44 protein-coding genes (1 of these 44 cut by a window edge) are annotated in these 57,671 nt (G+C 55.2%); 26 read left to right on the forward strand and 18 right to left on the reverse strand.

The window, feature by feature from the left end; all coding sequences use genetic code 11:
- The 13 genes from Pla100_RS04820 to Pla100_RS04885 form a co-directional block, all read left to right on the forward strand.
- On the forward strand, nucleotides 1–3,133 hold the 3' portion of the coding sequence (locus Pla100_RS04820; RefSeq protein WP_231602740.1) for a serine/threonine protein kinase. 2,132 nt of this gene lie to the left of the window's left edge; the window shows 3,133 of its 5,265 coding nt (coding positions 2,133–5,265); its start codon lies off the left edge, out of view; its stop codon occupies nucleotides 3,131–3,133.
- Between the two features lie 1,385 nt (nucleotides 3,134–4,518).
- Nucleotides 4,519–5,121 carry a sigma-70 family RNA polymerase sigma factor gene (locus Pla100_RS04830; RefSeq protein ID WP_231602711.1) on the forward strand — a complete coding sequence of 201 codons (603 nt, stop codon included), beginning with the start codon at nucleotides 4,519–4,521 and terminating at the stop codon, nucleotides 5,119–5,121.
- Between the two features lie 9 nt (nucleotides 5,122–5,130).
- Entirely contained in the window at nucleotides 5,131–8,415 is a 3,285-nt protein-coding gene (locus Pla100_RS04835; protein ID WP_146576445.1) for a serine/threonine protein kinase, read from the forward strand.
- A gap of 267 nt (nucleotides 8,416–8,682) precedes the next feature.
- Nucleotides 8,683–9,180, forward strand: coding sequence for an RNA polymerase sigma factor (locus Pla100_RS04840; protein ID WP_197167693.1), 498 nt, complete (start codon nucleotides 8,683–8,685; stop codon nucleotides 9,178–9,180).
- Nucleotides 9,180–10,949, forward strand: a complete 1,770-nt coding sequence (locus Pla100_RS04845; RefSeq protein WP_146576447.1) for a hypothetical protein — start codon at nucleotides 9,180–9,182, stop codon at nucleotides 10,947–10,949. The genes Pla100_RS04840 and Pla100_RS04845 overlap by 1 nt, the downstream gene beginning before the upstream one ends.
- A gap of 108 nt (nucleotides 10,950–11,057) precedes the next feature.
- A complete protein-coding gene (locus tag Pla100_RS04850; RefSeq protein ID WP_146576448.1) occupies nucleotides 11,058–14,246 on the forward strand; it encodes a S41 family peptidase in 3,189 nt (1,062 codons plus the stop codon).
- 48 nt (nucleotides 14,247–14,294) lie between these two features.
- Nucleotides 14,295–15,014 (forward strand): hypothetical protein, encoded by a 720-nt coding sequence (locus tag Pla100_RS04855; RefSeq protein WP_146576449.1) that lies wholly within the window; start codon nucleotides 14,295–14,297, stop codon nucleotides 15,012–15,014.
- A gap of 153 nt (nucleotides 15,015–15,167) precedes the next feature.
- Nucleotides 15,168–15,767: an RNA polymerase sigma factor gene (locus Pla100_RS04860; RefSeq protein ID WP_197167694.1), complete on the forward strand. Its 600-nt coding sequence runs from the start codon at nucleotides 15,168–15,170 to the stop codon at nucleotides 15,765–15,767.
- Nucleotides 15,764–17,677, forward strand: coding sequence for a serine/threonine-protein kinase (locus Pla100_RS04865; RefSeq protein ID WP_146576451.1), 1,914 nt, complete (start codon nucleotides 15,764–15,766; stop codon nucleotides 17,675–17,677). The genes Pla100_RS04860 and Pla100_RS04865 overlap by 4 nt, the downstream gene beginning before the upstream one ends.
- A gap of 123 nt (nucleotides 17,678–17,800) precedes the next feature.
- Complete coding sequence (locus tag Pla100_RS04870) at nucleotides 17,801–18,178, forward strand: hypothetical protein (protein WP_146576452.1); 378 nt, start codon at nucleotides 17,801–17,803, stop codon at nucleotides 18,176–18,178.
- A 414-nt stretch (nucleotides 18,179–18,592) separates the two neighbouring features.
- Nucleotides 18,593–19,204: an RNA polymerase sigma factor gene (locus tag Pla100_RS04875; RefSeq protein WP_186775516.1), complete on the forward strand. Its 612-nt coding sequence runs from the start codon at nucleotides 18,593–18,595 to the stop codon at nucleotides 19,202–19,204.
- Complete coding sequence (locus Pla100_RS04880; RefSeq protein WP_146576453.1) at nucleotides 19,201–24,168, forward strand: protein kinase domain-containing protein; 4,968 nt, start codon at nucleotides 19,201–19,203, stop codon at nucleotides 24,166–24,168. Before Pla100_RS04875 ends, Pla100_RS04880 begins: the two co-directional genes overlap by 4 nt.
- A 410-nt stretch (nucleotides 24,169–24,578) precedes the next feature.
- On the forward strand, nucleotides 24,579–24,980 hold the full coding sequence (locus tag Pla100_RS04885) for a BlaI/MecI/CopY family transcriptional regulator (protein ID WP_146576454.1): 402 nt from the start codon (nucleotides 24,579–24,581) through the stop codon (nucleotides 24,978–24,980).
- Nucleotides 24,981–25,716: 736 nt separating this feature from the next.
- Here the strand turns inward: Pla100_RS04885 and Pla100_RS04890 are convergent.
- Nucleotides 25,717–26,208 (reverse strand): hypothetical protein, encoded by a 492-nt coding sequence (locus tag Pla100_RS04890; protein WP_197167695.1) that lies wholly within the window; start codon nucleotides 26,206–26,208, stop codon nucleotides 25,717–25,719.
- A 279-nt stretch (nucleotides 26,209–26,487) separates the two neighbouring features.
- On the reverse strand, nucleotides 26,488–27,663 hold the full coding sequence (locus Pla100_RS04895; protein ID WP_146576455.1) for an ATP-grasp domain-containing protein: 1,176 nt from the start codon (nucleotides 27,661–27,663) through the stop codon (nucleotides 26,488–26,490).
- Nucleotides 27,664–27,770: 107 nt separating this feature from the next.
- On the opposite strand from Pla100_RS04895, the gene fae reads away from it, so the two are divergent.
- Nucleotides 27,771–28,268: a formaldehyde-activating enzyme gene (gene fae, locus Pla100_RS04900; protein ID WP_146576456.1), complete on the forward strand. Its 498-nt coding sequence runs from the start codon at nucleotides 27,771–27,773 to the stop codon at nucleotides 28,266–28,268.
- A gap of 166 nt (nucleotides 28,269–28,434) precedes the next feature.
- Complete coding sequence (locus Pla100_RS04905) at nucleotides 28,435–29,307, forward strand: NADP-dependent methylenetetrahydromethanopterin/methylenetetrahydrofolate dehydrogenase (RefSeq protein ID WP_146576457.1); 873 nt, start codon at nucleotides 28,435–28,437, stop codon at nucleotides 29,305–29,307.
- 61 nt (nucleotides 29,308–29,368) lie between these two features.
- Here the strand turns inward: Pla100_RS04905 and Pla100_RS04910 are convergent, their stop codons facing one another.
- Nucleotides 29,369–29,950 (reverse strand): YgaP-like transmembrane domain, encoded by a 582-nt coding sequence (locus Pla100_RS04910; RefSeq protein ID WP_146576458.1) that lies wholly within the window; start codon nucleotides 29,948–29,950, stop codon nucleotides 29,369–29,371.
- 270 nt (nucleotides 29,951–30,220) lie between these two features.
- Between Pla100_RS04910 and Pla100_RS04915 the strand changes: the two genes are divergently transcribed.
- Nucleotides 30,221–31,783 carry a DUF1598 domain-containing protein gene (locus tag Pla100_RS04915; RefSeq protein ID WP_146576459.1) on the forward strand — a complete coding sequence of 521 codons (1,563 nt, stop codon included), beginning with the start codon at nucleotides 30,221–30,223 and terminating at the stop codon, nucleotides 31,781–31,783.
- 18 nt (nucleotides 31,784–31,801) lie between these two features.
- On the opposite strand, the gene Pla100_RS04920 is transcribed toward Pla100_RS04915, so the two are convergent.
- From Pla100_RS04920 to Pla100_RS04935, 4 genes are read right to left on the reverse strand one after another with little or no spacing between them, the layout of a single operon-like run.
- The gene (locus Pla100_RS04920; RefSeq protein ID WP_146576460.1) at nucleotides 31,802–32,893 is read right to left on the reverse strand and encodes a methyl-accepting chemotaxis protein; all 1,092 of its coding nucleotides are present in this window, start codon (nucleotides 32,891–32,893) and stop codon (nucleotides 31,802–31,804) included.
- Nucleotides 32,894–32,946: 53 nt separating this feature from the next.
- Nucleotides 32,947–33,321 carry a response regulator gene (locus Pla100_RS04925; protein ID WP_146576461.1) on the reverse strand — a complete coding sequence of 125 codons (375 nt, stop codon included), beginning with the start codon at nucleotides 33,319–33,321 and terminating at the stop codon, nucleotides 32,947–32,949.
- Nucleotides 33,322–33,368: 47 nt separating this feature from the next.
- The gene (locus Pla100_RS04930; RefSeq protein ID WP_146576462.1) at nucleotides 33,369–35,375 is read right to left on the reverse strand and encodes an ATP-binding protein; all 2,007 of its coding nucleotides are present in this window, start codon (nucleotides 35,373–35,375) and stop codon (nucleotides 33,369–33,371) included.
- Nucleotides 35,376–35,386: 11 nt separating this feature from the next.
- Nucleotides 35,387–35,989, reverse strand: a complete 603-nt coding sequence (locus Pla100_RS04935) for a hypothetical protein (RefSeq protein WP_146576463.1) — start codon at nucleotides 35,987–35,989, stop codon at nucleotides 35,387–35,389.
- Nucleotides 35,990–36,385: 396 nt separating this feature from the next.
- Between Pla100_RS04935 and Pla100_RS04940 the strand changes: the two genes are divergently transcribed.
- The 4 genes from Pla100_RS04940 (at nucleotide 36,386) to Pla100_RS04955 (ending at nucleotide 41,176) form a co-directional block, all read left to right on the forward strand.
- Nucleotides 36,386–38,431 carry an FAD-dependent oxidoreductase gene (locus tag Pla100_RS04940; RefSeq protein ID WP_146576464.1) on the forward strand — a complete coding sequence of 682 codons (2,046 nt, stop codon included), beginning with the start codon at nucleotides 36,386–36,388 and terminating at the stop codon, nucleotides 38,429–38,431.
- Nucleotides 38,432–38,435: 4 nt separating this feature from the next.
- Complete coding sequence (locus Pla100_RS04945) at nucleotides 38,436–39,869, forward strand: cytochrome c3 family protein (RefSeq protein WP_146576465.1); 1,434 nt, start codon at nucleotides 38,436–38,438, stop codon at nucleotides 39,867–39,869.
- Between the two features lie 41 nt (nucleotides 39,870–39,910).
- Nucleotides 39,911–40,525, forward strand: a complete 615-nt coding sequence (locus Pla100_RS04950; RefSeq protein ID WP_146576466.1) for a Tll0287-like domain-containing protein — start codon at nucleotides 39,911–39,913, stop codon at nucleotides 40,523–40,525.
- A gap of 225 nt (nucleotides 40,526–40,750) precedes the next feature.
- Complete coding sequence (locus Pla100_RS04955) at nucleotides 40,751–41,176, forward strand: globin family protein (RefSeq protein ID WP_146576467.1); 426 nt, start codon at nucleotides 40,751–40,753, stop codon at nucleotides 41,174–41,176.
- A gap of 423 nt (nucleotides 41,177–41,599) precedes the next feature.
- Here Pla100_RS04955 and Pla100_RS04960 read toward each other — a convergent pair whose 3' ends face one another.
- The 5 genes from Pla100_RS04960 to Pla100_RS04980 all read right to left on the reverse strand — a co-directional run bounded on the left by Pla100_RS04960 (nucleotide 41,600) and on the right by Pla100_RS04980 (nucleotide 46,739).
- Nucleotides 41,600–42,475, reverse strand: a complete 876-nt coding sequence (locus Pla100_RS04960; RefSeq protein WP_146576468.1) for an MBL fold metallo-hydrolase — start codon at nucleotides 42,473–42,475, stop codon at nucleotides 41,600–41,602.
- Nucleotides 42,475–43,332 carry an EF-hand domain-containing protein gene (locus Pla100_RS04965; protein ID WP_146576469.1) on the reverse strand — a complete coding sequence of 286 codons (858 nt, stop codon included), beginning with the start codon at nucleotides 43,330–43,332 and terminating at the stop codon, nucleotides 42,475–42,477. Before Pla100_RS04965 ends, Pla100_RS04960 begins: the two co-directional genes overlap by 1 nt.
- Before the next feature lie 111 nt (nucleotides 43,333–43,443).
- Nucleotides 43,444–44,529 carry a tRNA (adenosine(37)-N6)-threonylcarbamoyltransferase complex transferase subunit TsaD gene (gene tsaD, locus Pla100_RS04970; protein WP_146576470.1) on the reverse strand — a complete coding sequence of 362 codons (1,086 nt, stop codon included), beginning with the start codon at nucleotides 44,527–44,529 and terminating at the stop codon, nucleotides 43,444–43,446.
- A gap of 164 nt (nucleotides 44,530–44,693) precedes the next feature.
- On the reverse strand, nucleotides 44,694–46,160 hold the full coding sequence (locus Pla100_RS04975) for a DNRLRE domain-containing protein (protein ID WP_146576471.1): 1,467 nt from the start codon (nucleotides 46,158–46,160) through the stop codon (nucleotides 44,694–44,696).
- A 27-nt stretch (nucleotides 46,161–46,187) separates the two neighbouring features.
- A complete protein-coding gene (locus tag Pla100_RS04980; RefSeq protein WP_197167696.1) occupies nucleotides 46,188–46,739 on the reverse strand; it encodes a sigma-70 family RNA polymerase sigma factor in 552 nt (183 codons plus the stop codon).
- Nucleotides 46,740–46,931: 192 nt separating this feature from the next.
- On the opposite strand from Pla100_RS04980, the gene Pla100_RS04985 reads away from it, so the two are divergent.
- Nucleotides 46,932–48,119: a DUF1559 domain-containing protein gene (locus Pla100_RS04985; protein WP_146576473.1), complete on the forward strand. Its 1,188-nt coding sequence runs from the start codon at nucleotides 46,932–46,934 to the stop codon at nucleotides 48,117–48,119.
- A 162-nt stretch (nucleotides 48,120–48,281) separates the two neighbouring features.
- Nucleotides 48,282–48,443 (forward strand): hypothetical protein, encoded by a 162-nt coding sequence (locus Pla100_RS30340; protein WP_197167697.1) that lies wholly within the window; start codon nucleotides 48,282–48,284, stop codon nucleotides 48,441–48,443.
- A 59-nt stretch (nucleotides 48,444–48,502) separates the two neighbouring features.
- On the opposite strand, the gene thpR is transcribed toward Pla100_RS30340, so the two are convergent.
- Nucleotides 48,503–49,195 carry an RNA 2',3'-cyclic phosphodiesterase gene (gene thpR / locus Pla100_RS04990; RefSeq protein ID WP_146576474.1) on the reverse strand — a complete coding sequence of 231 codons (693 nt, stop codon included), beginning with the start codon at nucleotides 49,193–49,195 and terminating at the stop codon, nucleotides 48,503–48,505.
- On the opposite strand from thpR, the gene Pla100_RS04995 reads away from it, so the two are divergent.
- Nucleotides 49,194–50,282: a YheT family hydrolase gene (locus tag Pla100_RS04995; RefSeq protein ID WP_146576475.1), complete on the forward strand. Its 1,089-nt coding sequence runs from the start codon at nucleotides 49,194–49,196 to the stop codon at nucleotides 50,280–50,282. The genes thpR and Pla100_RS04995 overlap by 2 nt on opposite strands.
- A gap of 33 nt (nucleotides 50,283–50,315) precedes the next feature.
- Here the strand turns inward: Pla100_RS04995 and Pla100_RS05000 are convergent, their stop codons facing one another.
- Entirely contained in the window at nucleotides 50,316–50,591 is a 276-nt protein-coding gene (locus Pla100_RS05000; RefSeq protein WP_146576476.1) for a hypothetical protein, read from the reverse strand.
- A gap of 203 nt (nucleotides 50,592–50,794) precedes the next feature.
- On the opposite strand from Pla100_RS05000, the gene Pla100_RS05005 reads away from it, so the two are divergent.
- Together Pla100_RS05005 and Pla100_RS05010 are read left to right on the forward strand one after the other, a co-directional pair.
- Nucleotides 50,795–51,727, forward strand: a complete 933-nt coding sequence (locus Pla100_RS05005) for a PEP-CTERM sorting domain-containing protein (RefSeq protein ID WP_146576477.1) — start codon at nucleotides 50,795–50,797, stop codon at nucleotides 51,725–51,727.
- Entirely contained in the window at nucleotides 51,724–52,668 is a 945-nt protein-coding gene (locus Pla100_RS05010) for an NAD(P)-dependent oxidoreductase (RefSeq protein WP_146576478.1), read from the forward strand. The genes Pla100_RS05005 and Pla100_RS05010 overlap by 4 nt, the downstream gene beginning before the upstream one ends.
- A 195-nt stretch (nucleotides 52,669–52,863) precedes the next feature.
- Here Pla100_RS05010 and Pla100_RS05015 read toward each other — a convergent pair whose 3' ends face one another.
- The 4 genes from Pla100_RS05015 to Pla100_RS05030 all read right to left on the reverse strand — a co-directional run bounded on the left by Pla100_RS05015 (nucleotide 52,864) and on the right by Pla100_RS05030 (nucleotide 56,388).
- Complete coding sequence (locus tag Pla100_RS05015; protein ID WP_231602712.1) at nucleotides 52,864–53,487, reverse strand: DNA-3-methyladenine glycosylase family protein; 624 nt, start codon at nucleotides 53,485–53,487, stop codon at nucleotides 52,864–52,866.
- Between the two features lie 9 nt (nucleotides 53,488–53,496).
- Nucleotides 53,497–54,507: a class II fructose-bisphosphate aldolase gene (gene fba / locus Pla100_RS05020; protein WP_146576479.1), complete on the reverse strand. Its 1,011-nt coding sequence runs from the start codon at nucleotides 54,505–54,507 to the stop codon at nucleotides 53,497–53,499.
- 154 nt (nucleotides 54,508–54,661) lie between these two features.
- Nucleotides 54,662–55,402: a LuxR family transcriptional regulator gene (locus Pla100_RS05025; protein WP_197167699.1), complete on the reverse strand. Its 741-nt coding sequence runs from the start codon at nucleotides 55,400–55,402 to the stop codon at nucleotides 54,662–54,664.
- A gap of 200 nt (nucleotides 55,403–55,602) precedes the next feature.
- Nucleotides 55,603–56,388, reverse strand: coding sequence for a family 16 glycoside hydrolase (locus tag Pla100_RS05030; protein ID WP_146576481.1), 786 nt, complete (start codon nucleotides 56,386–56,388; stop codon nucleotides 55,603–55,605).
- 323 nt (nucleotides 56,389–56,711) lie between these two features.
- Between Pla100_RS05030 and Pla100_RS05035 the strand changes: the two genes are divergently transcribed.
- Nucleotides 56,712–57,488 carry an NRDE family protein gene (locus tag Pla100_RS05035; protein ID WP_146576482.1) on the forward strand — a complete coding sequence of 259 codons (777 nt, stop codon included), beginning with the start codon at nucleotides 56,712–56,714 and terminating at the stop codon, nucleotides 57,486–57,488.
- The last annotated feature ends 183 nt before the right edge of the window (nucleotides 57,489–57,671 follow it).

A 57,671-nucleotide genomic window follows, 5' to 3' on the forward strand; every position in this document is an offset into this window, starting at 1 on the left:
TCGCCAGTTTAACGATCATCAAAGAGTCGACCCCGTGGGAAGTAAGCAACCACTGTTGACGGACGATGAAGTGATCGCGGCGGTACGCGACCTGTCCCACGAGTTGGAAAGTCTTGACATCTCGGAAAGCGACTATCAGGTTCTTCGTGATGCGATTCAGCGCGGAAAAATCCCGAATCACTGGACGATTGAATCAAGCAACCGGTTCAAGCTAAGCGATGGTCGAATTGGGGAACGTTGGGGGGGCCAGCTTACAATGCGGCGTGATGATCATTCTCAGCGCACTTACGTCTTCCGAAGTCGATACGTAGGCATCGAGCCAGAAACGCCAGCTTCGACACAGCCATTGCTTGCTGGTCACGTCTCGCTGACCGATTGGATCGCAAAGGTGAATGAAGCGGAGCCAGCGATCTATTCGCCATTGCCTGACTTGCCCGTGACCGAACAGGAAATCATTGCAGCCCTTTCCGACCTGGTTGATAAAAAGCAATCAGCCAATTTTGAATCGGAGCGAAGAACACTCCAGCAAATGATCGACACACGCTCTTTTCCGCCAGACGCAGAATTGACATTGTTCAGACCTCAGCGTCATCGAACAAACGGGTCACGTTGGTCAAATAGGGATGGATTTGAGTCCAGCAAGTGGACGTTGCATTTGAGATACCCTTACATCAAGGGCGATGAAAAAATCATTACTGCTGACATCATTGGACAACGAACCATCACTTCTATGCCGGTGGACCGCGTCGCCGACGAAGAAATCCAGTGGGGGCCTCCCGCAGCCGATGGACTCCAGTTTGGCGTTGCCGTCGAAGTGAGTGATAGTGACGACATCAGCGATTCGTTTTCGGGTGTGGTCGCGCTCTACACGCCCCATTTCTATCTTCGTAACCCAAGGGTAGAGGAAACGGAATTTGTTCAATTGCCTCGTCTCTATCAGCACTACGACGTAGACGCTCGCACCGCAACCGGCGAGCAACTACCAACGAAACAGCGACAGGGTTACTACGGTATTTCGACCATAAACCTTCCAGATCAATTGAATCGCAGATGGCGAATTTACAAACCTGCCTCGTCCTCTCTTGTTGGGAACTATACACCAACGTTCTTCGAGGAATCATTGTCACTGGAACCGCCCGATGGGCGATTCTTCGACACCTTTCCAGCCGTTGCCGTGAATGCGCCGCTCAACACACCGCTCCGTGTCAGGATCTCCATTCCGCATCCTTTGCTTAGCGATTCAACCGATATGATGTCTGGAGAAATCAGACTGCCAGGGTTGTCAGTCGCCAGTCCTCTTGCCGCAGCGAGTGAGGAAAATGTCGGCAAGAATGAGAAAAAGGGGTCGGAAACTATGGTCACGGAGGTCGATGGCGAGTGGCACATGGTTGAGGCTTGCGATACGAAAGGTGTCTCGCTGGAGGTGCGGCCTCACAACCGAACTTACCAAGGCGACCGCTGCACTGCGGCCTGGGCAGGTGGTGGCCACGAATGTCGAATTCAGGTGAACCCCGACGCGAAAACCATTTGGTCCTTTATCAAGGACGAGGATCATTCCTTCTTTGTCGATGACTACGAACTACAGGGAGGTAAGCTGATCCTTACCAACGATACGGGTACGGGTAAACGCCGCGCGGTCTATGAACGTGGCCATGTTCGTATTCCCGATGTCGTTCCGGAAGTCGCCGAGCAGCAGGTTGCGCGGTGGCGATCCGCTGTCGTCGAAATCATGGTCACCGGAACTCAGGAAGGGACGGTCGATGAACCGCATTCCGTTGGTTTTGGAGTCGTCGTGAGAAAAGATGGCACGTTGGTTTTGCACATCAACAGCAAATGGGGTGATATCGACAAGGAGCAGGCCAACATCAACGCCAAGTTCGACGACGGATCCCAGGTTCCGCTCGAACTAGTTGCAGGGAATTCCAGCGTTCTAGTTCTACGCCCAAAAGATCCCGTTGCGCTCAATCACCACTTCCCATTTTCTCTTGGCCCGACCGAGGTCGATGATGAGGTCTATGTTGGTCAGCTAACGCTCCCATCGACGGATGCCGACGCCACACACAACCTCGTCGCCACAAAAGTCCAGCTAGCACAAGCAGATCGCCGCATCGCAACCATGAACTCTCCAGTCTGGCAACTGAAAGCCGTTCAAAGAATCCCAAACTCACACTGCTTGCCCGTCCTCTCCGGCGATGGCGAACTACTAGCCATCACGATGACCAACACCGGAGGTCTCCTGCTGGCGATTCCAACAGCTCGTTTGATCGAGATGTTTCCTGAACCATTCGCTCCTGCAGAAACCGAAAAGGTCTCGGCAGTGGATCAGCGTGAGCGAGATTCCAACAACAAAGAGAGCCCACAGTTGCCGCACACAATTTCCGTATCCGAAGATGCGGACAAAAAGATTCCAGTCGATTTGAGTTCTAAGGGCGTAGATGTTCCGCCGATGGCATTTGACACGCTCGAAGATTTCCTGAAACCCGGCAACGACCTGTTCGATAAGCAGATGTTGGAGATTGATAAACGATTGGCAAAGGCTGAGAAGGGAAGTGCCGAGCACGCGTTGTTCACAACCAAGAAGAAGCAATTAAAAGAGCAGTGGGATTTGAGTGTCGCTCAAGTCAAGGGCATGGTTGCCGCAGCGGAAGCTGGGAACCCCGTACAACTTGCACCGATTGTGATTCCCAACAACCCATCACCGTGGCGTGCGCCGTTGCCTGACCCACTTCAAAAACACGACGAAGAGATTGCCCGGGTGCTGGCGGGAACGTGGGACATCAAGCGCGACACTGGCCTGGAAGAGGAACTTGATGGCACCGAAGTTGCCATCGAAGAGTTGACAGCAATGTTCAGCAAGAACATGTTGATCGTCCACCTTAAGATTGGAGATGAACAACATGAGATGCACTACATGTATCGCATCTCCGGTGACAAGATCGACCTCTGGGGATACGATCCTATCAATAAGCAGACTGATCGCGATCACCCAATGCTGGGCTCTTACTCGCTAGAGAACGATACTCTCCGCATCTGCCATCATGATCAGGAAATGGAAGTCGGCCAGCCACAGGCCCGTCCTCCCGTTCACCCCGGCAAAGGCTTGGTGTACTGGGAACTGCAGCGTCGAAATTGATTGCACGATTCAAGGCGGCTGAGATTGTCTTTGGCCAATTGGCCACGACCAGCCATTCGACCTTCACCAACACACACCGGAACACCGACTATGTCCGACTCAATGATTACCGGGACAATCGACGCCATCGCAGTTGACGAAAAAGGCGTGCTGCTTAGTTTCGTCCCGACTGGGAAACCATCGACTGCACAAGCACCCAATTTTGGTGACTTTCCCTTTCGCCTCGATGCGTCAAGCAGATACCTAACAGCGATGCTGGAACTTGCGAAATTCGCAATGGAAAACGGACTTGTGGTAACGGCATGTGGGCGAGGCGACGATCGAGACGTTGATTTTGTGCTGAACGATCTTCGCGTTTTCAAAAACAACGAATAGGAAACCGGCAATCACGCCTAAACCTGATCAAAGGGAATTCGAGCAATAACGATGTCCCGATCCAAAGTCCAATCCGAGACGTTGAGGTTGAGGTTGATTGGAAGTTAGATTTCAGGATCGGTTCGATCGTTCGTTGGGAGCCGCTCATCATACGAGCACGAGTTTTGGTTCACTCGCCCTGCGTGTGAGGTTGCTGAGTCCAGCAAAGCCAGTAGAATGATCAGGTTTCGTTTTCCAAAAGCGACCCTCGACGAAGTTGCTTGGGCGAACTGCTGTACGATGAATACTGCACTCACCTGCCTAGGCATCAAGTTTGTCCAACCAAATCGTCTATCGGTCTCGCTAATGAACACTCGGAATCCATCGCGATGAAATTCTCGATTGCGGCAATGCTGGCCGTAACGGCTTGGCTTGCAGTGACGATCGGGGTACTCAACGTATCCGATGATTCTGCTTGGCTTTTTCAAATGTACGTACTGCTTTTGCTTTTGATTATTCTTTCGTCGGTGTCGTATCTACTATCCGTTGATAATCTCAGAACATCGTGCTTGCGAATTGGGTATTCCATTGCGACTTTGTTTTTCCTGGTTTTTTGCTACAGCAACATGGAACCGGATATTCCAAATTTGTGCGGCACTCTGACGAGATACTTACTCGATACGGTTGGTGTTTCCGATGGTAGGCTTGCACTACACAATCGAATTTCGTGGCTGTTGGCGATTTACCTCGCTCCAATATTTGGGGGGCTCTGCGCGGCGACTTGCACACTCTGGAGTCGTATCCTCGCCGCCAAATCGAACTAGCAATTAATCGCCGACTGAGTCGGAGCTCGCGTCTCTCGATCGGCCACGGGGCGAACGGGTCGCCACCGCCAAGGCACTGAAGGCGAAGATCGAATCTTCGCCGAAATTACGTGAATCTACTGTCTTCCGTGGGCTTTCTGCCCAAATCCGTTACGCTTCATGTAACGCTACGCATCTTTGTGTGATCTGTAGGTAGGAGATTTGATTTTGCAGGGTCCAGAAACACGAGCGTCGCTGATTGCCAGCCTCAATGACCCGGCTTCGGAGGAAGCTTGGTATGAGTTTGCGGCTGTCTATCGCCCGCTCGTTATTCGGGTCGCTCGAGCAAAGGGACTGCAGCATGCCGATGCGGATGATCTGGCCCAAGACGTGCTGGCAGCCGTCGGGAATGCGATTGGATCCTTCACAACGACCGGCGAAGGCTCATTTCGGCGTTGGCTTTATCAAATCACCCGCAATTTGGTTGTGAATCAATTGACGCGGGGGCCGTTTTCGGGTCAGCGTGGGCCGATCGGAAGCGGCAACAGCGACGTGCAAAAGTTTCTGAGTCAGGCTCCGGCACCCGGCGACCAGACCGCCACCTTGTTTCAACTCGAATACCAGCGTACTCGATTTCAACAAGCCGCTACGAAGGTGAAAGATCAGTTCAGCGAATCGACTTGGCAATGCTTCTGGCTGACTTCCGTAGAAAATCAGTCAGCCGAACAAGTCGCGTCCTCGATAGGCAAGACTGCTGGCGCGGTTCGCGTGGCGCGGTGTCGCGTGCTGGCAAAGATTCGCGAAGAAACTCAAACCGATACTAATGAGTAGGTGACGTAAATGATCGCAAGATTTCATTACGACGACCAATCGCTGATGCGGCTGCTTCACGATAATCCTGACGACGACGCAAGCGACATGCAGAAACATGTCGAAAGCTGTGACGCATGCCAATCAAAATTGGAAACGCTTTCCAGTGGTGGCTTGAGCTGGGATGCAGTCAACGAGTTGATGCAGCAGGACGATTTGTCACCTGCCACGGAACGAAGCGAGCCGCGGAGTGGCATCGCCGAAGACGTGGAGGGATCGCGATCTTCCGCAGCCACATTTCTACAACCAACCGACTATGTCGACTCGCTGGGTCGTTTCGCACGCTTCGAGATCATGGAGATACTCGGTCGCGGCGGGATGGGGATTGTAATGCGAGGATATGACACGGCGCTCGATCGTCACTGCGCGGTGAAGGTTCTTGCGCCTGAATTAGCAACGAGCGCCGCAGCGAGAAAACGATTTTCTCGTGAAGCCAAGAGCGCGGCGGCGGTCGTCCACCCTCACGTCGTGCCGATTCAAACCGTGGATGAGCATGACGGCCTGCCGTATCTCGTCATGCCGGTTGTGGAGGGAAAAAGTCTGCAACAACGTGTCGAATCCGACGGTCCTTTGTCGGTCATCGAAACCGTTCGCATCGCGATGCAAGTCGCCGAAGGCTTAGCCGCCGCACACTCGCAAGGTCTCGTTCACCGCGACATCAAGCCAGCCAACATCTTGCTGGAAAACGGAGTTGAACGAGTCCAGATCACCGATTTCGGCTTGGCTCGCGCGGTCGACGACGCCAGCATGACACGCAGCGGCGTGATCGCCGGCACTCCACAATACATGTCGCCCGAACAAGCTCACGGCGACGAAATCGACCACCGCAGCGATCTGTTTTCGCTCGGCAGCTTGATGTACTTCATGCTCACCGGCCACAGTCCGTTTCGAGCCGAAACAACGATGGGCGTGCTCAATCGAATCGGCAACGACGAACCACGTCGGCTGCAAGCGATCAAACCCGAGATTCCCGTCTGGCTGTCAGGCATCGTGACGAAGCTGCTCTCCAAATCGCCCGCAGATCGATTCGAGACCGCGCAGGAAGTTGCTGAACTACTCGAAGACTGCCTCGCTCACGTCCAGCAGCCGACGAACACGCCGCTGCCTGAATCAGTTATCCCCGCGTCGGCTCCACAGCAAATCGGCCGCCCGCCGATCGGCAAGTTCATTGCTGCCGGAGCATTTGCGTTCTCATTGATCTTCGCTGGCGTGTTGATGGTGCTGGAGTTGAACAAGGGCACGCTGACAATCGAATCCATTGTGGACGACGTTCCGATCCGAATCATGGAGGGTGACGATGTCGTCAGGAAGCTCGTGATCGGTCGCGAGGGCGGCAAGACGCGACTGCATGCTGGGAAATACACGCTCGAAATCGACGACCGTGACACGAGCTATGCGATCACCGATGGAGTTGTGATGGTCAAGCGTGGCGAAACCGTGATCGCGAAAGTCACTTACGTTGAAAAAGACGATCGCAAATATGGACCATTGGCGCAGCAACGACTGTCCAGTGCAGTACTGGAATTCAACAACTTGTATTCCAAGGATGGGAAGGGCAGGCCTCAGCAACCGCTTACTCAAGGAGAAATCACCGCGTGTCTGTCTTGGAAAAGAGGGAACGGCGAATTATCCGATGAGGTATCTGCCGCCATTCGCACAATGCTTTCGACTAGAGAAAGGCTCGTGCCGCCAAGCTGGGAGATCACGGGCGGACTAGTACGTCATCCGAGTGAGCACGGGATCGTTCAGACATGGGAAGTGAATCTGGAAACCAATGGACTTTCCAAACCTATCTCCATTCGCAGGTCAGCAATCGCCCCGCCAGATTCGATGTTAAAACCCAACGAACATGATGGAAACAATGTGGGGACAACACCGATTTCCGACATGGTTGATTCCTTCAACAAGTCGTGGAAAGAACGCGACGATTTCGAGAGCCTTACCCATCGTTTGCTCACTCACGGCCTCGATCTGCCACCGCTGACGATCGATGAAGTCCTGGCTGCGATCGCACTATGGCAATCCAGCCGAAAGACAGCGGACGTCGATGATGCAATCGTCCAGCAATTGAAACGCATCACGGAAACCCACCAATTGCCAACTGATACAAAATTCGAGTTGGTGCCATCGATTAAAGATGACATTGATCAGTGGTACGACATTTCGTTGATCCGCATGCATGTCCCACAGATCGACGTGCCGGGATCAACCTACCCAGTGACGATTCGCCAGCAGTTCATTGAAACAGATGACAACAACCTCTCCGCCACGCATTGGGGTCACGCGGGCAGCAACGGCATTCAGGCTGGCTTCCGATTGCTTCCACCTCAGCAATCTTACCAACACGACCAGCTAGTCGAAGTCGAGTTCCTTTATCGAAGCGTGACGAGCAAAGAGATTTCGGCGAAATTGCCGACTGACTTTCGCTACCAAAGAGTTCGGATGGGAACGGAGGTCAAATTCGCGTCGACGATTGACGTTCAAAAGCAGAGCGGAAATGGATTCACCACTGCCAATCTCGGCGGAGAGCCGACCATCGCTGGGAGACTGCGAATGCAGTTGTGTTTAGATAAGGCAGAAGAACGAAAGGAAGGCGTCAGCTTGATGGCGGTAGTCGAACCTGGAAAAAGCTATCAACTCCAGTTCGTGGTTCCCAATCCCGGTGTCGACGCCGCAGGCGAGCCTCTCGAAACCAAAAGATCGAATTACTTCAGCACTCCGCTTTTGAAGCCGAAACAACAGCAACCGCTGTTTACGGGGCACTGGTATCAACATTGGGGGCGATCAATTCCTGGACATCAATTCCCAGACCAATCGACACCCGATCCCGATTACATTGACCCGTTCATGATTGGCATGTCGCTGGGGAAAGCCGACGCGAGCCAGATTCCTGGTTACTTTGCCGGCGGACTCAAGGTCACGAAGGTCGCTCCGCACAGTCCAGCAGAAGCGGCTGGCATCGAAGTGGGTGATGTTCTGCTGTCATGGTCAGGCCACAAGATCTATGGCGACGATGCGAGTGCGAACTTTCTGAAATACAACCTACCGAACAGGGAACTGCGTGAGCTTCAGGAAAAGATGAACAAGCTCGGAAGATGGATGGGATCAGGCAACATCAAGTTTGTCATGCTGGATCACCGCTCCGGTGAAGTGATCGACATCGCGCCGTGGTACGGTGCGTTGGCGGGTGGCGGTCCCAACAAGGCTGAAGTCATCAGACGTTTACAAGAGCGAAAACGCCTTCGAGATCAGTGATTGGGCGTTACCGGTTGGCAGTGATGTCGCGTGGAACCGCTTCGGCTGTCCACGCTCTCGGCTCATCGAAGCTTATCCCACTGTCTGCATCCTCGACGGCGAATCCGACGAAATCTGAATTTTGAGGAAGTAGTCAGGATCGGCAAATTGCGTGCTTTTCAATTTTTCTGGTCATTTTCTGCATTGCCGTGCGACAGAAATGGTAGCGGTGGGTTGATCAGACCACGACCGCCAACGATTGGATGATTCAACCAGCGAGACATCGGTGTGAGCGACGACTGGAAAACGATTGTGCGAGAACAGGGGACTGGCGTTTATCGGATCGCCTGGCGGATTCTCGGTAATGCCGATGACGCAGACGAAACCGTGCAGGATGTGTTTCTACAGGCCCATCAGTACAAGTCGCAAAACGACGTCGACAATGTTGTGGGATTGCTGAAACGACTCGCGGTTTGTCGTTCGCTGGACCGATTGCGCCGACGACGCGCTGAGGTTTGTTTGGATGACGTAACGGTCTTTGATCGTGAATCAGGTCCAGAGGATCAAGCCGTTGGCAAGGAACTCGAGTCGATGTTGCGCGACGCTGTTGGGCAATTACCGGGGCGAGAGGCGGAGGTGTTTTGCCTGCGTTATTTCGACGAACTCACGAATCAGCAAATCGCGGACGCTCTTAACATGACCACCGCCGCGGTCGCTACGGCGATCTACAAGGCTCGCACAAAACTCGCTGCCACATTGGCTGACCTCAACGAAGGAGTTTCCTGATGCATCACGAATCGAACAGTTTGAACTTGCTCGGAGATCTGGATGTCCCATTGCGTGAAGCAGTGCAGCGGGTTTGCTCCAATGACGTGCCGCGTGATCGTTTAGAAGCTTGTTTGGAAAGGGTGATGGATGCCGTGCCCAGCGATATTCCATCCCCTGACCGGGAAGCCGTATCCAGAGAACCGACTGTCCATCTTTCGCGAACCAAGAACCGGCGTCGGTGGATCTTTGGTGTGACGACCGTTGCTGCTGCGACGCTGGTATTGCTGATTCATTTCAGCATGACATCCGTTAGCTTGGCCGATGTCGCTCAAGCGGTCAGCCGAAAGCCGTGGATTCACATGACGCTGCGTGGAACGGCCAAAGGGACTGCGGAACGTGAAGAGGAATTTTGGTACTCGCCGATTCGCAACGTGTCGGCAACTCGGCACAACGAATGGACGAAATTCAGTGACCATACTCTCAGGGTCTTCTGTTCCTACGAAGCTACCGAACGCGTGTTGTACCGGGTTCCGGAATTCGACAAAGGGCAACAGAGCCGACTAGCTGATTTCGTCGAAGCCTTTTCCTTGCTGCTAGCGAATGGTTCGGCACCGGACGACCCGCTAGCGAAACTGGAATTCCTGGGAGAGCGTCGTGATGGCTTAACGGTCGAGAATCAAAAAACGCAAAAGGTCACAGAGACTGGTCGCGAATGGCTGGACTACACACTGACGCTAATAATTCAGGGCATGGAGCAGCCGATCAAGGTCTTGTTTCGAGTCGATCCGATTTCAAAGCTGCCGCACCTTGGTCGCGCCACCGGACAGCAAAACGGCCAATCGTTTTCGATGGAGGCTACATTCGATTATCCGGAAACAGGGCCTGAGGACATCTACGCGATGGGCGTTCCTCGAGATGCGAAATTGGTTGATCGAGTTCCGAAGGATGATTTGGCCAGATTGATTGCGGGCGTCGCAGCAGGACGTGTGCGGTTCGACGACTTTCGCGCCGTGGTTGTACATACTCATGGAAAGGGGCCTTCGTGGAGAAACCACCAGGTCGAGGTCGTTCACCGCAAAGGAAATCGCATCCGTCGTGACTTTGGGTTCTTTGAGGTAGACCCAGTCGAACCGCCGCAAGATGCTGACATGAGAAAATGGTGGACCGGGCGCGCGAAAGAAGCCCAGTACCAACCAGCCAGTATTGCGATTGCCGGAGTCGAACGGATGTTCGATGTGCGGACGATCAATCAGCCCGATGGAAGCCAGCGTCGGGAAGCGGTTGCTGGACGACCCCTGGGAACAGGGATTGATGCTGAGCAATGGATACCTTCCTTCTATACGCTCACGCCAGACTACGCAGGTCGTCCTCCGCTGGGCGTCCCGAGCCAGAACAAGGAGGCGATCATCGAGCCCGATCGAGGTGATGGCCCAGAAGGGACCGTGTTGCTGCGAGTTGCTACCAGTGGTCGCTCGGACTCTGCGTCGAATCCAGCGGACAACAAAAAGCGTGCGTTGCCTGGAGGATGGCGATTCTGGATTGACCCGGATCGTGAACACTTGGTGATGCGGTGGGACATGCACGGAATGTCTCATATAGTCGAGTCTGTCGCCCAATCGCCCAAAGGTCGCTGGTATCCAACTCGCGTGCGTCGTACATCTTCACGTCCCAAAGCCGGGGATGACATCACAGAATTCTACGTTGAGTTCGATGTGGAGATTCCTGACGCATTGTTTGATCAGGAAAAGCCATTGCCGGTGGAAGAGCTGTTTCCGAAGTCAAAATAGGCGGCAGGCTCGAACGGCTTAAGGAAATTTCAAAATAGGGCGCACCATCAATCGCTCGACAGGCTCCGAATAGTTTGACATACGGCAAATTTTAAGGGGGAAATTCAGATGACATCAAACACACCCATTCTGGCACTTCGGTTTGCCTTCTTGCTGGCCGTTGCCGTGTTTCTGGTTGTCAGCAAAAATGCGGTGTTTGCTCAGCAGCGATATCAGGCGATGTCGCTGAGCTTGCTGACCGAACTGCCAGAGCGGGACGGGGTTGCATCGCAAACTGCTTCGCAGCAGAAACCAAAGAGAGGCGAGTTGAAGCACGCGGACGAAGCAAGGATCTCGCCGCCGTTTGCCTTCAATCGTGACGACAAATACGCGGCTCCCGATTTCGAGGCATTCTTTCCGGATGATCCAGAGGGAGGAAAACAGCTCGATGCGTTATTCAGCGGCTTGTTGGGTGGACATCACAAGCCGGAAGACGTTTTGGCCGCGATTCGCCAGGGACTCCGGCACACTCAGGTTTATCACAGCCAGGTGTTGGCTCAGGTCGGTGGATTCGTATGGGGCGTCAAACAGCAAAACCCGCAAGCGATCGAGTTGTTGTACCACGCTTCGGACTTTCGCGGGCCAGTGTCAAACGAAGGGATGTATTACGGGCTGACGGTACTGAAAAAACATCCGCTGAATGTCGTCCGAACGCTCGTCAATAATTACGAGCAATATGGTGGCCAGATGCAACGCCGGATCGGCTGGGGGCTGGAGACGTATGGTGGTTCATCGCAGTTTTCTGAAAAACTGGATCAGTTGCTTGAGCAATCGAATAAGCTCGGTGACAACGCTGTGATCGCCGCGTTGGAATTGCACGAAAAAGCCGTAGGTAAGCGATCACCCAGAATCGGCTCGCTTGCCAATCGCGGAAGGTTTGTCGTCGGGTTTACGCACCAAGACGTGCAGGGCGATCAGGAATTGCGTGAGCATCTGGAACGCTGTGTTGAGGCGAAGATGATCCTGTCCTTCGTAACGCGAATCGACCACGGAAAACACGTGGGTGTTTGCCTGCTGCAAGGCATCGGTGCGCGAGATCGAATGATCGAAAAGCTGGACGCCGATCCACGGACAGAGCTCACATTCAACGAGACCTTTTCTCCCATGGTGTTGAAAGTTCGGCAGCTCCGCGATTTAGCAGAGTTTCTGCCCAATGGCCTGCCCAGCGGAGCCAAGCCGCCTTATGCGCCACCGCCAGCGAGTGAGTCCTTCGCGTACAACGCAACCGACGGCTATCGGCCACCAGACTACGAGAACTTCTTCCCCAACGATGAAGCGGCAGGCCGACGACTCGAAGAGCTGTACAAAAACCGAGAGACCACCGAACTGACAGCACGACAACAACTTGAGATCTTCCGCGACGGACTCAAGACAGCCAACAATGGTGCCAGGATGTGTGGATGGGTGGCGTCAATTGCTGGCTGGCCGGAGGACCCGTTAGCGAAAGAGATTTTCTATCACGCCGCCGACCCGAAATCTCCTGACATGCTCAGGCGTTTCGCTGTCGACGCTGGCTTGAGCGGCAATTGGGATATGCCGCCAAACGTTCTGCGATTGTTCGCGGAACTTATCGTAACTGCTCCCCAGGACCCACGATACGCGAACAACCGAAGCAGTGAAATCGCTGGAGTACTGAAGACAGACCATCAGAAACTGGCCGTCGCAGCGCATCTCGACAAAGCTCTTGAACAGCACGAGAACTACCTGCCCGACAAACTCGCCCGGCTTACAGCAGCCTACGAGCAATTGACGCAGCGCAAGCCATCGAGCTACGAAGCGTATGCCGACAAAGGCGACTTCTTCGTCGCGTTCTCGCACAACTCCAACGACTTGCCGGCTGCGGTTTCTGAGTTTTGTGATGAGTTCTTTACGGGCAAGCCGTACTTTGTGCGATCCGTTGTCGGCACAGTCGGGAAGATGCGGTCGACTGCGTTCGCGATCGTGAGCGGGCATCGTGGTATGACGCAGTGCGTGGAAGACTTGTTAAAGAACAAGCAGCTTTCAATCGTGTTTGCTGGACCGTTAACATTGCTCGACGCCTCACCTGAGTGGAAGGCGACTATCCAGGGTGAGACTGCCACAACCTGGACTCCCGAGGAATATGCCGATGCGTTTGGACATCTCTATCGAACGCTGGGCAGCGAATATGCGCACTTTGACGTCAAGCAGATCGACTGGATAGCCGTTGGTAAGGAACTGCTACCTCGCAGCAAAATGTTGAAATCAGGCGAGGAGTTTTGTCTGCTTTGCCAGGAATTGGTTGCCAGGCTTGAGGACAGTCACGCCTACCTAATGCCGGGCAAACTGCAACCGACGTCTGCTCCAGTGCCGCTCTTTGATCCCGGCTTCGCCTGTCTGTTGGACGCCGATGGACGCCCCATTGTGTATCACGTCGATCGTCAATCTTCAGCAGATCAAGTGGGGCTGACAGTCGGCAGCGTGGTAACGCATGTGGGCGAAATTGAGGCTGGCGAGCTGTTGGAACAAATCACAAAACAGACCAAACGCTACTCAGGTTACTCCAGCGATCGATACTTGAAATACCACGCCGCCCAGTGGATTGGCCGGCAGCGGGAGAAGGGTGCGCCGGTAAGACTGCGTGTTATAACCCCCGGCGGTGACGAAGCTGAACTGCGCATGGTTGCAGACCAAGGTGTCCGGTACCTGCCACGCTTGCCCGTTCCGATCGATGACATCCAAGATTCCGCCAGCGTGGCTTGGAAGCGACTCGATGAGGAAACCGGATATATCTACGTTCGTCGGATTCGCAATGACCTGATCGCTCAACTCGACGCGGCAGTCAAGGAGTTGAGCGATTGCGAAGGGTTGGTCATCGATGTGCGAGGAAACAGTGGTGGCGGATTTGATGCAGCACGATCGTTCCGCAACTTCGATCTGACGGATACGGCTGAACCTGATCGCCGCCGGTTTTCGGGGCCGATCGCTGTTTTGATCGACTCGCGATGCATCAGCGCCGGCGAAGGCTGGGCAAGTTGGTTTCGAGCGAACGGCCGCGCCAAGTTCTTCGGCACCACCACGGCAGGCGCCTCGTCTCGAAAGAAAACCATTGACGTTCTCGGCGGCGCGTACCGCGTGATCTACAGCGTCAAACCCTATCGCGGTTTCCTTGACCGTCCCATCGAACGGCTAGGCATCGAACCCGATGTCGTTGTGCATCACACGGCGGAGTCGATCTCACAAAGTAAAGATCAAGTTCTCATGGCGGCCCGTCGGTATCTTGCAAAAGAAAAAGAATAGTTCCCTTCGCGATTTGTGACCTACACGAAAGAATGGTGTAAACACGGCATGAGAATCGCTCAACGACTCACACCGACGCTGCTCTATTGGCTACTCGTTTGCGTGGCCTTTGGACTTGGTTTGGCCGTTCCCGCAATTCTCCAGTGGACGGGAATGCAGCAAAGTCGGACGCCGCCGCTCGTTCCTGCAACTGCCATCGCTTTCGTCATCGCAGGTCTGGCGGTTTGCCTCTCGCTCCCCTACCTACCGATCCAACAAAGCGAACTCGATGCCGAACCAAGTCGACCGATTCGTTTTGACTTGCGCACGTCGCTATTAATGACGATGGTAGCGGCCATCATCATCGCCGCCCTCGTCAAATTCACGACCGTGGTGAGCGGTGTGCTGTTCGTTTCCGCGTTGATCTACACAATTCGAGTCGCCGTGCGAGATTCTCGCTTTCGCTTGCCAATCGGCGTACTGTTTGGCTGCATGTATCTTCCATATGCATGGCTCGTTGGGCACATGGAGCTTGGTCGGTTGTGGATCGCATTGCTGTGGATGCCCAGCGCGATGCCAACGCTACTCCCCGCAGGATTTATCTCGCACTTGTTGGGGCAGCGAATGCCGGAGGCCTTCTGGCTAGCAATTTTGCTGACAACCACCGAGCTGCTCGTCGGGACATGGATCATCCGGCTGGGTCCCAAATGCACGATCACGTTTCTCGTCTTCGTCTTGCTCACTGCACTGTTCAGTTCGTTCGCGTTTCGCTGCGCGGTGCTGGCGTAGAAACGGAAAGGCAAAATAGCCTCGAGTTGGCAAGGAGTTTTGGCGAAACTCCGGTGGGCGAGCCGAGCTGTGCAGATGTCTTACCTGACAGTTTCAGAAGTTTTCTGACAGAATGCTGCTGGGGATGTGTTAGTCCCTGTAGGAGACCATTTTGTGAGCGAATTCCCTGAAACACGTGACAGCCTGCTGGTGCAGGTTCGAGACCCCGGAAATCGGGATGCGTGGGAGCGGTTCGCCTCAATTTATCGGCCCGTCATCGTGCGAATCGCTGTGTCGCGCGGATTGCAACACGCGGACGCGGAGGATTTATCACAGCAGGTGTTGATGGCGGTCGCGGGGGCCGTCGGTGATTGGGAACAACGTGACGAGTCGATCAAGTTTCGGCATTGGCTCAGCCGTGTCACGAAGAACGCGATTCTGAATGCCCTGATGCGGACGCCCAAGGATCAAGCCGTGGGCGGGTCGTCGATCGAGAATCTCTTGCAGGAAATCGTGGATCCCGATGGAGCCACGACGGAGCTGATTGAAACCGAGTATCGCCGCGAACTCTACCAGCGAGCCGCAAAAACCGTACGCGTTGAATTTCGCCCCGAATCATGGCAAGCATTTGAAATGTCGGTTTCGGGCAACGTGTCGATCGAAGAAGTCGCCAAAGCGTTTGGCAAAAGCATCGGCGCAATCTATACCGCTCGCAGCCGAATCATGTTTCGACTCAGCGAACTGATCTCAGAACTTGAGGAACAGAATCAATGACCAACACACAATCACTGTGCATCACGCCCGACTATTTCCTCGCGTTCCTACGCGGGCGGCTCAGCGATCGTGAAGAAAGCGAATTGCAATGTCACCTGGATACGTGCGAGTCGTGTCGACTGCGATTGGAGACCACAGCCGCCGACGCGCCTGCTTGGAAAGAAGCTGAGCGATTCTTGGGAGCAACTTCCGAGCGACATTCCGATGACGATTTGTCGGTTGATAGCGTGAGTCGGACGTCACTACAGATCGAACAAGTACTCCAGTCGCTCGCCCCCACCGACGACCCACAATCGCTCGGTCGCATTGGCGGCTATGAAGTCACGGGGGTGATTGGCGCGGGCGGGATGGGCGTGGTGCTGAAAGCTCATGAGCGGGCGCTCGATCGCATTGTGGCCATCAAAGTGATGGCTCCCCATCTCGCCAGCAGCGGGTCGGCTCGCAAGCGGTTTGCTCGGGAAGCCAAAGCGGCCGCAGCGGTCATCCACCCCAATGTGATCGCCATTCACGGCGTATCGAACGAAGGTTCCCTTCCGTATCTGGTGATGCCATTCGTGGGCGGCGATTCGTTGCAAAAGCGACTGGATCATGATGGTCCACTAACGACGACCGAAGTGTTGCGAGTCGGCAGTCAGATCGCCGCTGGTCTGGCAGCAGCCCACGGCCAAGGTCTCGTTCACCGTGACATCAAACCCGCCAACATCTTGTTGGACAACGGGGTCGAACGTGTCTCAATCACTGATTTTGGACTCGCCCGCGCCGTCGACGACGCAGCGATGACTCGCACCGGTGTCATTGCTGGCACCCCGCAGTTCATGTCCCCCGAACAATCGCGAGGCGAATCCATCGACCACCGCAGCGATCTATTCAGCCTTGGCAGCGTGCTGTACGCATTGTGTACCGGACGCGCTCCCTTCCGAGCGGAAACAAGTTACGGAGTCCTGCGCCGCATCACCGATGACGAGCCAAAACCGATTCGTGAAATCAACGCTGACATTCCCGAGTGGTTGTGCGCGATCATTAGCAAACTGATGTCAAAGCTGGCCGAAGACCGCCACGCATCAGCGGACGAAGTCGCCGAACTACTCGAAGACTGCCTCGCCCACGTTCAGCAACCAACGACCGTTCCTTTGCCGAAAGCGATGGAGATGAATTCGATGCAAAATCGCATGAACTTAGTTCCGAGCCAAAACAAGCCTGCGTTTCTTTCAGTGGGCCTGGCGTTGGCAATTATCCTGGCGATCTTTATGGCGTTTAGGGTAATTGATGGGCGATTCAGTCCGTTACCGGTCGGTAACTCAGTTAGCAACAACGTGGAGAGCAAGGTGCGTCGGACAAGTCCCACCGGCGCACATATTGGTACCAACACTGCTTCTGTTGTGGTGGGGCATGATGAAATCGACGTGCACTATGTCGTTTTCTATGCTGGGAACTTTCAAACTTCATCCAGTGGAACGCATAATACGCAAGGAATGTCTTGGGTAGATCGTGGCAGCATTCGGCTAGGGAAAGATCGTTCGTTCGGATACTATCGCGAGTCTACAGATCCTTTTGATTTAGCGATCAACGGTGAGGAATTCGACCTTCGGCAAGGTCGGGTGCTTGAGCTGACTGATGAAGGAAACGTACAGCAAATCAAGCTGTTTCCTTCGTTACAGGATGCGTCGCAACCCGCCCGCGTTGCGGAACTCATTGACCAGTCGCGTCTAAGCAATGAAGAACCGATTACCAACGACAAACTGCGCGAGCAACTTGCGGTAGTCGAATCTCAATTGGCTGATTTGCTAAAAACACACGCGCCGACACATCCACTGGCAGTGAAAATTTCGCGTTCTATTATTGAACTGAAGAATGAAGTGGGCGAGGAGTCCCCCAAAACATCTACTCAGCTTCGCCCGTTTGACAACTGACGCGAATCGTCATTCCGCTCCAGCAATTTCGATCTAAAAGGACTTTCGATGAACACGAATACCACGAGGCGGCAAGTGCTAACTGCCGCCGCAGCTTCGCCCCTCTTATTGCCAACGGTTGCAATGGCAGGATCAACAGAGGCGGAAGGGCTGACCGTAGCAACGGGCCAAACCGACGATCGAAACACTGGACGGTCGGGGTATTCCGTCGATATGCTCGTTCTCGACTCGAAAGACTTGTCGCCAGTCGTTGGTGCTTCCGTCGAAGTGACATTGATTGGTCCAGATAGCGGAGACGGCGGTTTTGCTGCCTTCGCGACGAACATGATGGGAATTGCAACAATCAACGAATCGCTTTGGCCCGGCCGATATCAAATCAACATTAAGGCACCGCAAGGATCCAATCTCCGGGACGCGGAATTTGCCACGCCGGAAACATTGCTGGTGGTTCTTAAGGACGGCTCCTACTCGCCGCGAGAATTTCGACTTGCTTCCAAGTGAACGTACCCGACGGAAGCGTTCCACTGACTTCAGACGGCTGAAGTGTTACGGAAATTCCTGTTTATTCGTGCAAGATCAGCGATCGGAGTTATGGATCGTGAAGGCTCTCGGAGTCGTTGATCCCGCCGGGGCAAGCCCGAAGCGGAAAACCAAGGATGAACGAGGGAGAGGGACGCGTTGAGTCAGCGATGGTAGCTGCCAGTTGTTTGCTCCGCCGGGGCAAGCCCGGACGGAAGCATTCGCGCTAAGTATCCGCCTCCCCGCTTCCGCCGGGCTTGCCCCGGCGGAGCCAACGACTCAATGCTGGTGAATCCGCATTGCGCCGCGATACACATGCAAAATCATAACTTTTTGCTCGTTGTGTCAAAGAATGGGGCTGAGTCGCGTATTCTTTTGTAGAGGAATATGCGAGTGATGACACCAACACCTGAAACGAGCGAGAGTCTGCTGATTCGCGTCCGCGATCCTGAGGATCGTGCGGCTTGGGATCGGTTTGATGCGATCTATCGTCCGGTGGTCTATCGGGTTGCTCGGCGAGCGGGCTGGCAGCACTGCGACGCCGAAGATCTGACGCAGCGAGTGATGGTATCGGTTGCCAAAGCGGTGCCGGAGTGGCGAAAGGATCACAGCAAAGGTGGCTTCCGAAGTTGGTTGTACGCGATCGCTCGAAACGCATTGATTAGCACGTTGCGAAAGTCGGGACGTGAGCCAGCGGGCGGCGGCAGTGAGTTTTTACTGCAATCGCAAACAATCGAAGGACCGGCAAGCGAACTGGAGCGTTTGATCGACCAGGAACATCATCGCAGCCTGCTGCGTCGAGCCGCCGAACTGGTTCGCGATGAATTCAAGGACACGTCTTGGCAAGCGTTCTGGTTGACCACGCTCGGCGAACTCTCGGTTCCCGAGGCAGCCGAAAAATTGCAGCTCTCGACCGGCGCGGTCTACGCGGCTCGCAGTCGGATTCTACGTCGACTGCAGGAAGTGGCTGGGCAATACGATCACGAAGAAAAGGCGACGCAATCATGAATCGACAACAGCTTCAAACGCAATGCAACCCCGACGCATTGGAACAGTTTCTCCAAGGGACGCTTGGCGGCAGCGAAGCCGAAGTGCTGGAACTGCACTTGACGCAGTGCGAGTCGTGTGCCGAGCAAATCCAACTTGCCGCCCAACGCGATGTGTCATGGCAGGAAGCTCAAAACCTGCTGGCAGCCGACGAGTACGACAGCCCTGAACAGGTCTCTGCAATCACGTCGCTGCTATCAGGCGAACAGGATTCCATCACCAAGCAACAAACGGCCGACGTGCTCTCTCGCGAGATACGTGGCTGGCTCGATCCAACCGACGATCCGCAGTCGTTAGGTCGATTTGCGGGATACGAGATTGTCGGTATCGTCGGCCATGGTGGCATGGGGATCGTGCTAAAGGGTTTTGAGTCGTCGCTCAACCGTTACGTCGCTATCAAAGTTCTAGCGCCTCGTTTGGCAACGAACGGTAATGCACGCAAACGATTCGCTCGCGAAGCCCAAGCCGCAGCGGCGGTTCGGCACGACAACGTGATCGCGATCCATCGTGTCGACGACTGGCACGGCTTGCCATTCTTGGTGATGCCCTACGTCGGCGGAATCTCATTGCAAAAACGTATCGATACCGAAGGCTCGTTGAACATCGAGCAGACGCTACGAGTCGGCGTACAAATCGCATCGGGACTCGCTGCCGCTCACGCCCAGGGCCTAGTGCATCGCGACATCAAACCGGCGAACATTTTGTTGGAGCAGGGAGTCGAACGTGTTACCATCACCGACTTCGGCTTGGCTCGCGCAGCCGACGATGCTTCAGTGACTCGCACGGGAGTGATCGCAGGCACGCCGCAGTACATGTCACCCGAACAAGCCGACGCTCGGCAGATCGACGCCCGCAGCGATTTGTTCAGTCTCGGTAGCGTGCTTTATGCGATGGCTACTGGCCGCCCACCTTTTCGCGGCGACCACAGCTTTGAAGTGCTCAAACGCATCGTCAACGAGCCTGCACGCCCCATGCGAGAGATCGAAGCGTCAGTTCCCGAATGGTTCGAGCAACTGGTCGCTCGCCTGCACTGCAAATTCCCCAACGACCGTTTTGATTCCGCCGAGCAAGTGGCCGATCTACTCGAAGACTGCCTCGCCCACGTCCAGCAACCAACCACAACCCCGCTCCCCGAAGCCGTCACGAATCCCGTAGCGGAAGTCGTCAAGAGTTTCGGCTCTCGCAGTGCAAACCCCGCATCCGAAAGTCTTGACGACTTCCGCTACCCACCGATCGGCAAACTGATTGCCGCTGCCGCCTTCGGATTCTCGCTGATCTTCGCAGGCGTGTTGATCGTGCTGGAATTGAACAAAGGCACGCTGACGATTGAAAGTAGCAGTGACCAGGAAGTCCCGATCCGCATCATGCGAGGCGACAAAGTTGTCCAGCAGTTGTCGGTCACTGAGGACGGCGTGACAACGCGATTGAAGGCCGGTAAATACATCATTGAGATTGTCCAGGGCATCGACGGCTACCAGCTCACAGGCAACCAAGTCACGCTGAACCGAGGCGAGAACTGGATTGCCAAAATTACGCAGTCGAGGGACGAGGCAAGCCCTCTGAAAAACAATGTTCCATTTGCGTCGCAAGCTGATGTCGAAACTCGAGAGGGATTGCTCGACGGTTCGTTCGTAACCATTCCTCTGAAGCTCGAGTGGCATCCAGAAGAAATGATGAAGCGTAATGTTGGACGTCGCTATCTGACTGTTCTAGCCGACGGAATCATAGCTCATGACACAGCATCAAACGCCATCGCGAAGGTTCAGTGGGGAATTGCCTACGACTGTCGTCTGGAGTCTTACGAAAAGGCGCCTGACGATGGGGCTGGATTTTGGAAGGCGCGGTTGTTCGTTCCCCGCAAAGCGATCTATTCGATCGGGGCGTTGTGGTACAAGGATACTATTCGCACGATGCGCATTGGTGATCGCCACACACCCGTTCCAGCACCCAGTCTGACGCAAGACGATCCGCAATCCGAAATAGAGGAAGCCATAGCAGACGGCCACAGCTTGCGATTGGTGAACGTCGAATTTGAAGCACAAGGCGAATCATCAGGTAGGGCTGCTGACAAAGGTGCCGCCCATCTAAAAAAGTCGCCTAACGTCGTCGTCGTGGGGGGGGACGAGCAGACCCAGAAAGCTGTCCAGAAACGCGTTTTGCAGCTGATTGAGGAAGTGACTCAGCAATGGGGTGGTCCCCTGCAACAAAAGATTCGGGCGGGAGAGCATCCTCCGATCAAGATCGTCATACAGCTCCAGTCGACGAAGGGGCTTGGCACCATCGTTGGAGCCTCCACGATCGTCCATCATGGGACGCTTCCCGAATTGCTCGACACGCATCTCCCCACCTTGATCGTCCGCCTCGTTCTAAATCAACGCATCAACTTTGTCTTGCCCGAATGGTTGAGTAACGGTATTCGCACCGGCATGACGGAGCAGGACTCGGGAAATCAGTGGGCGACCTTGCGACGAGTTCGTGACACAAAGCAGTTGATGCCACTACAGGACCTACTGAAGCACTCAGTCGCTACCGTCGGGCCCAATACTCCGAGCGGCGCGAAGAAGCGTCAAGCTGACGAGAATTTCGTCGCTCAATCAACTGCCTTCTGCCAGTTTTTCGTCGATCTATGGGGAAACGAAGCGCTCGTCCATTTTGTGATCTCGTTGCAAGAGAGCGAAGTGGCTGCTTTAGAGCCTTTGGACATCGACTCGCTCACTGTGTTGGAGCGTAAGTTTCATTCGTGGATTCAGAAGAAAACGCTGGCCAAAGAAGCGGTGTCGAACACTGCTAACCCTCGAGGCGAATCCCAACGTAGCGAAAACGATGGAGCGATAGCCTCAAGCCTAGCACCGACGCTGGCGGAGGCGACGAAGCAGTTTAACGAGCAATCGGCTGAGGATCGTCGAATACTTTTCGATCCGCCGATTCCAGATTTGACCGAGGCGGAATTGCGTGATGGGTTTCGTATCGCATCTCAAGAGTACGATCAAGATGGCGAGCATGATATCGCGAAAGCACTCGCGAAGATCGCAGAAACGGGAAGGATGCCGGAGGGAGTAGGAAGCAATCTGGTTGCGTCTGGAACGGTATCGCGCGACGAAAACGGTGAAATCGAGAATCGACAAATCGTCCCTGGTTTAATCATTCAGCGTGACGCATCATCGCATCGTTTGGTGTTACTGAAATCACTGTCGCTTCGTTATCGAAACGATGGAACATCCTCAACGAAATACGGCGATCAGGGCGGGCAGGTCAGCAAGAGCTTACAGAATGACATTCAAGGAAACTGGATCGTCGAGTCACTCGTTGATGGATTCAAGCCCCATGACGATGAATTGCGACCGATGCGGATGAAGATCGACGGCGACCTCATGCTGGTCACTGTCAATTCAGTAATCTGGGAAAGCCCAATCAGGTTGACTTGGCCAAAGGCTGGGGCGGATGTCCTGTCAGCGAACGCACCTCAGGCAATCGACCTGACGTTTGACCCCAATGGCGAACCGAAAGGGAAGCCGGATCTTTATCAAGGAGTCATTCAGTGCGATGGTGATACGCTGACGATCTGTTTTGCAGAATCGTTTCGACCGAAACGTGTTATTCAAGGCTCAAACGTCTACTACCTGAAATGCCGCCGCGAAAAGGCGCGCAAGAATACCGATAGCGACGACAGTGCCGTTTTTCCAGACGGTTGGAAACCTGGCGAAAACCCTGACGCACTCGCTGCGATGAAGGGTTGGGTGGTCGCCTGGGATGTCCGAGCGGCTCAATCAATTGGGGGTGGGAAGCCAGGAGCCATCTTACGAATGTTTCCAGATGGACGCATTGCGGCTGTCTACGGTGTGAATGCGCCACTGGTAAAAACCCGAGTCTCGCCAAAACAAGTGGAGAAACTTGTCGAAGAATTGAAGCAGCGGGGAAGCAGGCGAGAGATCGACAAGTTGTTTCCAATTAAGAATAAACACCCAATGCTCGCGCAGGACTACGCTGCGCTGCAATCTAATCTGGAAACCACTGCCAAAGAGTTGAACATCGGAGATCCTCTGCCTTACTCACTTTGGGACCAAACGGGCAATCGAGTCACAGTGGTCGACGATGGCGAGTTGTATGACCTGATGAACATAGAGCCGCAACATCCTGAACGTGTCGACCCGGCGATACCAGCGGGGATCGCCGGCTTGTCAAAGGACATGCAGCGTCAACTCCTGGGGTTCGTTTATCTAGCCACTGTCGGCGGGAACGAGGCGTTGTCCGAATGTCTTTCGTTTGCCAGTGCAGAGTTACACGAGCAAGACGAAAACACTCCGATTCAGCTATCAATGTCACATGTCCATTGGTTATCGCGAACACGCACTGGCGTTGAAGCCATGTTTCACTTTACCGCTGACTCAACGAAACTGAGTTTTCCATCAGGCCAAATCCTGGTCAGTCGTGCCGAAGGCGGACGTTGGAAAGTCAAGAATGCCGAGTATTGGCGCGATGCCGAAACATGCGAGCGATGGGGAGAAGACGTTGCAATGACGGAACTCGAAGGCGTTTGGCACCTGGAGTCTGCGGTTGATGCTGATGGCAAGGCACGCAAAATCACCCGGCCCGATCACTGGACGTTTCGTGGCAATCGACTGCACTTTGAGTTCGCAACAGCAGGCCACTTCGCGTGCGATGTGGAGGTCGATCCGACGGCAGGCACGATCCGTTGGCTCCAGGACGGCAAGGACCGATTTAGCAAAGCGGACTACAAGTTGGAGGGAAACCGTTTGACGATCAACGAGCGTCCAACACAGAAAAAGATTCTGCTGCGCGGACGGGCGGCGAAGACCCGGTCGGAGCAAACACAGCCCGAGAAACAAAGCTACGATGGGAAGTCTGCGACGGATCGTTCGGACAACGCCGCTCAAGCACCAAAGAGTGTACCGAGTACCAAATAATGTGCCGGGGGAATTTCTGATCCAGAATTCACTCATGTCTCGAAAGGAGACTTCTGGCGATTTCCACTACAAATTGAGAGAATAATTGGCCCTGCGACGAATTCGGAGAATCTTGCCGCTGTGGTTGACCGAAGACCTCGCCATCTCACTGGACTTAGAAACCAGCTACGAGCAAACCTGTCGCGATCTGCGCATTGCGTAGTCAGGCGAGCAGCAGAAAAACACACCAATCCCAACTCGATGCGTGAGTTTAGTTTCGCTTCCGCCGGGCTTGTCCGGCCGGAGTAACAAGTAGCAGCGACCACCGTCAAGTCCCTTTCGCTAATTCTAAAGCCCTAGAAATAGGGTTGCCCCTGCGGACTCACGTCACTATTCTCTAGTTATCTAGAAAACCAGTCAGGGAGCGAGTGATGGCGAGACCGAATTCGGAGCATCCGACGGAGCTGGAGCTGCAAATACTGAAAGTGCTGTGGGACGCGGAGCCGATGACGGTTCGCCAGGTGCGTGAATCTCTGGCCAATGACGGTCGAAAGCTGGCGCATACCACGTTGATCACGATGCTGAGCACGATGGTCGACAAGGGGCAGGTCGAAAAGCTGAATCCGATGCAAGGTAAGGCGTTTCGGTTCTCGCCGCTGATCGGTCGCGACGATGTCTCCAAGGGTATGCTGGGCGATTTGGTGGAACGAGTTTTCGATGGCTCGGCGGAGGCGGTGATGCTGAGCCTCTTCGATGTGACGCAGTCCGATGAAACGGAGTTGGCGAGCCTTCGTAAGTTGTTGAACAAGAAGATGCGGGAGGCCCGATCATGAGCCAACTATCGGTCGATTGGTCTGAGTTGTCGTTGCAAGGGATGCTGACGTTCGGTCATTTCTTGTGGCAAGGTTGCCTCGTGGCACTCGTGCTGACGATTGTAGAACGATTGTCCTCAATCGTTTTGCGTAGCTCATCAAGTAGACGGTACACGCTTGCTTGTCTCGCCTTCTTCGCTCTGCCGATTTGCGTTGCTTCGACTTTTGCCTGGGTACACAAATCGCGTGGGCCAGTTTTGTTGGTCGCAGGTTCTCCGGTCGAGTCACCGGCAACTCCCGTGGCAAGCGTCAGCGAACCGATCCCGCAAGACAACAGAGCGGACGTTCCGATGCTGCCGGCACCAGCGTTGCCTGCTGAGCCAGAGTCGCCAGTTGCAAGGCCGCTTGAAACACCTAGTCTTTCGGTGACGTCCGTCTCATGGACGCAGCAGATCCAATCGTATGCACCTTCCCTTCTGATCGCCTACGCCATCGGCGTCCTTTTGATGTTGGGACGATTTGGGCTGTCGGTTGTTGGCAGCTCACGGATACGGCGAACGGTTCAACCAAACACGGACTCCAGACTGCTCAAAATCGTGACCCAGCAATCAGCACGAATGGGGCTGGGGAAGCGGCCAAATGGGTCAGGCGTCTTTGTTGACTAAACCTACCTCTGCACCGGAGTGAAGTGGTGCTTCAAAGGGAGATCTTGGGGACACGACACTTTGCCAGCTCTTCCGCATGTAGCTTAACGGAGCTACATCCCTGATTCAACAAGAGTCGCCTGCACCGAAGCCTCGACGGCTTGGGTTTTGCCAGGTCTGGCGGCGTTTGCGATGAGAAAAGTGCCTGCCTCATCCACGATCGGCCTGTTGGGCCAATGAGCTGAAGTAATTAAGAGGCTTGATCCAAACCGAGTCGCCTTGTATCGATCTTGGAAAAAGCGACCGTGTTCTTCGTCCTCGCGGTTGGACCGCATTGCCACACGCTGGCACAGCAACCGCATCCACCAACTCAGATCACTCAAACGACGCCGAATCTCTTCACGCTTAATCGGACAACCGGCGATGGAGTTGATCTCCGGCTGGGTCGGTTTCATCGGCGAACCGTCCGCCTTGCGATGGTCAAAGTTCTTCCCAGAGACAGGATCAACGCCCATGAGAAAGCACCGTCTGACGGTACGGCTAAACACGTGTCCGACCGCGACTTCGCCCGGATCAAAAACTTCCGCTCGACTCATCCGTGCCATCACGCACCTCATTGGCTACCAATTCAGCAATTTCGACGTCGTCATGACTTCCGTCACAGGATGCCAAGTCAATTGCCTCTGCGGTGCTATGTCCCCAAGGTCTCTCCTCATCGAAACACGATGCGTGAGCGAGGGATGAGCCAATATCAATTATCCCTCGCTGACGCATCGGGTTACGAGAAAAGTGCAGTCTTCAAAATGCGTAAGCGAGGGATACTTAAAAAAGAATGAATGGCGTTCAATCCCTCGCTGACGCATCGGGTTACGATGCCGACTGAATCAACATGCCGCTTGAAGTTGTCGACATCCATTGAGAACTCGCCGAGCGATTCGGTCGTTGGGCGTGAACGAATCGATCAACAAGGTTGCGATCGGCTGGCCGGCTGATATGAGCGTTCCTGATTCCGGGATGTCGGCGATTCCGGCGGGTGCTCGGTTCGGTTGGAAACGACCGTCCTGTTTGGCGTAGACGATTCGTTTGCAATGAATGGACATCGATGGAAGTTCGTTCCATTCAATGGGGTGCCCGGCGATGGCATCGCAGTGCATCCTCATGAGTGATTGGTGCTCGCCGAAGTTGCCGCCATGAATCGCGGCGCGTTCGATGACTTCGCACGATCCGCTGGGCCGGCAGTTGACCTCCAATAACCACCATCGGTTGTCACGGTCACGAATCAAATCGAGATTGAACAAACCACGCAGGTGATGCGATCGAGCGAGGCGATCGGCGACCCGTTGAATCGCTTGGTGAGGGAAACCAGGCTCGAACCAAGGTCCGATCGAGCCCGCGTACACGAACGGAAGCCGACCAATGCGTTTGCGGAACGATCGGGACAACCCCAGGATTCGAGTTTCGCAACCGTTGCTGATCGCGACGACGCCAAAACTGCGACCGCGAACGCGTTGTTGCAAATAATTTTCATGAGACTCGAACGCTTCGACCAAAGACGCATTCGCGGGGTCCCAACACTGAACTCCCAATCCGCCGGCTGAGCGATGTTTTTTGATCAACCACTGGCCGGTAAAAAGCGGCGATTGTCGGATAGAAATCTCGTCGAAAAGAGTGGGGGGGACAGAGATCGGGCCTCCCTCGCAGGCGGCGATTAAGTCCGAGATTCCGATGTCGCTTGAAATCGATGCGATTCCGCCGACAATCTTCACATCCGCCTTCATCCGCCGAGACAACTGTTCGATCGACGCCCGCAAACGTTCCGGATCGGCCGCCGTTTCGTCGGGAATCTGTTCAAAATGCTCGCAAACCGCGAGGGTATCGGTGTCGCCGAACAGGTCCATGCCGATCACGCGGTATCCGGCCCTCCGGGCGGATTGAGCGGCCCAGCGGACCGACGCCCCTACTAAAACGATCGACCGGCCTGGAATACGCGAATCCTGGGGCTGCGAATCGATCGCCTGCTTGGCGTCGTTGCTCGAGTTTGTTACCGTTTCCGCCTGCAAGACCCACCCATCACTCTTGGTGCAAACCTCGTGTGGGGCAAGGACCTCGGGTTCCCCACCGGTCGCTTTCTGTAGAACCCCTTACTCTTTCCTTGAGGCATCCTGTCATGCATTTTCACATCGGAGAAGCCCTGGTCGGCGACGGCAACGAGATTGCACACATCGATTTGATGATCGGTAGCAAGAACGGCCCCGTCGGCAACGCATTCGCCAACGCTCTGGCTAACCAAAGCGAAGGCCACACGAATCTGTTGGCCGTGCTCGAACCCAACGTTGCGGTCAAGCCATCGACCGTGATGATCACGAAAGTGACGATCAAAGGCATGAAGCAAGCCGTCCAAATGTTCGGCCCCGCTCAAGCCGCCGTCGCTCAAGCGGTCGCCGACGCGGTCAGCGAAGGCATCATTCCAAAGGATCAAGCCGAAGAACTCGTCTGCGTTTGCGGCGTGTTCATTCACCCCGCCGCCGAAGACGACGAAAAAATCTACAAGTACAACTACGAGGCGACCAAGGAGTCGCTCAGATCGGCCATGGCCGGCAAGCCTACCGTCGACGACATGCTCGCCAAGAAAGACACGGCGGCTCACCCGTTCAAGGGTTTCTAGTTGATTGAATTGCCGGGTCTTCGCCGAAGCGGCTCGACCCAGCCTACTGTTGAAACCGAAGACATCGCCTTCGACTCGCTATGAGAGCTTCGGGAAATTTTCCCGAAGCTTTTTTCTTGAACTCAACTTAACGGCCACTCGTTAACTGCCACTCGAGGACAACCTCATGTCTGCCAAGATTCTATTTCAGTTTGACGTCGACGCTCACCCGAGTTCGTTCGATGGTGTGGTGGCGATCGATGCGGGTGTCGATCACTTGTTTCAGTACGGCAACGTCGACCCGTCCAACGTCGAAGGCCTCGTTCACGGCGGGATGTTCACTCGAGGCGGCGACGACCTCAAGAACACCGCCATCTTCATTGGCGGCAACGACGTCGGCAAAGCCGAAGCGTTATTGAAGGCCGTTCAAAAAGCGTTCTTCGGTCCCGTTCGCGTCTCGGTGATGCTCGACGCATCGGGATGCAACACGACCGCCGCTGCGGCCGTCGCATCGGCATCGAAACACACTAGTCTGAGCGATTCCACCGCCGTCGTTCTGGGCGGAACCGGGCCGGTCGGTCGCCGCGTCGCCCAGATGCTCGCCCGCGAAGGCTCGCACGTGATCCTGACGAGCCGTTCACTCGAGCGAGCCGAATCGGCGTGCGATGCCATCAGGGCAAAAGTAAACGAGGCCAGACTCGAAGCCGCCGCGCCGGACGACGATGATGCCAAACTGAGCATGCTGCAGCGTGCCCAAATCATCTTCGCTTGTGGTGCCGCTGGCGTTGAGTTGATGAGTGAGGAAGAATTGAATCAACTGAGCGACCTGAAAGTCGCGATCGATCTCAACGCCGTCCCTCCGGCGGGCATCGGCGGCATCGCAGCGTTCGACAAAGCCAAGCCACTCGGCGAAGACCGCCAGACCGTCGTTTACGGGCCGATCGGCGTGGGCGGATTGAAGATGAGAACGCACAAAGCCGCCATCGCGAAACTGTTTCAATCCAATGATCAAGTCGTTGACGCCGACGAAGTCTATGAACTAACGCGGCAACTCATTTGAAAACGGCCGGTCAGTTGATGACTGACACAAAACGGTCGCGCGAGTGAAGCCGAAAACGACATCAGGCCTGAGTATGACCGGCGATGGCCGCCATGTTATTGGATTGCCCGATCGAGTCGGGCGTCAGAACGACTTTCACGCATTCGTCCTGTTTTTCTTGAAATACGCGATACATTTCGGGAGCGTCATCGAGTGACATTTGCAGCGTTTGATCGAAGGGACCAAACGCAGTCCAACGCGATCGCTGATCGTCCAGCGGCGTGACGGATTGCAAGTGCCGCATGACGTTGGGCAGGTTCGATAAGTTTCTCCACAAGTCATACAAATCGCGACGATCGCGATTGATATGAACCGTCGAGATGATCTTTCGACCGTGTCCATTAGCAACGCCTGGTTGCTTCTCGTCTTGAGCGGTATCGACGCCGAGTCGCTGGTAGACTTCGCAGTGTCCCGTGACACCTCGATAGATCAATGACGCGCCGGCGATCAGGCCGACTAAACGTAGTTTTGAATGGGGCAGCATGCCGTACACGATCAAACCACCTCCGGCCAACAGCGAACCGATCTGTTCGTTTTGCCCGACGTTGCGGCGTTCATCAGCCTGACAACACGCTGTTGAGGAAAGAGTAAGTTGGCGATTCATGAGCAAATCCTTTAAGAAAACAGGTGGAATCGATGGCAGACGGTGACCTTGAGTAAAAAGCCACCGCGTGCCCACGATTGCGGGCGATTGCAAGGCGGGGGAATTGCAAACGATGCGCCAAGGCGGGCGGCAGATGGAGAAGTACCCATTGTGCTGGTGCGAGAGAAAATTCTTTTCACTCGACGATCCGATCCGATAGACTGAAGCGACTCAGCGGAGTCTCGTCGCTCGATCCGATCGGGCAATCTCTTCTCTTTCGAATCGCGGTGCATGATGAAACGAATTTCGGCAGTCAATCGGGTTGGGGTTTGGTCGGTCGCCTTTCTCGTCGTTGCGTTCGCCCGCCCGGCATCGGCCCAGCTTCCGCCGCTATCGCAACCGGTCCCAGCCGGCGGGGCCGCGGAAAACGCGGGCGGCGCGGGCGGTGGATCGCTTGCGGACTTTGATTCGTTGATGACCTTAATTCAGCAAACGATTGAACCGGATACGTGGGAGGCCCTCGGCGGCGTCGGCACGATGGCCCCTTATCCGGCGGGCGTGTTGGTCGATGGCGAAGGACTGGTTCGGGACCGAACCGAACGGCCCGAATCGTTCGACGATCCAGCCGACACGATCGCCAGGATGCTCGCCACCGATGCCGATCGGCAACCCGACGCCAACGCGGACGACTGGCGATCACCCGCGCGGGTGCGGTGCGTTTCGCTCCGCCGAATGATGCAACGTTTGGCCGCCGTCGCGATCAGTGGTAAAGAGATTGCCGCCGACGATCCGCTACGCTTCATGGCCGGCTTGACTCGGGTCGAGGTGCTGATTGTGACACCCGATGACGTGATCTTGGCCGGACAGGTCCGTGGGTTCGACGAAGTCGGGGGATGGATTGTCGATGTCGAGACTCGATTGCCAACGATGAGTTTGGTTTCGCTCGCGGTGGGTTTGACGGCCTCCCGATCGAACACGGCGTTTGGATGCACGATCGACCCGAGCACCGAGGGCTTGCAGGCCGCGGCTGCTTTCGGGCAACGTTTGGTAACCGGCGAGATTCCGATGGTCACGGCCGCCGATCAATTAGCCAAGTCGCTCGGCCGACAAGCCATCACCGTCTTCGGAACGGCGGCGGATCACGAAGTCGCTTATGTCATGGTCGAAGCCGACCGACACATGAAACGTCTCGCACTGGGCGACGAACCCATGCCTGTCGGGGTCCGCAACTATTTGCAAACCATCGCATCGACCGGAGACGGCACGCCGCCGTCGGACCTCTTACTGCGTCTCTGGTTCACATCAAAGTCTCTTCACTTGCGACAAACCGAAGTGGAAAGCAATCAAGTCGTCCAGATCGCTGGCACGCCGATCAAACTGAGCGGCCAAAACGAACTGGCTCTACAAACTGGACAGCGCGGCAACGTCGTTGTTGATCCCGCAACGATCGCTTTCGTCGATCACTTCAACCAAAATTGGATGTCGATTCGCTCGCAGTATCCCATCTACGGTGCATTGGAATCGCTGTATGCATCGACCGCGATCGCTGAGCTCTGGAAACGCAAAGCCAACACCGGAGATCATGAAACCTTGCAACGAGCGGCGATGTATTTCGCGGCACAACAGGCCAAGAAACTCACACCTCCCCGCGAAGTCGATTCCATCGCGGTGTTTCATCGCTACAAACGAGGTCGAAAACTACATCAAGTCTTGTTGGCCAGCGGGGGCGTGAAAGTAACGCCGCAGGAACTGATACCGATGCGAAGCGACGCCTACGCGGGACTCAAGTCGGTCGCCAAACTCGCCGACCAACGGCCCGACGACCGATGGTGGTGGAACTCGGTCGCCGAATGAGAGTAGCGACCGGACGGTCTAGAATAATTCCACCTCACCCGACTCTCGTTCGAGCGTACCGTCATGACCGACGGCGGGATCGATATCGGCAAGATCCGTGTCATCGCATAGGCCGGTTTCGATCAACGACTGCAGTTTTTGAATATCATACGCCGTACGCATGAGATCTTGGCTGAGGGGATCTTGAAACTGTAGTTCGGAGAGGGCGATCTGCGAATGTGTCATCAGTTTCTCATTACTTGACGTGATTTCGTCGAGCGTTCGTGCAAGAGAATCGGATATCTCTCGGGAACGAGTTTCGACTTTGCCGACTTCATTCATCACCTGACTCGAGAACGAATCAAGTTCGTTCTTCATGTCGCTGGCGCCCTCACGGAATTGCTGCATGGCCTTGTCGACCACACACACGGATTGCTTGATGTTTTCATTGACGGTTTGGATCTCGTCGGAAAAGGTTCCCATTTGGGAACCGACAACGGACATCGCTTGTCCCTTGTCACCGAGCCTCGCAGATTCGATCTGCGCGTTGATCGCCAACACGTGGCTGTTTTTGGCAATTTTTTCGATCTTGGCGATCGATTTTTTCATTTCTTCAAAGCTTGCTAATGAATCGGCTGCCATCCGTTCGTGATGCATGCAGAACTGCTGTGTTTTCTGAACGAATAGGTCGATACTTCGTCTTTGGTTCTCGAGCAACTCAGCAATACTGTCGTCAGTATCGATACTGCAGTTGATGGACGCGCCTCCGCCGATCACTCGGCATAGCGAGCCTGTTGCGGCGACGTTGTTCTCGTTGGCGAGATCAAACAACGATGAAATATGATTGCCGACCGAAACGACGGCTTGTTCGGTCGTCTGACGTGCTTTCGTCAAACTGTTGGTGACTCGTTCACTGATCCGCTTTCCCATCACGGTTGGATCGGTCGGATCCGTTGTGGAAAACGGCCGCCTCGAATCAACGAATGCATCGATCCGATTCAGCGTTCCCGCCGAGCTGAACATGATCCGTGCCATCAACGTCAAACGACGTGGAATCGTTCCGAGAAGCCGCCAATTAGACAACTGCGTCGAAGGCGACGATTTCATGTGGGCAATGATGTTGGTGGCCATGTTCTGCTCTGAAATAGAATCGAAGAAGTAGTTCGAGATAAAAAGAATTGGACTTAGGCTGGTACGGAAACCAGTTTCTCAACCGCCGCGATCAACAATTCGGCCTTGAATGGCTTGACGATCCAGCCCTTCGCACCCGCTGCTTTTGCTTGGGCGATCATTTCCTTGGAACCTTCGGTCGTTAACATGACGATCGGCAGTCCGGCATTTTTCGGGTCACTCTTGACTTTTTGGACCATCTCGATGCCATTCATATTCGGCATGTTGACATCGCAAATCACGCAATCGATGCCGCCTTGTGCGATGCGACTGGCACCTAATTGTCCATCGCTCGCTTCGACGATTTGGAAACCAGATTGCTTCAAAGCCATTCCAACTTGTTGGCGAACAGATGCTGAATCGTCAACGATTAAAACTGTAGCAGTCATGAAAATACTCTTTAGGTGTGAGGAAAGTGAAATCTGGTTAGCAAAGCTTAGGTTACAACCGGAATTCCGTGAGACTCCAGCAACGAATTGGTTTGGGGTGTCATCTGGGAAAGCGGGAAGCAGAACCGAAATTCAGTTCCCGAGTTGGTTTCGCTTTCCACTTCGATGGTGCCGCCGAGGTTCTCGCATTCTTGTTTCAACGCGGCCATGCCGACCCCGCGACCGCTGGTTTCGGAAACTTCGTCAGCACTACTGACACCGTCTTCGAAAAGAGCGTCGATCAGTTGGGAAGACGTCTCACAGGGAATGCCGTGCTTCTGCGCGCTCGCGGCGATACGTTCCCAGTTAATTCCGCGGCCGTTGTCGGCCACCGTAACGACGTAGCGATCACCTTGAATATGAGTTTGTAATTTGAGTTCAGGTGGAAGCTCTTTTCCTGCCGCTTCTCGCTCTTGTGGCGTTTCGAGTCCATGATCCACCGCATTTCGGACGACGTGAATGAACGATGCCCAAAAGCCGCTCCATTGTTCCGGTTCGGTTCGCAAATGATTGCCTTCGATGCGAACGACCAGATCACCTTTGCCCAAACGTTCGGCCAAACGACGAGCTTGCTCGGCAATTCGGTTCAGTCTTTTCTCGGTGCCTTCTAATTGCCAACTTGCCACGTCGACCGCTAAAGCTTCGGCCGTTTGGCCATTGAGAATCTGCAGAAGGTGGCTGCGATACTGTTCATCGGTAAGACGCAGTTCACAATTGTCTTCGTTGACAAGCCGGCGTAAGTTCCCTCTCGCGGTCGCCCAACATCCCAATAGCTTTGTCCAAAGGGAACCATCGGGGATTTCATGGTATTCCTCAAGGTGGTCTTCGATTGCGTGACAAGCATCGGCGACACGCTGTAAGCCGAAGATCGACGCGTTGCCCTTGAGCGTATGGACGCGTCGTTTAAGCAGGGCCAAATCCGAACGCGGCTCAGTACGCAGAGCTTCGACGATCGCCTCGGCTTCTTGAAAGAAGTCGAGAAAACCTTCTCGGTCGGCTTGAATACCATCGATCACCGCGATCATCTCACGACTTTCGGCTTCGAGTTTCTCCCTCTCGACTTCCGCCGTGATGTCGGTCAGAACGACCGCTAGGCCAGTCACATTTCCGCCGATCTCGATCGGATTGTATTGGATCGACAGCGAACGTTCGTTCGCGTTCAAACGAGACGGCAGTTGATCAATCGTCAGTTCGATCGGCATGAAGCCGTCGAACACTTCGCTGAGTCCCATGTCCATCCATTCGGCAGTTTTCAAGTCGTGTCGGCTGATCACATCGAAGATCATCGAACCCGGCTCGATCGCACCAAGCAGATGGTCAACCGCTGCGGAGCGCTCTTCACTGATCCGGCCGCTCGAATCGAGCGTGAAGAATCCCTGTTTGACCGAGTCAAGAATCAAACGCATGTCGCGGTTGCGAGTTTCCACTTCGGCAGTCCGCTGGGCGACCTTCTTTTCCAAGCCGATGACGTTATCGAAAAAACTGCGGGCGATGAAGCACGCGGCGACCGATTCTAGAACCACGAATGCGGCATGAACCCCGACGACCCAAATAGGAGCGTCATAATTAAAAACGCTCGCCGGCAATGCCAGCCATAGCAGCGTGTGGTGCGCCGCAGCAGTGACGGCCGCTGCAACGACTACCATCGGGTTAGCGAACACCGCCAGCAGCGCGATCAACACGAAAAAGTAAAAGTGCATCTCGATCTGGACGGGCCCCTGGCCGAAGTGCACCAACAGGCCACCCATGAACATGGCCGCGACTCCCATGATCGACGAGATCGAACGCTTGTTCTTCCAGGTGCTGATCGCCACCAAAGGCCCGGCCAGCACGGCCGAAGTGAGTACCAACGCGGTCCAAACACCGGTGTCGTTGAAGTAGGCGATGAGCGTGAAAATCGGCAGGTGGAGAGCAAAGAACCCCATTGCAATCCGGTTCATTCTCGCCAAATATTGGTCTTCGAATTCGGTCACTTCGTTGGGAAGCAACAGATAGCTTTTGAGTGCGTTAAGCATAGGTTTTGGCCTTAGAATTCCTTTAAATTCAACGGGTCAACAATGGCGCGCAAGCTCTTCGAAACGGCGCATCCGTAGAGCGGTAGGCCCTCGACGTCTTGATCGGCAATTGTTTTTTGAATGATGGTTTGATCTTGGATATCAAGTCCCTGCTTGCGAGACGTGTATCCTCCGGAGTAGCGGATGGTTCCTGATCCGTCACTGACGACTAACAACGGTGCCGATTCGACACCATATAACTCTTTAAGTTGCGCTGGGGTAACGACATCGACTTCAAAACCGAGTCCGATGGCGTCCGCTTGCCCTTGTTGGTCTTGGCCGATCAAGACGATCCGTTCGATAGCTCCGGGGATTGGTTGGCGGCTCAGGACATGCTTTAGGACGCGACGGGAGCAAGGACAATCGCCATAAAGAAAATGAAACGCGAACACTTGTTTTTCGCTGTCCGACGGCGTTGCCCAACCGACCGTGCGGGGCACAATCTCGCCCGCTCGAGGATGCGGCAGCGTCACCCAGTGCCCCACCATCAAACTGGCGCAAACCAACAATAAGCCGGCGACCCAGGTCGAGAAGAACACTCGTTGAAAGATGGACGTGACAGCGAACCTGTCCATTTGCCATTGCCCCGTGAAAGAAATCGATTGCCCGAGAGTCCAAGCGGCATCGCGTGCCCCCCGAGCTCTAAAAGAAAATGGCTGACAAACAGCAACCCCTAAACATTTGCCAATCAAAATTGTCAGGAAAAACGATGCGATCGGGGCAAAACAAGACGACTGAACCGATCGATCCGCTTTCTCCGGTGGCGCAGGGGCGTAATCTGAACAAAACACAGGCATCGGGCATGCTTTTTGGCAACGGCACGCTAAATGCATATCGGTGCTGGCCGCATGGAAGCGGTTCGAGTTGCCTAAAGATTGGGCACTGTTGCCTCGCAACAAACGACTGAACGACTCAATTCCAAGATCGTTGGCGGCGATTTTGGAGTCACGTTTCCAGGCACCCATTGCTGAATGTCTATCGCTCCGCCATCTGCTCATCCAACGGCTTCAGCTTCGGTTGCATCGTTGCCACCCATTGCCGCTACCCGGCGCAGCCGCTTGATAATTGTCGGTGGTGGGATGGCGGCCTTCGGTCTTTGTGACCGCCTGAGCCGTCGTGGATCGATCGTGGATTTTGACGTCACCATCTTTGGCGAAGAGCCTCAATTGGCCTACGATCGGGTCAATCTTTCGAAGTTCTTCTCAGGTCGATCCGCCGAGGAACTCTCGTTGGCGACTTCGGATTGGTACACACAACATCGGATCGATTTTCGCACGGGCTGCCGAATCGAGAGGATCAATCCGACGCAACAATTGATCTTTGATGAGCACGAGCATGCTCACGCTTATGATCAACTCGTCTTGGCGACCGGTTCACACGCATTCGTCCCCCCGATCGCGGGTTCGCGATCACCGGGTGTTTTCGTTTACCGCACGCTCAGTGACTTGACGTCGATCGCTGCATACTGCGAACGCGTCGGGGCGAAGGCGGGCACCGTGATGGGTGGCGGTTTGCTGGGGTTGGAAGCGGCGAAGGTATTGGTGGACCTTGGACTCAAGGTCAGCGTGATCGAGATGGCCCCCGGTTTGATGCCACGGCAGCTCGATTCGGAGGCGGCCAAGCGTTTGAAGTCTCACGTCGAATCTCTCGGCGTGGCGGTGCATTTGGTTCGGCGAACCGAAAGCATTGAGCCGATCGAAGATGGCCGACTCAGCATTCAGTTCGCTAACGCGGACCCCCTCGAAGTCGATGTGATGATCATCGCCGCCGGGGTTCGGCCGAACGATTCGATCGCCCGTTCGGCAGGATTGGCAGTCGGCCCACGTGGCGGAATCGTGGTTGACGAAACACTAAGAACGAGCGATCCCAAAATCTATGCGATCGGAGAATGCACGTCTTATCGAGATCACGTTTACGGTTTGGTGGCTCCCTGTTATCGCATGGCCGATGTTCTCGCAGCCCGCCTGAGCGGAGAGGAACTCCGATTCCAGGGTGCCGACGAGTCCGCTGAGTTGAAGCTGATGGGCGTCGACGTTGCCACATTGGGGCGAACGATCGGCGAGTCTACCGACGGCATCGTGTTGAAATACGAAGACGAATCAGGTTATCGGAAACTGTTGATCGAGCGTGGACGAATCGTCGGTGCTTCGTGCATCGGCCCTTGGGAAGACCTGCCCATGATCCGGCACGCGATCCACGAGCGATCTCGTCTTTGGCCTTGGCAACGAAAACGTTTCTTGCAAACCGGTTCACCTTGGACATCCGAGGGAGCCTTGCCGGTCGCGCAATGGCCCGCCGACTCCGTGATTTGTTCATGCTTATCGGTCAACAAATCGACGATCGTCTCGCTGATCGACCAAGGCATCTGCGATATCCCCACGATCTCCCAACGTTGCGGTGCGGCGTCCGCTTGCGGTAGTTGTCGCCCGTTGGTGAGTGAGTTGGCCGGTGCCCCATCGAGTGACACCCGGGTCCCCGGTGCGACCACGATGTTGGTTGCTTCGTTGATCGCCGTCGCGATGGGTTGGGTTTGGATGCTCATGCCGTCGTTGGAACTGGCGTCGAGTGTGCAGTCTTCGTGGCGGTCGGTAGACGTCCTGTGGCGTGACGATCTAGCACGCCAGATTACCGGATTCAGTCTGCTGGGTCTGACGTTGGTCGGGCTGATATTCTCGCTTCGGAAACGAATGGCATGGTTTCAATGGGGAAGTTATGGGACATGGCGCGCCATTCATGGGATCTTGGGTACCGCCGTCCTGATCGGATTGGCGGTCCACACCGGGCTGAAGCTGGGATCGAATTTGAACTTCGTCCTGGGCGTTTGTTTCATCGCCGCCGGGGTACTTGGCGGCGTCGCGGGAATCGCCAGTAGCTGCGAAAGTCGCACCACCGGACAAGCGGCGATGTGGTTGCGCAAGTGGCGGCCCCGCTTGACTCAAATTCACCTTTGGGTGACTTGGCCGCTACCCGCGCTGGTCGTATTGCACGTAATCAGTTTCTATTGGTTTGGAGACTGAGCGTATGCGAACGAAATGGATCGCATGGGCGGTCGTCAACGTAGCGGTCTTGGCCACGTTCACGATCGGATTGATCGCACCGGCGTCAAACCTTCCGTCGGAAAGTCTCAAGCGTGCATGGCTGCCCGGCGAGACCACCCATGGGCACTATCAAATCGAACTCGATTGCGATGCCTGTCACGATCCCAGTGGAAACTCAAGTGAGCCCTCGGCGTCGGACGTGATGCAGGACGCATGCATTTCCTGCCATGGTGAGCAACTCGAACTCGCCAACGACACCCACCCCTCCAAAAAATTTCGAGATCCGGTTCATGCCGACTTGTTGAACATTATCAATGCCCAAGATTGCTTGACGTGCCATCGCGAACACGTCCCCGATCAAACCTTGAATATGGGACTGACATTGCCCTCGGATTATTGCTGGCATTGCCATCAAGACATCGGCGAGAGCAGGCCGAGTCATGTCGGGATGACTCACGACACGTGTGCGACGGCAGGCTGCCACAACTATCACGACAACCGCGCGTTATACGAAAAGTTTCTTGCCGACCATCACGGAGCCTCCGATCACATCGAGGGTGGGCGAGTACCGCATCGGCAAACACGAGAGACCCTCTCGCGGAGTGATTGGGAGATGGTTGCCTTGTCGCTGGAACAATCCGATGCACCAGAACCGGTCGAGACGACTCCCGAACTGCTGCAAGACTGGCAAGAAACCGCGCACGCCGCTGCGGGCGTGAACTGTTCGATGTGCCACGGCGGATCGGAATCAAAAACACCAACGGCAACACCATGGAACGATCACGTCGCCATGGAAACGTGCCAGGAATGCCATGCCAAACAAGTCGACACGTTTGTCACCGGCAAGCACGGGATGCGATTGGGAGCGGGTATGTCACCGATGAACACGGCGATGGCTCGTTTGCCGATGCATACCAGTTCCGGCGGCCAAGACGCCGTTCACGGTGGTGCCGCGCACGCGGAGTTGACTTGCAATGCGTGTCATGCCGGACATCGGTTTGATACGAAATACGCCGCCGCAGAAGCATGCTTGAACTGCCACGCCGATGACCATTCGCTCGCGTATGCCGATACCGCCCATGCTGCACTCTGGGCTGCCGAGCTCGACGGGTCTGGTGAAGTCAATTCGGGCGTATCGTGTGCGACCTGCCACCTGCCACGCCTGGAAAGTGGTGAGGGTGTTTTTGTGAACCACGACCAAAACGCGAGCCTGCGACCCAACGAAACGATGGCTCGTGAAGTTTGTTTGAACTGCCACAGCCTGGAGTACTCGCTCAGTGCTTTAGCCGATCCGCAGGGCAAAACGCAGTGCTACGGCAACCCACCCACGCAGCGAACCAAGTCGGTCGAGATGGCCCACGAGTGGTTCGAGCAACAAGAGGCCAAGCGGCGAGCCCGCCAAAAGCGTTCACCCTGATGTTTGAGTTTCTAACCCTTTGAAAGTGATCCGAGATGAAAATGAATTTCACACGTACCGTTCTCGCGGAGATCCTTATCGGAATCGTTTGCGTTCCCACGATCGGTTCGATGACCGGTTGCAACCAATCCGAAGCAAGTTCGACGCCGATCGGTGGGATCACGCCTCAACAGTTCGCCGATGGCGTGCATGCGGTGATGATGGCCGACCGTACCGTTTACGCGACGCACGTAGTCACGAACCTCAAGAAACAAGACGCGCCGGTTACCGCTGATGAATATTGGCAGGATACCGAACACACGATTCCACTGCCCGCACAAATGTTCCGCATGGGTGCTGAACTGGTCGACGAGAATCCACAAGCCGGATTCACCTACTCTCTACGTAGCGAATGGCCGCTCAACGAACAACATACCGCCAAGAGTGAGTTCGAGGAAAAGGCACTGAAATACATCGCGGCGAATCCGGGCGAGAACTTCTACGGCGAGGAAGCTTTGGGCGGAAAGAACTACTTCGTCGCCGTCTATCCCGATCGCGCCGTCGCCGAGGCGTGCTGGACGTGCCACAACGACCATCCCAATCGTGGCGAAAGTTATCCGGAGTTTGGCAAAGACGACGTCATGGGCGGCGTGTTGGTGCGGATCCCGATGCCGTAGTCCTTCCGTCGCAGCTTCGCTCTTGGATCGATCGTAGAGGATCTTGTTAAAGATCCTGTATCTTATGGATCTTTAACAAGATCCACTACCCAAAATCGAGCTGCGATAATTGAGGAATGCTTTATCAAGATCCAATCTTTGGGTAGCGAAACTCGCCAAGAGCTTCGGCCTAAACTTAAAGTCGAATTTGAAACGATTCCAACTCTTATACGAAAGCAGAATGTCATGACTCCGGAACAAGTTACGCTCGTCCAATCTTCATGGGAACAAGTCAAACCCATCTCTGAACAAGCCGCCGAGCTGTTTTATGGTCGTCTGTTCGAACTGGATCCTTCGCTCAAGCCGCTCTTCAAAGGAGACATGAAGGAACAAGGAAAGAAATTAATGGCGATGCTGAATCTAGCGGTCACTTCGTTGACCAAGCTCGACGCCATCGTTCCTGCCGTTCAAGATCTAGGCCGGCGGCATGTGCAGTACGGCGTTCCCGACGAAAGTTACCAAACGGTCGGGGAAGCCTTGCTGTGGACGCTCGATAAAGGGCTCGGTGAAGCATTCACCGAGGATGTCAAAGAGGCATGGACCCAAACTTACGTGACCTTGAGCACGGTCATGCTCGACGCAGCCCACGAAAGTGAGCCGGCGGTATCTTAGCATTTCGGCTTGAAGGCTCGGGCGTAGCGAAAGTCGCCAAGACTTTCGGAGAAGAACCCGCGTTAGCGGCGGTTCGCCGAACGTGAACCGAGGCCAACGGGCTGTTGATTTAGTTTTCATCGAAACCCGATGCGTGAGTTTGGAAGTTGCGATTTTGCCTGTGGCATTGGTTTTTCGTAACCCGAAGCGTAAGCGAGGGATGAGTCAATATCAATTATCCCTCGCTCACGCTTCGGGTTACGAAAAAAGCGCAACTTCAAAACTTACGCATCGAGTTACGAAAAAAACGCAACTTCAAAATGCGTGAGCGAGGGATAATTAAAAGAGAATTAATAGCGTTCAATCCCTGGCTGACGCTTCGGGTTACGATTCAATCAACTGCCGTTTAGTCTTGACCAATCGGCAGCTGGCTCGACACAGTTTTCAGAAAAGCGAAACTTGACGTGCTGGCATGGCCGCATGACTTCGTTGCGGATCTGAAATCCTGGGGCTGATGAACATCGGATCGATCACGTCGCAACGATCCGCGCAGAACAACTGCAAACCTTCGCTGACGTAGCGTCGACACGTTCGCATCGCAATCTCGGGTGTGTTGTTCTCATCCGAAAGGTGAGCCAAGCACACCCACTGTAAATTTGCCCCGGCGTGATCTCGGACCAACATCGCCGCCTCGTCGTTGGAAATGTGGCCGCCTCGACCGGCGATGCGTTCCTTCAGATGATCCGGATAGAATCCGTTTCTCAACATGGCGTCGTCGTAATTGCTTTCGATCATCAACGCATCGAGTTCGCCGATCCACGGGTTCAAATCATCGAAGTGATGTCCCAGATCGGTCATCAGCCCGAAACGCGTTCCCTCGACGAGGTCTTCGACGACGAAACATACCCCATCGACGGCATCGTGCGGGGTCGCAATGGTGTAAACATTCACGTCGCCGAACGTCAGTTCTTCACCGGAGCGAAAGTTCCGTACGTCGCGGAGTCGGCCGGTGTTGCGTTTCTTTTCAACAACCCGTTGCGTCGCCGGTGTCATGTAAACCGGCAAACCGAATCGTCGATGAATCGGTCCCAGTCCGGAAACATGGTCGCTGTGATCGTGCGAAACAATCAACGCGTCGACGTCATGAATATCGTGGCCATGAAGGGCCAGGCGGGTTTGTGCTTTGCGGCCGCTGATGCCGGCGTCAAAGAGTAAGCGTGTTTGTCCGATGCGAACAAACACGCAATTACCACTGCTTCCTGATTGCAAAGAGATGACTTCCATGCCACCGAGTGTAGCGGTGGCGTGGAAGCTTGTCATCACTCCTGCGGGCGACGTTCCCTTCCGCCGGGACGTCCGCCTTCGGGACGCCCTTGCCCCGGCCGTCCCTCGCCGATTTGTTTGAGTTCCTCTTTGGAGAGGACGCCGTCTTTGTCTCGATCGATTCGCTCGATCATCATTTGGGCTCGTTCGGGGATATCGGCAAGTTCATCCTTGGACAGTTCTCCGTTGCCGTCTTTGTCCATTTGCATCAATCGTTCGATCATCGGATTGCCTTCGCCGCGTTCCCGATCGCCGGGTCCACGGTCGCTAGGGCCACGATCCCCAGGGCCACGGTCGCCGGGGCCACGGTCGCCGGGGCCGCGATTTCCATCGCGAGGACCGTCTCCGCGAGGTCCATCTCCCATCGGGCCCATGCCCGGACGCATTCCGGCAAAGTCGGGTCGCATTTCGGCGTGGTCTAATCGACCGTCGTCGTTCTTGTCGAGCTTGCGCAGCGCGGCCGTTGCATTGGAAATCTCGTCGTGGGAAAGCTCGCCGTCGCCGTCCGCGTCGAGGGCTTTTAAAACGGGCAGCATTTGCATCATCCGGCCTGGGTCCATACCACCGGGTCCACCGCCGGGGCGAGGTCCGCCGGGTCCGCCAGGAGGCGGGCCGCCTGGGCCACGTCGATCTGGGCGATCACCTTCGGGGCGATCGCCCTCGGGGCCACGACCTTCGCGACCACGAAACTCAGGACCACGGCCGTCTCCCTCTCGACGTTCGGTCCCACGGCCGTCACGGTCGCGTCCTTCGGGCGGATCGGCTTGGACGAGAGAGCTTGTGAAACACACCAAGCCGGCTGCGGCGAGGCTAGCCAGAATCTTGGATCGTAACTGAATCTTCGATCGTAACATGGGGAAACCTTGTGGTTGAAAAGGGTCAAACCGGAGAAGGGGGCAGTCGCTGGGAATCCCAACGTCTACCCAGATCAACCATCCGCTATCATCAAAGTTTCGCGAAAACGCTTAGAATCCGCGTTGCAGTCCTGGCGTGATGTCCAGCTCCAAGGACGCGAACTGCCCGCGTTCGATCTGTTTCCACGCGATCGCGCCCATCACGGCGTTGTCGGTGCACAGTTCCGGCGGTGCGATCACCAGCTCGAAACCATCCTCGTCGGCGGCCTTGGCGAGTTCGCGCCGCAAGCATCCGTTGGCGGCCACGCCGCCTCCGACGAGCAACCGTCTGACACGGTTTTGCTTGACCGCGCGTCGACTCTTGCGGACCAACACGTCGACCACGGCGGCTTCGAAGGAGGCGCAAATGTCGGCTTTGACTTGATCGCTGATTTCGATGCTCGAGAAGTCTTGACGACCTGGGCCGACGATCGCGTAACGGACCGCCGTTTTCAAACCACTGAAACTAAAGTCGAACGTTCCGTCGTTGCGTTTGCCTCGCGGGAAGTCATATGCGGTCGGATCACCCTTGACTGCCCATCGAGACACTTCAACGCCGCCGGGAAACCCGAGCGATAACATCGCGGCCACCTTATCGAACGCTTCGCCTGCGGCGTCATCGATCGTCCCGCCCAAGTAAACCAAGTCGATCGGACTATCGCATCGATACAACGTGGTATGACCGCCGCTGACGATCAGCCCGATCGCCGGATAGACGCTTTCGTCGCCGGGCTGGCTCAATTGACAAGCGTAAAGATGCGCGTGCAGATGGTTGATCGCGACGAGAGGTCGATCCCACGCCATCGCCAATGATTTCGCCGCGACGACTCCGACGAGCAAAGACCCGGCGAGTCCGGGTCGATCAGCGACCGCGATCGCTTGCAGGTCGTGCCCCTGGACGTCTGCCTGTTGCATTGCCGTTTGGATCACCGGCAGGATTCGCTGCAGGTGCGCTCTCGCGGCGATCTCGGGCACTACACCGCCAAACTGTTCGTGAAGTTTTTCTTGCGTGGCGATGCACTCTCCTAGAACCCGACCATCACGAGTGACGACCGCTGCCGCCGTCTCGTCACAGGTTGATTCGATGGCCAGCAATACGCGATCGGGGTCCGTGGCGAAGGAACGCGACCGAGGCGATGAAACAATACTTTCAGACATAACCAGGGCAAGAGATTCTAAGACCTATCCGAGAAGGGGTCTGACCCTCTCCGGCAATACAAAAAAGCATCCAATATCGACTCGCCACTAAAGGGTCAGACCCCTTTTCGGACAGGCTCCTACTGATAGGCAGCACCGGCGTGGAACTCGCGTCTCAGGATTCCTTACCTTGGCGGGATTAGCAATGGGGCGTCAACGGACACGCCTAGACGCAAAACCGGAGGTGCTAACGTCGGATGCCGTTTACTGGCAAACCCGTGAACATAGCTCTCGCCCTCGCCGATGGTCTCCGAAACGATGACCAAGGTCACTCCGCCGTTAGTGTCGTCGAGTAAGAAGTTCAATAGCGTTTCGCCTTTGATTTCAAACGTATCGGTTACCGCCGAGCTGGAGATATCAAACTTTCCCAGCAAACGTGTTTTGGCGGGGTCGAGCTGACTATGATCGGCAAACAATCCGGGGCTCTCGTTCCAATCAATTGTATCCTCATCCCAAATCTCAGCGGACTCGTCGGTGAGCCCGTACACCGCAACGGTCGTCGTCGGCGTCATCGCCAAGTAACCGATGCCTGAGGCCGCACCTTGCAGCTGAAGTTTCGCCGTTCGAATGTTGCTGCCGGGCGGCAACAACGACAAGTCAAAATGCAGGTAAGCTCGCCGTCGCCAAACGCCCTCTTGGACGAGTGATTCCTTCACTAGGATCACACCAACGTTGCCCGTATTCGGCCTTTCTTTTCCGGCGATCACATACGCATCGCGTCCGTTTCCGACTGCGGTGGAAATCTGCATCAAGCGAAGAGAATCTGACTTCGCAATGGTTTCCGATTCGAAAGGTGTCGCATCGGCAAAGTGATCCATCGACTCGATCGTTGAACGCGACATGCGAAGCGGCGACTGCGTCGTCACAGCAACCATCTTGCCGGTCGCTAGATGTTTCGCATCCACTAGCCCTTCAATGACGTTAATGTCAGATGTGCCTTCAGAAGTCACATTCACGCCGAACACGGTTCCTCGGTCTGTTAATGTCGCGGTCGGCGTTTCAATCACGAATCCTTCTCCACCGGGATGGACTTTCGCAAACACTCGTCCCAATCGCACCAAGCATCGTTCGGAGCTGACTAAGTCCACACTGGCTGGTCCTTCGAGAGTCACATCGACCAGTGGAAATTTCAAAACGGCGATCCCCGAAACGAGCGTCAATTGGCCGCGTGTGAGCGAGGCACCTTCCATGGTGGGCATGTCCGACGCACCCCAGTGGCAGTTTTCCGTCAACCCCATGGTTGCCACGAAGTGTCCAGCCCGTTGAAGATAAAGGGTGAATGCCGTGGCGAAGGCGAGTAGGAAACTAGCTGCGAGGACTGGATAGTACCAACGGGAACGCAGCCTCTGCGGCGCACGGCTCATGCGCGAGTCGGACTCCAAGAAGAACGACGTATGCACTCGCCCTGGCACTCGGTCCGCTTGCAAATTGAGCGCAGACTCTTGATGCATATACTCGACGTAGTCGCGTTTGATCGTGTCATCGGCAAGAATCCATCGTTCGAGCTCAGCAACCTCGGCGTCATCGGCCCGCTGATCAAGAACCTTGTCCCGAAGCTCGCGGTAGCGAGCCCAACTCTCTTGTTCGTTCATTTGCGTTGAAGCACCTTTCACTCTTCGCTAGGTCGTCGATTCGTCGGCAATTCGTTTCGTCACACAATCATGAAGTGTCTGTCGCACTCGACTGAGCATTCGACAAACAGCAACCGGTGATCGATTCGCCTGCGAAGCGATCACCTCCACCGAGGCACCCGACTCATAACGGTGATGAACGAGCTCTCGATGGTGTTCGGGCAAAAGTTCAATACAGCCATCGAGGGCCCGCAAACGCTTTTCGAAATAAGACGTGTTTTGGACCAATTCATCAGAAACGGCATCCAAGAAAGCATCACTGAAGACCAAATTCTCGCGTTTTTGACGTGACCGCCAAGCTCGCACTTGATTGAACGCGATCGTGCACGCCCAAGCCCCATAATTCGTTCCGATCTCGAACTTCGGAAACTCACGCCAAAGCACCAGACTGGTCTCCTGGAACACATCATCCACGTCCTGTTGGGTCGGCAACAAGCTTGTCAGATACAACGTGATCGTCCGTTGGTGTTTCGCGAACAAACGCAAGAACTCATCGAGTCGCTCTCGATCAGCCGCCGAGTTTCCTAGTTTCTTAAGCACCGCTTGCCCCATTGAACCTGTGTTTCCGCCGATTCAATAGAGCAACGGCGCTGTTTTTTGGACGGACATCAGAGGATTTTTGCGGAATTTAATGGCTTTGGGCGTCCAAACTCGCCGACAGCCGCTCTTTATTGAACAAGTCTTCTCTTTCGAGCGAAAGATCGCTCCTTTTCTTCATAAGTAGGTGTTGTTATGAAAAATCAATCTAGTCCGCGATCTGCCTTCACACTGGTCGAGCTACTCGTCGTGATCGCAATCATTGGAGTCTTAGTTGGGCTGTTGTTGCCCGCCGTTCAAGCGGCCCGCGAGGCGGCACGACGCATGAGTTGCAGCAACAATTTCAAGCAAATCGGTTTGGCACTGCATAACTATCATGCGGCATATAACAAGTTGCCGGCTGCCGGAACGGGCACTCGACAACACGTCGGACGGCTCGGGATGTTGGTGACGATTTTGCCATTTATCGAACAGCAGGGTTTATGGGAAATGACAAGCAACCCACTGCAAGTTCCCCCCGGGACCACTCCGGCCCCGACCGGCGCGATCAATGGCGTTTGGCCCGAGTTCGGCCCCGGCGGTGGAGCCGATGTCACGACTTATATCCCTTGGCGAACCCAAGTGATGGGTTATCGATGCCCATCAGATCCTGGTGATGCGGTCGCCGGACCGGCGGTCACCAACTACGCCTATTCCGTTGGCGATGCGATCAAGCGAATCTTCTATAATCGCAATACAAATTGGAATACCTCGCCCCCATCGACTCCCAATGCGTTTCTGGATTTGGGTGCCGAACGCGGCGTTTTTCGACGTGAAGACCCGCGTGGATTTCGTGACCTTCTCGACGGGCTAAGCAACACCTTGGCGATGGCCGAGATCGCAACATATTTGGGTGACCGCGGTGTCGTCGGCGGTTCGATGGACCAAAACGTTTACCCGAACGCCGCAGGCGCCGCAACGGTTGCTCAGAACCCGGGCATTCTCTTGACGAAACTTGATCCGCAAAGACCACGGTACTACGCATCGGGCGTCGGCGTTTACACGTACTTTGCACAATCACGCGGCCAACGTTGGTACGACGGATTGATGGTCGGAACGGCCGTCAACACGGTTCTTCCGCCCAATTCCCCGAGCGTGTTTGGGTTCAATAACTATGGGACTCTTTGGGAACACGGAGTTTATAGCGCAGCAAGCCGTCACCAAGGTGGCTGTCACATCCTGATGGCTGACGGCGCGGTCAAGTTTGTCACTGAAAGCATTGATGCGGGCAATAGCGGTGCGCAGAGCATCTCCAAGGACCACAATAACGTCGGCGAGAAGAGCCCATATGGACTGTGGGGAGCTTTAGGAACGATCGCCTCTGGCGAAACCGATTCGCTTTAGAGCCAACCCGAAAAGGGGTCTGACCCTTTGGAGGCGAGTCGACAATCGTTGTTTTTTGGTATCGCCGGAGAGGGTCAGACCCCTTTTCGGATAGGCTCTTAGTTTCACTTTCGCCATCAGTCCATCTATTTAACTCCACTTTGAAAAAGGTCTCAGTTCGTCATGAAGTATCTCGTACTCATTGGTATTGTTTTCGTTCTCGGCTGCGGTGGTAGCAACGACACCACGATCGTCCCTAACGACATGAGCCCCGAACAGGTTCAAGCGGAAATCGAGGCGAACAACGCGATCGAATCCGCGCCTGCGTCGGGCGGCGGCGTCTGATTCTCCTCCAGAGAATTCTTCCCAACACTGCTACCGCTGCTGATGCGAAGGGTAGCGGCTCACAAGTCAACCGTTTGCATCACGTTGTAAGTCGGGCCGCGTTTTTCCAGAAAGCTGCCGATGACCTGAACGTGGTCGACGGTCATCGCACCGAGGGCATCGTGTTGGTGTTTTTGCCATTTCTCGATAACGGTGTCCGAGGCCCGCCGCGAACCGCTGCGGACGCGGCCGAGCGTTAGGTGTGGCACGTAGTCGCGAGGCTCGCGTTTGAAACCCATATCGGCATATCGGTCCTCCAGCGTTTGCACCATCTTGGTTAACGTTCCGGTGGGGTCGTCGACATCGACGCTCAGAACTCGCGCCCGGGCGACGTCGGGCAGAAAACCGGCACCGCCGAACAACAATTCGAAGGGCTCGTAGTCACGGCAAACGTCCGCGAGCACCTGGCAAATCTGCGGAGTTTCCACATTTTCGACTTCACCCAAGAACTTCAGGGTAAGGTGCAGGTTATCCTCGGGTACCCATTTGATGCCCCCCATTGATTGGCTCCCCGTTGATTGGCTCCCCATCGACGATTCGCCTCTGGGCGGCGATGCTGTGGGTCGTTTGGACGTTTTGCTTGAGGGTGGTTGCCAAACCGAATTCGGTTTGGCGGATTCGCTTGCCGGACGCATCTGATGCACCCAACGGATCGCCTCGGCAGCAATGGACGACGGCAACGGAATCGCAAGAAAAGTTCGGATAGTCTTCATGAACGACAGTTGTACGGCAAACTTCGCCAAGGTTGAAGAGTCGGCAAAAGCTCCCTCGACGTGGTTGCATGAATTTGTCCCGCCGCCATTCGTCCCGAATCGTTGGTTTCGCGGCGGACACTTGCAAACTTTGATCAGTCCGAAGGAACGAAAACTTTTTCCGGCCGACGGTGCTACTTATCAGCGACACCGGATCGACCTTGCCGACGGGGACGCGATGGCGATCCACGACGATACCCCGCCGAATTGGGATCCGAAGCGAGGCAGTGTGCTGATGATCCACGGGATTTGCGGTTGTCACGCGGCCGGATACATGGTGCGTTTTCAACATCGGCTCAATGCGATCGGAATCCGTACGTTCCGACTGGACATGCGCGGCTGCGGCGATTCGGGCCCGATGTGTGGTTCGATCACGCATGCCGGACGCAGTGAGGATGTATTGTCAGCCATTGATTTCATCGGCGACTTGATCGACGATCCCGCCAGCCCGATCGGCGGCATCGGCGTTTCTCTCGGGGGCAACCAATGGTTACTCGCGGCTGGACGCGTTGGCAATGGGTTTCACGCTCGGCCTCAAGCATGGTCCCGTGTCGGTCCGATCCTGGCGATCGCCCCGCCGATCGATTTGCAAGCCTGCAGTGACGCGATGCAATCCCCCAAACTCCGTTTTTACAATCGATACTTCATCCACAACTTGCTGCGTCGGGCATCTCCGATGTTGCGTCAAAATCCCATTTACCAAAACGCAATCTCTCGGCCGAAACCCAGAACACTGAGGCTGTTTGATCGTTTGATCACGGCCCCGTTGGGTGGATTCAACTCGGAAATCCATTACTACGGTGAATCGTCGGCAGTGAAAGTCGTGGAGCATATCAACGTGCCCACGATGGTGGTCACCTCCGCCGACGACCCCTTGGTGCCGATCGAATCATTTGCACCGTTGGACCGATATCGCAGCGAAAAGACCGAGAATCATTCTCTAGTGCGATTGATGGTAACCGCGGCCGGCGGGCATCATGGGTTCTTGCAACAAGATCGAACGTCCTGGAGCGACGAACTGGTCGCCGCATTCTTTGAACCACATTAATAGCCTATCCGACAGCCGATTTCCCCGCGAACATTATGGCGAAAACACCGCCACCTGACCGAGCGAGCGAGTTACAATGCTGAACCCATTTTGCTCTACATCAGTCATCGCCGCTTTTGGTGGTTTTTGAACGCAATTGATAAAAGCCCGACGCGCGAGTTTTGAAGTTGCGCTTTTTTCGTAACCCGCTGCGTAAGCGAGGGATAATTGATATTGACTCATCCCTCGCTTACGCTTCGGGTTACGATAAACCAATGCCACAGGCAAAAGCGCAACTTCAAAACGCGCGAGCGAGGGAATTCGTCCCAAACTTTTCAATGCAGGCGACTCCGCTCACTTGCCGGCGTGTTGATTGAGTGCACATTTGGGCGTTTTCGTTTAACGGCAAGCCGCAGGCGCCTGCGTTTTCAAACTCTGTCGCCTGCGGCTTGCCGTTAAACGATTCAATCAACAGACCGTCTCGCTTCGGGCTTCTATGTTTGCGGCGTATCGACCTTAAGGAATCACTCGCTATGCTCTTGGTTCGCTATCGCATTGGTTTTCTGAAGCTCGTCGTCATAGTCAGCCTTTCGACCGGCTCCGATGCGTATGCGGCATTGACATTTGGATTGCAATTCACGGCCAATGCGACATCGCTGTACGATGCCGCGACCCAGCAGTTGTTTCAAGACGGCCTCAATTTCTGGGACGATATTATCGACGGACACCGTGACGAGGTGAGCCGCAACTGGGTGATCGAGGTCGATGCCTTCAATGAGCCACCAGTTGACGGCGGCATTCTCTTGGGTTCCGCCGGGCCATCGTCTCTCGCATTTTCCGGCGTGGTTGCGGACGCTCACACGTCCAACAGCCGTTTCATTATCTCAACGGCAGGAAGAGCCCGATTCAACACTAATCCTGCGGCAGTCTTAACTCTTGACACAATTAAACACGAGTTTGGACATGCGTTGGGTATTGGAACTCTCTGGGAAGATAACGAAGTCTACAACGACGGAGAAGACAATAATTCGAATCGAACACTCGCAGTCGGAACGCCAGGGCAATACGTTGGGCAGGCGGCACTCGCAGCGTACCGGAATGAATTTGTCGGACAAGAAAACGCGACATTCATTCCAGTCGAACTGGGCGGGGGCGAAGGAACCGCCCACGGCCACTGGGACGAACAAGACAATTTTGGACAGTCCAACACTGGTATTGTGGACCACCAGGGACGCGATCTGCGTTTCGAACTCATGACCGGCTATGCGGCACCCGGTGACGATTTTTTGGCTGAGTTCACACGTCAGGCTTTATTCGATATCGGCTTTACGTTGCACGCAGTGGCCGTTCCTGAACCTAATAGCTTGATGCTCTTGGCATCTCTTGCCATCATGAGTGTCGCTTTGCGAGGGCGTAACTCGCGTCGGCAACCACTCGCAGGTACAGACAAAAGAACGGACACATGAACATCGATCAAGGTCACCGACTTAACCCTAGAATCGGCTGGATCGGCACCGGCGTGATGGGGGCGAGCATGTGTGGGCATCTGATCGATGCGGGATATGAGGTGGTATTGACGACTCGCAGCCGCGAGAAAGCCGAGACGTTGTTGCAGCGTGGGGCATCGTGGGCGGACACGCCGCAGGAAGTCGCCGATCGGTCGGATTTGGTTTTCGCAATCGTAGGTTATCCCTCCGACGTTCGTGACGTTTTCTTGCATCCCGATCACGGCGTCGTCGCTGGGGCGCGGCCCGGATCCGTGTGGATCGACATGACAACGAGTGAACCGTCGCTCGCGATCGAGATCGCCGAAGCCGCCGCCAAGGCGGGCGCTGCCGCACTCGACGCGCCGGTTTCCGGAGGTGATCGGGGTGCCCGGGAGGGAACGCTTTCGATCATGGTCGGGGGCGATGCGGCGACGCTCGATCGAGCCATGCCGTGCTTGCAAACGTTCGGCAAGACGATCGTGCACCAAGGCCCCGCCGGATCCGGACAACACACCAAAATGGTCAACCAAACGCTGATCGCCTCAGGGATGATCGGCGTCTGCGAAGCCTTGATCTATGCCCATCGGGCGGGATTGGACTTGCCGACCGTTTTGCAAAGCGTCAGCAGTGGCGCTGCGGGAAGTTGGTCGCTATCGAACCTTGCCCCGAGGATCATCGAAGGCGATTTTGAACCTGGTTTCTACGTCGAGCATTTTGTCAAAGACATGGGCATCGCACTGGCCGAAAGTCGCCGCATGAATCTGTGTCTGCCTGGGTTGGCGTTGGCCGAGCAGCTCTATCAGAGCGTGATCGCCAAAGGTGGCGGGCGGCTCGGGACGCAGGCGTTGATGAGGGCGCTGGCAGACATGTCGGCGGTCGAATTCAATGACCCCCACGAGCTCGTCTCGTGGGTGAATTAGGTTCGCAAGCTAGACAACGACGCCCTCCCAACCTTGCGATTTTCACTTGTGCTCGCCGCTTGAAGCGGCGAGCACAAGTGAAAATCGGAAGGTTGGGCAACTTGTGGCTTGTGTCTAGCTTGCAACCTCGGCTTCCTGCCAGACGAGCTGGCAGGGGAGCAATCCACGCCTCCATTCACCGATTTTGGAATTCGCCTACTTGCGGCGTCGATCCAGGTAGTTCGCCCAAATGAGCTTGGTACCCAACGAACGATACGGTCGCCAAATCTCGGCCCGTTCGGTCACGTTGGCGGTCGTTTGCTTGCCCTGGCGATACACGACCCCGTCGAGTTCTTCCAAACCGGTCACCAGCGCCAAATCTCCGACCGGCAAAATGTCCTCTCGGCCGAGTGCCATCATGAGATAAATATCGGCCGTCCAGTCGCCCAAGCCGAGTCGCGATGTGATTTGTTGGCGAGCCTCGTCATCACTCAAACGTGCCAAACCGGCGACCGAGAACCGTCGCGCCTGAACGTCTCGGGCAAGCTGACCGACATAGCGAACTTTTTGACGCGACAAACCACATCCCGCTAGACTCGCGTCGTCGAGCAGTCGGATTCGCGAGGCGTTGACGGCACCGCCACAGGCAAATCGCAATCGATCAAACGTGGCTTTGCCCGAGGCCAACGACACCTGTTGTTCCAAGACAATTCGCACCAACGTGGCGAAGGTCGCCGGCCGTTTCCAAGGCGACGGATCACCGAGACGCCGACGGATCCCAGCAAGCTTTGGATCGCGTCGGCAAAGATGATCAAGTTTTGATGACTCGTTAATCAGCAACCAGGTGAATTAAAGAGTCGCGCGAAGTTTCGCACCATTGCCGGCTTGACCGAACGCGGTCATTCGGGCGACGCAAACTTCCTTCATCGCGGTGCGAGCGGGTTTCAGATAAGCACGCGGATCGAATGCCGAGGGGTCTTCGGTCAACACCTTGCGGATCGCGCCGGTGATCGCCATCCGGCAGTCCGTGTCCACGTTGATCTTGCGAACACCGCTCTTGATGCCACGCTGGATCTCCTCGACCGGCACGCCGTAGGTTTGCTTCATTTGGCCGCCGTACTGGTTAATGATGTCTTGCAGTTCTTGGGGCACGCTGCTGCTGCCGTGCATGACCAAGTGCGTGTTGGGCAACTTGGCGTGGATTTCTTCGATGCGGCTCATCGCCAAGACTTCGCCGGTCGGCTTCTTTGTAAATTTATACGCACCGTGGCTGGTTCCGATCGCGACGGCGAGTGCATCGACTTTGGTTTCTTCGACGAAACGTTGGGCTTCGTCCGGATCGGTGAGCAATTGATCATGAGTCAGTTCGCCGACCGCGCCGTGACCATCTTCCTGCTCGCCTTCGCCGCTTTCGAGGGAACCGAGACAGCCGAGTTCGCCTTCGACACTGACGCCGCGAGCGTGAGCCATCTTCACGACTTCAGCGGTCACGCGAACGTTGTAATCGTAATCGGCAGGGGTCTTACCGTCTTCTTCGAGCGAACCGTCCATCATCACGCTGGTGAAACCGTTTTCGATCGCCGACAAGCAGGTCTCGGGACTGTTGCCGTGGTCTTGGTGCATGACGATCGGAATGTGCGGATATAGTTCCGTCGCTGCGATCATCAAATGACGCAAGTAAGCGTCTTGGCTGTACGAGCGGGCTCCTCGGGACGCCTGAATGATGACCGGCGAATCGGTCTCTTCGGCGGCTTCCATGATCGATTGGATTTGTTCCATGTTGTTGACGTTGAACGCGGCAACGCCATAGCCGTTTTCAGCGGCATGATCGAGGACGACGCGAAGGGGCACCAGAGCCATAGGGAAATTCCTGCATTGGGAGAAAGATTGTCGGCGAATTCGCGGCAATTATCGTCCAGCAGACTGAATTCGCAAGGGGCGCAGTGGATCGCCCCCTCAGGGTCGCAATGGGCACCGACGAAGCCGCCTTCGGGTAATTTCCCGCCCACGACGACTATTTTTCCTTCGTATTGGCGAACTCAGGCCGGATCGCCTGAATTCGCTGTCGCGCCGCATCATCCACCCTCAAACCCAATTCGCCGACCGTTTTGGCAATTTGAGCGATCGTCGACATCCCCAGCTTGCGACCGATCGAAGCTTTGTGTTGCTCGATCGTTCGGGGACTGCGATGAAGCAATTTGGCTGTTTCAGGAATCGTGTGACCATGGCCGAGTAAAACAAAAACTTCCAATTCTCGAGCGGACAATCGTTCGAGTGGTCCCAAATCAACCAACCCGCTCTCTAACACTTCGGTTTCAGTACTCTTTTCCTTCTCGTCAGACGTTGCATAGCGGGTTAGCACGGCTACGCAACGGTCTTGGCAGAGACGAGGGTTGGTTGTGACCACAGTTCGCGATTCGCGACACTCTTGACAATCGTTTTCATCCGGACAATTCAGCGGCATTAGAGTGGAGGCAATTTGACGGCCGCGCATCACATGAACGATCTTCATTGGGCGATTCTCATTGATCGTCTTCTCGATCCACCGCATTCGCTCTTCAGCGAACTCATGGACAAACACCTCTCGCATGTTCTTGCCGATCATTTCATGCTGAGAACCAACGCCAAAGAACTCCAACGACGTCGCGTTATGCGAAAGGATCGTGCCATCACGAGTGGCGATGACGACGCCGATTCGGGCGTCTTGTTCGATCAGAGAGATAAGGTCAATTTGACTGAGGGGAGAGGTCTTCATGATCATCTTGCTGTTTGAGCCGCGGGGCCAACAAACGACCCCACTTTATCAGCAGCAAATGATGTTCCGAATAAGGTGGATCGAGCGACTTGGCGACGATTGAACGCGAGATCGGGGGCTAACTGCCTTCGACATTGCGATAGCCGGACTGTTGACGGTACGGCCGTTCATTCATCAACGCCGAAGTCTCGCGTCCCCGGCTACTTTGAACGCGTCACCAATACGTCATCGATCATGGCAAAGCGATTGACCGCCAATCGTAAACGACTTTTGGTGGCGTGACCGATTCCCGCCGATTGAAACGAACCGATCTCATCTCCGTCAATCCGAACGTGCATGGAGTCGCCTTCGATCGTGACCTGGAGGTCATGCCACTGTGACGGATCCAGCTTGTGTTTAAATTTCTTAGACGTTGAGGCGATCAAAGCTTTCTGTTCGGCGGTGAGCGATTTCGCTTGGTTGGCCTGACGAATATCCAATCGCATTCGTCCGGTTTTCATGTCGATCAATTCGACCGCTTGAGTCGTGATCTTGGCCATGCAAATGTGTCCGGCGTGGACCGACTTTTCGTTCATGTCGGCGATGTTGATGCCGAGATCATCCTGAGGCCCGATCTTGAAACGCAGTTCGATCGTCGCATCTTGGAAACTCGTTTCATGGGTCACTGAGACACCGTGATCGGCATCCGGGTGACGCGTGATGTGCATGACACCATCGATCAAATCAACTTGTTGATTCCCCTTCGCCCGAGTGCGACTGTTCGTTCCCCAACCGTTGCCGATGTGTTCTTGGCCGGCGATCGGCTCGTCGCGTTCGAAAGAATCTTGAACCAAGACATCGGACCGCGTGACCTCCTCGGCGACTGCGAAGCGAAGCGGTATCGCACCCGCTGTCACGAGCGTCCAACCCAATGCGGTCGCGACGCAAGCAATCCGGGTGAAGCGTTTGGTCAACACGGAAGTACTGAACGAAAAGAAAAGAGACATATACGGTTCCTTGACGCGATGATTCGAAATGAGGGAGATGGGACGACGATTAGACTACACCATGCCACAAAGCAAAAACCGAGCAAATCAGCACCACCCCAAGCCGCTATCGCCCCCAAAAGGTGGCCGCCCGCCGCCCCTAAACCGCAAACTCAGCCAAATATACGCATAAAACATTCGCAAACCACCCACCAGGGGGTGTAGTGCGGATTCTTCCCCAGTTACATTGTCACCACGTGATTCACACCAGGCTTCCCTTCGGGGGGGTGGTCACGTGCGTGAGACTGGAAATCACTGATCTTTGAAAGTTGGATGTCTCCCTGATGTGCTTACTCGCTGTTCAGTATCGTTTGGTCCCTGAAAGTCCTATTCTTGTTGCGGCCAACCGCGAAGAGTACGTCGATCGCCCCAGCCAAACGCCTTCGATTCAATCGGGCAAACCCCGTGTCCTTTGCGGGATCGATCAAAAGGCCGGTGGCACCTGGTTAGGTGTCAATCAAAACGGCCTGTTTGTCGGCTTGACCAATCGAGCAACCGTGACCCCTTTGTTCGGCCAACGTAGCCGTGGCCAGTTAGCGATGGATCTGCTTCGATGCACCTCCTCGCGACGAGCTCTCGAAAAGGCGCAAACTGAATTTGCCAAAAATCGCTACGAGGGTTGCAACATCGTGATCGCTGACGCGAAAGCGGGTTATGTGATCCACGCCGATGAGCGTCAAGAGGTGGTCGAGATGCATGAGGGCCTCAACATCATCGGTGCCCGCAATCTGAACGATCCCGACGATGCCCGAGTTCAACTGGCCCGGCGACTGTTGACGTTGCAAACGCTCGATTCACCGGTCAAGTTCTTGGCCGTCGCGAGTAAAGTATTCGCCCGCGCACCGGTCGGTCCGGGGCGTCCGAGCATGGTGATTCGTAACGGCGATTACGCGACGGTGAGCAGTTCGTTGATCGCACTGGGCGTGAAACCACGTGACGCGATCTATCAGTTCAGCAACGGCGCGCCCGATGACAACAAGTACGAGGACTATTCGCCGATGCTGCGAGATATCCTCAGCCGTGGCTTACGCGAAGCCCGCACCAAGGCCAAAGTTTCCTAGGCGGCAACGCAGCATAATTCAAGCATACAAGCCCGACGCGCGAGCGAGCGGTTCGGTGCAATGACTCCACTCGCTTGGCGGCGTGTTGATTTAATCTGCATCACAACCCGCCGCGTGAGTTTTGAAGTCGCGTTTTTGCCTGTGGCATTGGTTTTTAGTAACCCGCTGCGTAAGCGAGGGAGG

Origin of the sequence: Neorhodopirellula pilleata (assembly GCF_007859915.1) — a bacterium.
Taxonomy (GTDB): Bacteria; Planctomycetota; Planctomycetia; order Pirellulales; family Pirellulaceae; genus Rhodopirellula; species Rhodopirellula pilleata.

Bases quoted from the DNA above. Each gene is read 5' to 3' on its own strand.
- Pla100_RS04845 (WP_146576447.1), top strand. From the start codon at position 9,180: ATGCATCACGAATCGAACAGTTTGAACTTGCTCGGAGATCTGGATGTC.
- Pla100_RS04920 (WP_146576460.1), bottom strand. From the start codon at position 32,893: ATGGCCACCAACATCATTGCCCACATGAAATCGTCGCCTTCGACGCAG.
- fae (WP_146576456.1), top strand. From the start codon at position 27,771: ATGCATTTTCACATCGGAGAAGCCCTGGTCGGCGACGGCAACGAGATT.
- Pla100_RS04955 (WP_146576467.1), top strand. From the start codon at position 40,751: ATGACTCCGGAACAAGTTACGCTCGTCCAATCTTCATGGGAACAAGTC.
- Pla100_RS05005 (WP_146576477.1), top strand. From the start codon at position 50,795: ATGCTCTTGGTTCGCTATCGCATTGGTTTTCTGAAGCTCGTCGTCATA.
- Pla100_RS04885 (WP_146576454.1), top strand. From the start codon at position 24,579: ATGGCGAGACCGAATTCGGAGCATCCGACGGAGCTGGAGCTGCAAATA.
- Pla100_RS05025 (WP_197167699.1), bottom strand. From the start codon at position 55,402: ATGAAGACCTCTCCCCTCAGTCAAATTGACCTTATCTCTCTGATCGAA.
- Pla100_RS04910 (WP_146576458.1), bottom strand. From the start codon at position 29,950: ATGAATCGCCAACTTACTCTTTCCTCAACAGCGTGTTGTCAGGCTGAT.
- Pla100_RS04880 (WP_146576453.1), top strand. From the start codon at position 19,201: ATGAATCGACAACAGCTTCAAACGCAATGCAACCCCGACGCATTGGAA.
- Pla100_RS04865 (WP_146576451.1), top strand. From the start codon at position 15,764: ATGACCAACACACAATCACTGTGCATCACGCCCGACTATTTCCTCGCG.
- Pla100_RS04855 (WP_146576449.1), top strand. From the start codon at position 14,295: ATGAGAATCGCTCAACGACTCACACCGACGCTGCTCTATTGGCTACTC.
- Pla100_RS04890 (WP_197167695.1), bottom strand. From the start codon at position 26,208: ATGGCACGGATGAGTCGAGCGGAAGTTTTTGATCCGGGCGAAGTCGCG.
- Pla100_RS04930 (WP_146576462.1), bottom strand. From the start codon at position 35,375: ATGCTTAACGCACTCAAAAGCTATCTGTTGCTTCCCAACGAAGTGACC.
- Pla100_RS04915 (WP_146576459.1), top strand. From the start codon at position 30,221: ATGATGAAACGAATTTCGGCAGTCAATCGGGTTGGGGTTTGGTCGGTC.
- Pla100_RS04870 (WP_146576452.1), top strand. From the start codon at position 17,801: ATGGCAGGATCAACAGAGGCGGAAGGGCTGACCGTAGCAACGGGCCAA.
- Pla100_RS04835 (WP_146576445.1), top strand. From the start codon at position 5,131: ATGATCGCAAGATTTCATTACGACGACCAATCGCTGATGCGGCTGCTT.
- Pla100_RS30340 (WP_197167697.1), top strand. From the start codon at position 48,282: ATGAAGTATCTCGTACTCATTGGTATTGTTTTCGTTCTCGGCTGCGGT.
- Pla100_RS04950 (WP_146576466.1), top strand. From the start codon at position 39,911: ATGAATTTCACACGTACCGTTCTCGCGGAGATCCTTATCGGAATCGTT.
- tsaD (WP_146576470.1), bottom strand. From the start codon at position 44,529: ATGTCTGAAAGTATTGTTTCATCGCCTCGGTCGCGTTCCTTCGCCACG.
- Pla100_RS05035 (WP_146576482.1), top strand. From the start codon at position 56,712: ATGTGCTTACTCGCTGTTCAGTATCGTTTGGTCCCTGAAAGTCCTATT.
- Pla100_RS04905 (WP_146576457.1), top strand. From the start codon at position 28,435: ATGTCTGCCAAGATTCTATTTCAGTTTGACGTCGACGCTCACCCGAGT.
- Pla100_RS04965 (WP_146576469.1), bottom strand. From the start codon at position 43,332: ATGTTACGATCGAAGATTCAGTTACGATCCAAGATTCTGGCTAGCCTC.
- Pla100_RS04935 (WP_146576463.1), bottom strand. From the start codon at position 35,989: ATGGACAGGTTCGCTGTCACGTCCATCTTTCAACGAGTGTTCTTCTCG.
- Pla100_RS04995 (WP_146576475.1), top strand. From the start codon at position 49,194: ATGAACGACAGTTGTACGGCAAACTTCGCCAAGGTTGAAGAGTCGGCA.
- thpR (WP_146576474.1), bottom strand. From the start codon at position 49,195: ATGAAGACTATCCGAACTTTTCTTGCGATTCCGTTGCCGTCGTCCATT.
- Pla100_RS05030 (WP_146576481.1), bottom strand. From the start codon at position 56,388: ATGTCTCTTTTCTTTTCGTTCAGTACTTCCGTGTTGACCAAACGCTTC.
- Pla100_RS04960 (WP_146576468.1), bottom strand. From the start codon at position 42,475: ATGACAAGCTTCCACGCCACCGCTACACTCGGTGGCATGGAAGTCATC.
- Pla100_RS04925 (WP_146576461.1), bottom strand. From the start codon at position 33,321: ATGACTGCTACAGTTTTAATCGTTGACGATTCAGCATCTGTTCGCCAA.
- Pla100_RS04975 (WP_146576471.1), bottom strand. From the start codon at position 46,160: ATGAACGAACAAGAGAGTTGGGCTCGCTACCGCGAGCTTCGGGACAAG.
- Pla100_RS05010 (WP_146576478.1), top strand. From the start codon at position 51,724: ATGAACATCGATCAAGGTCACCGACTTAACCCTAGAATCGGCTGGATC.
- Pla100_RS04940 (WP_146576464.1), top strand. From the start codon at position 36,386: ATGTCTATCGCTCCGCCATCTGCTCATCCAACGGCTTCAGCTTCGGTT.
- Pla100_RS04875 (WP_186775516.1), top strand. From the start codon at position 18,593: ATGACACCAACACCTGAAACGAGCGAGAGTCTGCTGATTCGCGTCCGC.
- Pla100_RS04985 (WP_146576473.1), top strand. From the start codon at position 46,932: ATGAAAAATCAATCTAGTCCGCGATCTGCCTTCACACTGGTCGAGCTA.
- Pla100_RS04850 (WP_146576448.1), top strand. From the start codon at position 11,058: ATGACATCAAACACACCCATTCTGGCACTTCGGTTTGCCTTCTTGCTG.
- Pla100_RS04945 (WP_146576465.1), top strand. From the start codon at position 38,436: ATGCGAACGAAATGGATCGCATGGGCGGTCGTCAACGTAGCGGTCTTG.
- fba (WP_146576479.1), bottom strand. From the start codon at position 54,507: ATGGCTCTGGTGCCCCTTCGCGTCGTCCTCGATCATGCCGCTGAAAAC.